The 57,671-nt window shown below is 60.7% G+C and carries 42 protein-coding genes and 1 pseudogene (1 of these 43 only partly in view); 22 read left to right on the top strand and 21 right to left on the bottom strand.

What is annotated here, in order from left to right:
* From ACFPWW_RS15785 to ACFPWW_RS15765, 5 genes are all read right to left on the bottom strand, one after another.
* Window positions 1-1,833 carry the 5' portion of an aldo/keto reductase gene (locus tag ACFPWW_RS15785; RefSeq protein WP_112704159.1) on the bottom strand. 171 nt of this gene lie to the left of the window's left edge, so the window shows 1,833 of its 2,004 coding nt (coding positions 1-1,833); its start codon is at window positions 1,831-1,833; its stop codon lies beyond the left edge, outside the window.
* Between the two features lie 36 nt (window positions 1,834-1,869).
* Window positions 1,870-2,955, bottom strand: a complete 1,086-nt coding sequence (locus ACFPWW_RS15780; RefSeq protein ID WP_112704158.1) for an ABC transporter ATP-binding protein — start codon at window positions 2,953-2,955, stop codon at window positions 1,870-1,872.
* Between the two features lie 11 nt (window positions 2,956-2,966).
* A complete protein-coding gene (locus ACFPWW_RS15775; RefSeq protein WP_112570000.1) occupies window positions 2,967-3,803 on the bottom strand; it encodes a carbohydrate ABC transporter permease in 837 nt (278 codons plus the stop codon).
* The gene (locus ACFPWW_RS15770) at window positions 3,800-4,660 is read right to left on the bottom strand and encodes a carbohydrate ABC transporter permease (protein WP_112704157.1); all 861 of its coding nucleotides are present in this window, start codon (window positions 4,658-4,660) and stop codon (window positions 3,800-3,802) included. Before ACFPWW_RS15770 ends, ACFPWW_RS15775 begins: the two co-directional genes overlap by 4 nt.
* Window positions 4,661-4,740: 80 nt before the next feature.
* Window positions 4,741-6,015, bottom strand: a complete 1,275-nt coding sequence (locus tag ACFPWW_RS15765; protein WP_112704156.1) for an ABC transporter substrate-binding protein — start codon at window positions 6,013-6,015, stop codon at window positions 4,741-4,743.
* A gap of 85 nt (window positions 6,016-6,100) precedes the next feature.
* Here ACFPWW_RS15765 and ACFPWW_RS15760 point away from each other — a divergent pair, with 85 nt between their 5' ends.
* On the top strand, window positions 6,101-7,009 hold the full coding sequence (locus tag ACFPWW_RS15760; protein WP_377312443.1) for a helix-turn-helix domain-containing protein: 909 nt from the start codon (window positions 6,101-6,103) through the stop codon (window positions 7,007-7,009).
* Window positions 7,010-7,130: 121 nt separating this feature from the next.
* A complete protein-coding gene (locus ACFPWW_RS15755) occupies window positions 7,131-7,415 on the top strand; it encodes an acylphosphatase (RefSeq protein WP_112570008.1) in 285 nt (94 codons plus the stop codon).
* Between the two features lie 3 nt (window positions 7,416-7,418).
* Here the strand turns inward: ACFPWW_RS15755 and ACFPWW_RS15750 are convergent, their stop codons facing one another.
* The 5 genes from ACFPWW_RS15750 to ACFPWW_RS15730 all read right to left on the bottom strand — a co-directional run bounded on the left by ACFPWW_RS15750 (window position 7,419) and on the right by ACFPWW_RS15730 (window position 13,756).
* Window positions 7,419-8,399: an ABC transporter ATP-binding protein gene (locus ACFPWW_RS15750; protein ID WP_377312441.1), complete on the bottom strand. Its 981-nt coding sequence runs from the start codon at window positions 8,397-8,399 to the stop codon at window positions 7,419-7,421.
* Window positions 8,400-8,402: 3 nt separating this feature from the next.
* Window positions 8,403-9,227 carry a carbohydrate ABC transporter permease gene (locus ACFPWW_RS15745; RefSeq protein ID WP_112753721.1) on the bottom strand — a complete coding sequence of 275 codons (825 nt, stop codon included), beginning with the start codon at window positions 9,225-9,227 and terminating at the stop codon, window positions 8,403-8,405.
* Window positions 9,224-10,087, bottom strand: a complete 864-nt coding sequence (locus ACFPWW_RS15740) for a carbohydrate ABC transporter permease (RefSeq protein ID WP_112570014.1) — start codon at window positions 10,085-10,087, stop codon at window positions 9,224-9,226. Before ACFPWW_RS15740 ends, ACFPWW_RS15745 begins: the two co-directional genes overlap by 4 nt.
* A gap of 61 nt (window positions 10,088-10,148) precedes the next feature.
* The gene (locus tag ACFPWW_RS15735) at window positions 10,149-11,423 is read right to left on the bottom strand and encodes an ABC transporter substrate-binding protein (RefSeq protein WP_377312440.1); all 1,275 of its coding nucleotides are present in this window, start codon (window positions 11,421-11,423) and stop codon (window positions 10,149-10,151) included.
* 74 nt (window positions 11,424-11,497) lie between these two features.
* Entirely contained in the window at window positions 11,498-13,756 is a 2,259-nt protein-coding gene (locus tag ACFPWW_RS15730; protein ID WP_377312702.1) for a family 78 glycoside hydrolase catalytic domain, read from the bottom strand.
* Window positions 13,757-13,971: 215 nt separating this feature from the next.
* On the opposite strand from ACFPWW_RS15730, the gene ACFPWW_RS15725 reads away from it, so the two are divergent.
* The gene (locus ACFPWW_RS15725) at window positions 13,972-14,991 is read left to right on the top strand and encodes a LacI family DNA-binding transcriptional regulator (protein WP_112570020.1); all 1,020 of its coding nucleotides are present in this window, start codon (window positions 13,972-13,974) and stop codon (window positions 14,989-14,991) included.
* A gap of 25 nt (window positions 14,992-15,016) precedes the next feature.
* On the opposite strand, the gene ACFPWW_RS15720 is transcribed toward ACFPWW_RS15725, so the two are convergent.
* Window positions 15,017-15,436: an RrF2 family transcriptional regulator gene (locus ACFPWW_RS15720; RefSeq protein WP_112570022.1), complete on the bottom strand. Its 420-nt coding sequence runs from the start codon at window positions 15,434-15,436 to the stop codon at window positions 15,017-15,019.
* A 103-nt stretch (window positions 15,437-15,539) separates the two neighbouring features.
* Here ACFPWW_RS15720 and ACFPWW_RS15715 point away from each other — a divergent pair, with 103 nt between their 5' ends.
* From ACFPWW_RS15715 to ACFPWW_RS15705, 3 genes are all read left to right on the top strand, one after another.
* Window positions 15,540-16,226: a DUF1971 domain-containing protein gene (locus tag ACFPWW_RS15715; RefSeq protein ID WP_112570024.1), complete on the top strand. Its 687-nt coding sequence runs from the start codon at window positions 15,540-15,542 to the stop codon at window positions 16,224-16,226.
* Window positions 16,219-17,433 (top strand): NO-inducible flavohemoprotein, encoded by a 1,215-nt coding sequence (gene hmpA / locus ACFPWW_RS15710; protein ID WP_377312439.1) that lies wholly within the window; start codon window positions 16,219-16,221, stop codon window positions 17,431-17,433. Before ACFPWW_RS15715 ends, hmpA begins: the two co-directional genes overlap by 8 nt.
* Before the next feature lie 343 nt (window positions 17,434-17,776).
* Window positions 17,777-26,272: a GH36-type glycosyl hydrolase domain-containing protein gene (locus tag ACFPWW_RS15705; RefSeq protein ID WP_377312438.1), complete on the top strand. Its 8,496-nt coding sequence runs from the start codon at window positions 17,777-17,779 to the stop codon at window positions 26,270-26,272.
* Window positions 26,273-26,335: 63 nt separating this feature from the next.
* On the opposite strand, the gene ACFPWW_RS15700 is transcribed toward ACFPWW_RS15705, so the two are convergent.
* Together ACFPWW_RS15700 and ACFPWW_RS15695 are read right to left on the bottom strand one after the other, a co-directional pair.
* On the bottom strand, window positions 26,336-27,394 hold the full coding sequence (locus ACFPWW_RS15700) for an adenylate/guanylate cyclase domain-containing protein (RefSeq protein ID WP_377312437.1): 1,059 nt from the start codon (window positions 27,392-27,394) through the stop codon (window positions 26,336-26,338).
* Window positions 27,395-27,482: 88 nt separating this feature from the next.
* On the bottom strand, window positions 27,483-27,929 hold the full coding sequence (locus ACFPWW_RS15695; protein WP_112755561.1) for an SRPBCC family protein: 447 nt from the start codon (window positions 27,927-27,929) through the stop codon (window positions 27,483-27,485).
* A 250-nt stretch (window positions 27,930-28,179) separates the two neighbouring features.
* On the opposite strand from ACFPWW_RS15695, the gene ACFPWW_RS15690 reads away from it, so the two are divergent.
* Window positions 28,180-31,317, top strand: coding sequence for an autotransporter outer membrane beta-barrel domain-containing protein (locus ACFPWW_RS15690; protein WP_377312435.1), 3,138 nt, complete (start codon window positions 28,180-28,182; stop codon window positions 31,315-31,317).
* A 50-nt stretch (window positions 31,318-31,367) separates the two neighbouring features.
* On the opposite strand, the pseudogene ACFPWW_RS15685 reads toward ACFPWW_RS15690, so the two are convergent.
* Window positions 31,368-31,616: pseudogene (locus ACFPWW_RS15685) on the bottom strand (GXWXG domain-containing protein); the annotation flags it as partial.
* Between the two features lie 10 nt (window positions 31,617-31,626).
* A complete protein-coding gene (locus tag ACFPWW_RS15680) occupies window positions 31,627-32,043 on the bottom strand; it encodes a DUF2000 domain-containing protein (protein ID WP_377312434.1) in 417 nt (138 codons plus the stop codon).
* A 132-nt stretch (window positions 32,044-32,175) separates the two neighbouring features.
* Between ACFPWW_RS15680 and ACFPWW_RS15675 the strand changes: the two genes are divergently transcribed.
* The 3 genes from ACFPWW_RS15675 (at window position 32,176) to ACFPWW_RS15665 (ending at window position 35,310) form a co-directional block, all read left to right on the top strand.
* Entirely contained in the window at window positions 32,176-32,643 is a 468-nt protein-coding gene (locus ACFPWW_RS15675) for an Lrp/AsnC family transcriptional regulator (protein ID WP_112570039.1), read from the top strand.
* Between the two features lie 357 nt (window positions 32,644-33,000).
* Window positions 33,001-33,276, top strand: coding sequence for a hypothetical protein (locus ACFPWW_RS15670; RefSeq protein ID WP_377312433.1), 276 nt, complete (start codon window positions 33,001-33,003; stop codon window positions 33,274-33,276).
* Window positions 33,277-33,288: 12 nt separating this feature from the next.
* Window positions 33,289-35,310, top strand: a complete 2,022-nt coding sequence (locus ACFPWW_RS15665; RefSeq protein ID WP_377312432.1) for a beta-N-acetylhexosaminidase — start codon at window positions 33,289-33,291, stop codon at window positions 35,308-35,310.
* A gap of 31 nt (window positions 35,311-35,341) precedes the next feature.
* On the opposite strand, the gene ACFPWW_RS15660 is transcribed toward ACFPWW_RS15665, so the two are convergent.
* Entirely contained in the window at window positions 35,342-36,544 is a 1,203-nt protein-coding gene (locus tag ACFPWW_RS15660) for an ROK family transcriptional regulator (protein WP_112753705.1), read from the bottom strand.
* 296 nt (window positions 36,545-36,840) lie between these two features.
* Between ACFPWW_RS15660 and ACFPWW_RS15655 the strand changes: the two genes are divergently transcribed.
* The 8 genes from ACFPWW_RS15655 (at window position 36,841) to ACFPWW_RS15620 (ending at window position 46,257) form a co-directional block, all read left to right on the top strand.
* Complete coding sequence (locus ACFPWW_RS15655) at window positions 36,841-37,755, top strand: DMT family transporter (RefSeq protein ID WP_377312431.1); 915 nt, start codon at window positions 36,841-36,843, stop codon at window positions 37,753-37,755.
* 214 nt (window positions 37,756-37,969) lie between these two features.
* A complete protein-coding gene (locus ACFPWW_RS15650) occupies window positions 37,970-39,496 on the top strand; it encodes an ABC transporter substrate-binding protein (RefSeq protein WP_112755571.1) in 1,527 nt (508 codons plus the stop codon).
* Window positions 39,497-39,576: 80 nt separating this feature from the next.
* The gene (locus ACFPWW_RS15645) at window positions 39,577-40,518 is read left to right on the top strand and encodes an ABC transporter permease (RefSeq protein ID WP_377312430.1); all 942 of its coding nucleotides are present in this window, start codon (window positions 39,577-39,579) and stop codon (window positions 40,516-40,518) included.
* Window positions 40,518-41,387 (top strand): ABC transporter permease, encoded by an 870-nt coding sequence (locus ACFPWW_RS15640; RefSeq protein WP_377312428.1) that lies wholly within the window; start codon window positions 40,518-40,520, stop codon window positions 41,385-41,387. Before ACFPWW_RS15645 ends, ACFPWW_RS15640 begins: the two co-directional genes overlap by 1 nt.
* Window positions 41,388-42,596, top strand: coding sequence for an amidohydrolase/deacetylase family metallohydrolase (locus ACFPWW_RS15635; RefSeq protein ID WP_112570051.1), 1,209 nt, complete (start codon window positions 41,388-41,390; stop codon window positions 42,594-42,596).
* 28 nt (window positions 42,597-42,624) lie between these two features.
* The gene (locus ACFPWW_RS15630; RefSeq protein WP_112570053.1) at window positions 42,625-43,140 is read left to right on the top strand and encodes a RidA family protein; all 516 of its coding nucleotides are present in this window, start codon (window positions 42,625-42,627) and stop codon (window positions 43,138-43,140) included.
* Between the two features lie 51 nt (window positions 43,141-43,191).
* Window positions 43,192-44,388 (top strand): aminotransferase class V-fold PLP-dependent enzyme, encoded by a 1,197-nt coding sequence (locus tag ACFPWW_RS15625; RefSeq protein WP_377312427.1) that lies wholly within the window; start codon window positions 43,192-43,194, stop codon window positions 44,386-44,388.
* A gap of 33 nt (window positions 44,389-44,421) precedes the next feature.
* Window positions 44,422-46,257: an ABC transporter ATP-binding protein gene (locus ACFPWW_RS15620; RefSeq protein WP_377312426.1), complete on the top strand. Its 1,836-nt coding sequence runs from the start codon at window positions 44,422-44,424 to the stop codon at window positions 46,255-46,257.
* 57 nt (window positions 46,258-46,314) lie between these two features.
* Here the strand turns inward: ACFPWW_RS15620 and ACFPWW_RS15615 are convergent, their stop codons facing one another.
* Window positions 46,315-46,512, bottom strand: coding sequence for a hypothetical protein (locus ACFPWW_RS15615; protein ID WP_112570059.1), 198 nt, complete (start codon window positions 46,510-46,512; stop codon window positions 46,315-46,317).
* 252 nt (window positions 46,513-46,764) lie between these two features.
* On the opposite strand from ACFPWW_RS15615, the gene ACFPWW_RS15610 reads away from it, so the two are divergent.
* A complete protein-coding gene (locus tag ACFPWW_RS15610) occupies window positions 46,765-47,940 on the top strand; it encodes an adenylate/guanylate cyclase domain-containing protein (protein ID WP_377312425.1) in 1,176 nt (391 codons plus the stop codon).
* 131 nt (window positions 47,941-48,071) lie between these two features.
* On the opposite strand, the gene ACFPWW_RS15605 is transcribed toward ACFPWW_RS15610, so the two are convergent.
* From ACFPWW_RS15605 to ACFPWW_RS15595, 3 genes are all read right to left on the bottom strand, one after another.
* Window positions 48,072-48,983 (bottom strand): flagellin, encoded by a 912-nt coding sequence (locus ACFPWW_RS15605; protein ID WP_112570063.1) that lies wholly within the window; start codon window positions 48,981-48,983, stop codon window positions 48,072-48,074.
* A 450-nt stretch (window positions 48,984-49,433) separates the two neighbouring features.
* Entirely contained in the window at window positions 49,434-49,730 is a 297-nt protein-coding gene (locus ACFPWW_RS15600) for a hypothetical protein (RefSeq protein WP_377312424.1), read from the bottom strand.
* 14 nt (window positions 49,731-49,744) lie between these two features.
* Complete coding sequence (locus ACFPWW_RS15595) at window positions 49,745-51,934, bottom strand: DUF1217 domain-containing protein (protein WP_377312423.1); 2,190 nt, start codon at window positions 51,932-51,934, stop codon at window positions 49,745-49,747.
* Window positions 51,935-52,654: 720 nt separating this feature from the next.
* On the opposite strand from ACFPWW_RS15595, the gene ACFPWW_RS15590 reads away from it, so the two are divergent.
* Genes ACFPWW_RS15590 through ACFPWW_RS15580 form a run of 3 tightly spaced genes read left to right on the top strand, consistent with a single transcriptional unit; the run spans window position 52,655 to window position 56,478 of the window.
* Entirely contained in the window at window positions 52,655-53,953 is a 1,299-nt protein-coding gene (locus tag ACFPWW_RS15590; RefSeq protein ID WP_112570069.1) for a flagellar hook protein FlgE, read from the top strand.
* 11 nt (window positions 53,954-53,964) lie between these two features.
* Window positions 53,965-55,428, top strand: a complete 1,464-nt coding sequence (gene flgK / locus ACFPWW_RS15585) for a flagellar hook-associated protein FlgK (RefSeq protein ID WP_112755586.1) — start codon at window positions 53,965-53,967, stop codon at window positions 55,426-55,428.
* A 3-nt stretch (window positions 55,429-55,431) separates the two neighbouring features.
* On the top strand, window positions 55,432-56,478 hold the full coding sequence (locus tag ACFPWW_RS15580) for a flagellar hook-associated family protein (protein ID WP_112755588.1): 1,047 nt from the start codon (window positions 55,432-55,434) through the stop codon (window positions 56,476-56,478).
* A 76-nt stretch (window positions 56,479-56,554) separates the two neighbouring features.
* Here ACFPWW_RS15580 and ACFPWW_RS15575 read toward each other — a convergent pair whose 3' ends face one another.
* Window positions 56,555-57,202, bottom strand: coding sequence for a TetR/AcrR family transcriptional regulator (locus ACFPWW_RS15575; protein WP_112570073.1), 648 nt, complete (start codon window positions 57,200-57,202; stop codon window positions 56,555-56,557).
* Window positions 57,203-57,671: the final 469 nt, after the last annotated feature.

Genomic DNA, 57,671 nt, shown 5'->3' with positions numbered 1-57,671 from the left:
GAGTTCGATCGCCCTGTCACGCCGCTCGAAATTGCGATCCGAATACCAGCAACGCACAATCTCCTCGTCGTCGCGCTTGTCGCGGCCGGCCCGGTCGGTGAAGAAGCCGCGGCCCTGGCTCGACCAGGCGAAGTTCGGGATCTGCTTTTCGTTCAGCCACTTCTTCCACTCGTCGTCCGAGGCGGCAACGCAGCCGGCCCAGATCGGATCGAGCATTTCGGCGAGCGAGAAGTTGTTGGAAAGGGCGGCAGGCGCCGCCCTGCCGTTCTTCTTCGCATAGGCGATCGCCTCGTCGAAGCGCGCCCGCGTCCAGTTGGAGCCACCGAAGATGCCGCGAATGCGGCCGCGTTTGACTTCCGCATCCATGGCATCGACGAATTCGCCGACCGGCACGTCGGTATTGTCACGATGCATGAAATAGATATCGACGTAGTCGGTCTTGAGGCGATTGAGAGACTGGTCGAGCTGCTTGCCGATAATGTCGGGATAGCAGAGCGGCGAATGGGCGCCCTTGCCGATCAGCACGATCTCTTCGCGGGGCACCTTTCGGCTCGTATGCCAGTCGCCAAAGATGCTTTCCGTCTTGCCGCCGCCATAGACGAAGGCCGTATCGAAGACATTGCCGCCGGCTTCATAGAAAGTATCGAGCGTCAGCGAGGCGGACGCGAAATTCGGGAAGAATTCGAAGCCGAGGGTGACGACCGAAGCCGGCTTGGAAATGCCGGGGATCCGACGCTGGGGAATGGAGTTGCCGCGCCGGACAGTGCCGCCGGCGATGTTCAGGGTACGCCCGGCGGCCTTCTCGACGCCATATTCGAGGCCGACCGAGGCGCGCCACTGGTCGAGCACCTTGAGGTTGTTGATCGAATCCGTCCAGCTCATGCCGGGCGAGCGGAATTCCTGCTCGCCGGCGCGGATCGCGTCACCGGCCGCATCCGCTTCGAAGGAATAAAGCCAGCGATCCTCCTTGACCTCGACCGTCTGCTGTTCGCCGCCCTTGAAGATTTCGATCTTGCCGACGCCGCCCTTGTGGCCGGAGGCGAACCAGAAATCCTTGACCTCGATGCGGCCCTGAGAGCCGATGATGCGCAGCACGTTGTCCTGCTGCGCCATGATCGAGCACGAGACCTCCGCTATGATCTCGTTCGGGAATTTCAGGACGGCAGAGGCCCATTCATCGACGCCGGACTGGCCGAGATGCGCCACGCCAGCGACCTTTTCCGGCTCAAGGAACGGCTTTCCGGCAGCCGTGCCGGCAATCAGCCGGGCCATGGAAACGGGATAGCCGCCGACATCGAGGATGCCGCCGCCGGCCGTCTCATTCGCAAACAGGCGGTGTTCCGGTCTGTAGCTGCCCATGCTGAAACCGAAGCTGGAGCGGATGATGCGGATTTCGCCGATCGTGCCGCTCCTGATGAGTTCGACCAGCTTCTCGGTCTGCGGATGCACTCGGTACATGAAGGCCTCGCCGGCAAAGACGCCGGCCTTCTTGGCCTCGTAATAGATTGCCTCGGCATCATAGGCGGACAGGGCGATCGGCTTTTCCACCAGCACATGCTTGCCGGCGCGGATTGCCTTGATCGCCCATTCCGCATGGCCGGTATGGGGCGTGGCGATATAGATCGCATCGACCTCCTTGTCCGTCAGCAGCGCCTCATAGCCGTTGACGATGCGTGCGCCCGGAAAGCCGTCGGCAAGGCCAGGCTTGTCGGGATTGCGGGTGGCGATCGCCACGAGTTTGCCGGTGCGCGAATGCGCGACACCGTCGGCAAAGGTGCGGGCGATGGTGCCGGGGCCGATAATGCCCCAGCGGATCGGATTATCTGACGTCATAATTGTCCTCTTTCGTCTTTCAGTCCTGGGATCACGTTAGCGGAGCCGCCTGCCGGCGGCATCGAACAGGAAGGTGCGGGCCGCAGGCAGCGAGACCGTCAATGTCTCGGCCTTGCCGAGGCTGCGGGATTCCGGCCGCTCGATGATGAGCTGGTCGCCGCCGAGATTGGCATAGATATAGCTGGTATTGCCGAGGTGTTCGGCAACGTCGACGGCGACCTCCAGGTCGGCTTCGCCTTCGCCGGGTTCACCGAAATGTTCGGGTCGGATGCCGAGCGTCACAGCCATGCCCGATGTGACAGACGGATCGGAAAGCGGCAGCTGAAGGCGCACCGTCTTGTCGCTGGCCAGCACGACCGTTGTCTTGCCAGCCTGCACATCTGTCACTTCGGCCTTCAGGAAATTCATCTTCGGCGAACCGACGAAGCCGGCGACGAACTGGTTGGCCGGATCGTCGTAAAGGTCGAGCGGCGCGCCGATCTGTTCGATATTGCCGGCCCGCAGGACGACGATCTTGTCGGCAAGCGTCATCGCTTCTGTCTGGTCGTGGGTGACATAGATCATCGTCGTACCAAGCTGCTTGTGCAGCCGGGAAATCTCGACGCGCATCTGCACGCGCAATTCCGCGTCGAGATTCGACAACGGCTCGTCGAACAGGAAGACCTGCGGTTCGCGCACGATGGCCCGGCCGATCGCGACACGCTGGCGCTGGCCGCCGGACAGCTGTTTCGGGCGGCGTTTCATCAATTCGGTGATCTGCAGGATCTCGGCGACGTGGCGCACGCGCCGTTCGGTATCGGCCTTCGGATTGCCGTTCATGCGCAGGCCGAAACTCAGGTTCTCCTCCACCGTCAGATGCGGGTAGAGCGCATAGGACTGAAAGACCATGGCGATGCCGCGATCGGCCGGCTCGACATCGTTGACGACGCGGCCGCCGATCTTCAATTCGCCGCCGGTAATATCCTCGAGGCCGGCGATCATGCGCAGAAGCGTGGACTTGCCGCAGCCCGAAGGGCCGACGAAGACGACGAACTCGCCGTCCTTCACGTCCAGATTGGCGCCGTGGATGATCTCGAATGCGCCGTAGCGTTTGACGATATTGTTGAGTGAAAGCTCTGCCATGGGCTCCCCGATTATTTGATTGCGCCGGCCGCAATGCCGGCGATGAAGTGACGCTGCAGGGCCACGAAGACGACGAGGATCGGTGCGGTCAGAAGCACCGCCCCGGCCATGATGCCGCCCCAGGATACTTTGGTGAGGCCGATCAGCACGCCAAGCGCTACCGGGGCGGTCATCATGCCGGGCTTGGAATTGATCAGCAGCGGCCAGAGGTAATTGTTCCAGGAGGCGAGGAAGAGGATGATCGCCAGCGCCGCCATGGTTGGCCGGGCGAGCGGCAAGGCAATCCGCAGGAAGATCTGCCATTCCTTGACGCCTTCGACGCGGGCTGCGTCGAAAAGGTCGTTCGGCATCATGGAAAAGGACTGGCGCATGAAGAGCACGCCGAGCGAATTGAAAAGCGGCGGCACGATGAGGGCAACCCAGGTATTGGCGAGCTTGAACTCGCGCGCCACCATGATGAACTGCGGAATGACGACGACGAAATAGGGCAGGGTGATCGTGCCGAGAATGATGGCAATGACCAAGGAGCGGCCGACGAAGCGATAGCGGGCGAGCGCCCAGCCGGCCATGGAGGTCAGCAGCACGGACAGCGTGGTATAGACGGTGGCGACGACGATGGAGATCACCATCGCACCGACGAAATTCGTGTCTGCCTGCAGGTTCTGGAAATTCGCGATGAAGTTGGTCGAGGGCCAGAGAACGATTTGCGGGCTGAAGATGCCGTAGTCGGGCATGGTCGAGAAGACGAACATCATCCAGAGCGGAAAGAGCCAGATGATGGCGAGCGGCAGCAGGAAGGCGTGCAGGGCGATCTGGCGGACGAGAAGGGATTGCGACTTGGATCTCATTTCGGTTCCCTCCCGACCCAGAGATTGAGAAGCGAGATTGCCACCGCCAGTGCTGCCATCGTGTAGGCGATCGCCGAGGCGTAGCCGAAATTCAAGGATGTAAAGCCCTGGCGATAGAGAAGCAGGCCAAGTGTCTCCGTACCGCCGCCCGGTCCGCCGCGATTGGTGATCAGGAAGGGCTCGGCGAAGAGCTGCATCGTGCCGATGACGGATAGAACCACACAGAAGAGGATGATCGGTTTCAGCAGCGGCAGGGTGATGTGGAAGAACTGTTGCAGCTTGCTGACACGGTCGAGAGTTGCTGCCTCATAGACGTCTTCAGGGATCGATTGCAGGCCTGCCAGGATGATGATGGCATTGTAGCCCGCCCATCGCCAGGTAACGGCGATGATGATGACGACCATGGCGGCATTGGCATTGTCGAACCAGGAAACGGGTGCCAGGCCGGCTGCGCCGATCAGCTTGTTGACGATGCCGAAATCGAGATTGAACATCAGCCGGAAGACGGCGGCATAGGCAACCTCGCCAACGACGACAGGCGCGAAGAAGGCAAAGCGGAACAGCGCGCGCGCTTTCAGAAGCGGCGAGTTCAGCAGCACCGCCATGACAGTCGCAAGGGCGATCATGACGGGAACCTGGATGACCAGGATGATGAGCGTGTTATAGACGGCGTTGTAGAAGGCAGGGTCGGAAAAAAGGCGCCCCCAATTGGCCTGAAGGCTGAATTTCCACGGATTGATGCGCGTATTCTGGAACGAAATCAGGAACGAATTGATGATTGGCCAGACCCAGAAGGCGGCGAAGACCAGAAGATAGGGCGCAAGGAACGCATAGGCGCTCCGGTTTCTGATCGGCATGGTACCTCCTTACCAAAACGAATGTGCCGGCCGCCTCCCGCGGCAAGCGAAGCCGGGCGCTTTGGCGCCCGGCCTGTCATTCACTGTGCGATCGGAAGACCGGTTGCCGAGGCGATCTGGTTGGCGGCATCGTCGAGAGCCGCCTTCGCATCGGGATAACCGCCGGCGAGGTATTTCGTCTGCGTCGTCTTGTAGATGGCATCGGCATCCGTCTGGAAGGCCGTGCCGCGGCTCGGCACGATCTTCGGCAGGGTGGCGAGGATGTCGGCCCAGATCTTCTGGCCGTCCCAATAGGGCTGCGGCTCGTTGACGAAGGGATCCTGCACGGCCGACAGCAGTGACGGCACGAGGCCGAACGATTTCAGCATCGTGACCTGGCCCTCATTGGTGGTGAGCGCATAGGTCAGATATTTGAAGGCCGCTTCCTTGTTCTGCGAATTGGCGTTGATGGCAAGCGAAGAGCCGCCGAGATTGGCCGCATGCGGGCTGTCTGCCGTCATGCCGGGCATGGGGTAAACGCCCCACTTGCCGGACAGATCGGGCGAGCCGGAGCGGATCGTGCCTTCGTACCAGCCGCCGTAGACCTGGCTTGCGACCTTGCCGGCGGTGTTGGAGGAGATCTTCTCGTCCCAGTTTGCCGCCGTCAGCGTGCCGGCATCCTTCATCGCCTTGACCTTCTCCAGCGTCTGGACGCAGGCAGGCTGGTTGATGGTGATCGATTGGCCGTCGGTCGAGAAGTAGCCGCAGCCCTGTTCATTGGCGAGCATGCGGAACCATTCGCTGTCGCCGTTGAAATCGGCCTGGCCCATCACGACACCGGGATTGGCTTCCGATACCTTCTTGCCGGCGGCAATAAAATCGTCCCAGGTTGCGATCGACTTCGGATCGACGCCCGCCTTTTCATAGTAGTCGCGACGATAGAAGACGGCGACCGGGCCGGAATCCCAGGGCATGGCATAGGCGACGTCGCCGATCTCAAGTTCGGTGCGCTTGAAATCGGGGAATTTGGCCTGCATGTCGGCGGTATAGCCAAGGTCCTTCAGATTGGCGAAGCAATCCGGGAAGCGGCTCCAGAAGATTTCCGCCTCGAAATTCTCGATCGTTACGATATCGGGAAGTCCGTCGCCGCCGGCGGCGCAGGCGGCAAGCGTCTTGTCGAAGACCTGCTGATTGCCGAGATCCTGGACATCGACCTTGATGTCGGGGAACTGTTTGTTGAAGCCTTCGAGCGTTGATTTGAGAGCGGAAGCTGCGACGTTCCAGCTCCAGACGGTTAGCGTAGCGGATTGCGCATAGGCAGATCCGGATGCAAGCAGCACGAGCACTGTCGTTGCGGTGATGAGTTTAGAGCGCATGAAAATCCTCCCTTTTCAATTGCCGTCGCTGAGCGAACATGGCTAATCTAGCGCGGAGGGAACGGCTGTCTCATAAAAAGGGAATATGGAATTGGCGGAAAGTAAGGTCGTCGGCAAACCTGTTTACCAGCCCGGTGCCAGCACGATTGAAGGCATGCCGATGGCGCTGCAGATGTTCTATGCCCATCCTCCGGTCATGGCGATGCCGCACTGGCATGCGCAGGTGGAGGTCAATTACATCATGCGCGGCAGCGTTCACTACCGCATGAATGACCATGACATTACCCTCAAGGCCGGCCAGATGTGCCTTTTCTGGGGAGGGCAGCCGCATCAGATGGACGAATCCTCGGATGATTCTCTTTATGCCGGCGCGCACCTGCCGCTCGTCTATTTCTTCAGGATGCGCCTGCCTCCGGCCATAGGCACACGTCTGATGAAGGGAGAAATCTTGCTGACATCGGCCACCGATGCGGCCGACGAGGCAAATTTCCCGCGCTGGTATGACTACGCCAGATCCAATGATGTCAGGAAGACGCAGCACGCCGTCGACGAATTGCTTCTGCGCATCGAACGCATAGCGCTCGAGTCATATCTCATGGTGCCGGGCACCAGCGTCGAAGAGCTCGAACAGCCCAATTCGCATCTTTCCCGCAGTGTCGCGCGCATGTGCGATTTTATCGCGAGCAACTTCCTGCAGGATATCGATACGGCCGAAATCGCCCGCGCGGTCGATCTTCATCCGAAATATGCGATGAACCTGTTCAAGAAGACGACGGGCATGACGATCAGCAAATATATCAATCTGCTGCGTCTTTCGCATGCCCAGGCGCAGTTGATGGGCGAGGGGGCGAATGTGCTCCAGATCGCGATGGATAGCGGCTTCGGCTCGATCAGTGCCTTCAACAAGTCCTTCCGCAACATTGCCGGCATGTCGCCATCCGACTTTCGGCGGGATATGCGCTCTGTGATCGGCACTATCTCCGCCACGGGTTGAGACAGCTCCGAATCTGCCGATGAAAACGTCTGGCGACGCTCGGCATGGCCGGCGGCACAACATGACCCTTGCAATCAGCGCTGGCAGCACCATCATCATTGGTTGTCGGAGACGGATTCAGATGACCGAAACCCAGGATGCTTTTCGTGTGCGTATCACCGGTGGGGTGCAGGGCGTCGGCTATCGCGCCTGGACCCGCGGCCAGGCGCTGCAGCTTGGCCTGACGGGCTGGGTGCGCAATGAAGCCGACGGCTCGGTCAGCGCCCTGATCGTCGGTTCTCAAAGCGCCACCGGCTCCATGCTCGAGCGTTTCTGGAGCGGACCCGCCGGCTCTTCGGTGTCGGACGTGAAGGCGGAGGAGGCCACTGTCGACGAGGTGCCGGGCGATTTTCGCATCGTCCGATAGAGATCAGGTGAACCTGTGTTCCTTACCCGCAAGCGGTGAGGCGAATTGCGTTTCGCCGATCCTGACCGGCCGATCGCCGTCCGTGCGAACGACGAGCGTCTGCAATTCCGGTACGTCGAGATAGACTACCGTATCGGCGCCGAGCCGCTCGATATGTCGTATCTTGCCCTGCCATTTTCCTTCGCTCGACGAGAGCGCGACATGTTCCGGCCGGATGCCATAGATCCGGCAGCCTTCCCGCGCGGCAATCTCTCCCTCGAACAGGTTCATCTTCGGCGAACCAATGAAGCCGGCGACGAATGGGGTGGTGGGATTGTTGTAAAGCGCCATCGGCGAGCCGACCTGCTCGATTGCTCCGCCGTTCAGAACGACGATCTTGTCGGCCATCGTCATCGCTTCCACCTGGTCGTGGGTGACGTAGATCATGGTGGCGCCGAGCTTGGCATGAAGGTCGGTCAATTCGATGCGCATCTGCGAGCGCAGAGACGCATCGAGGTTCGACAGCGGCTCGTCGAACAGGAAGACTTTCGGGTTGCGGATGATGGCCCGGCCGATTGCGACGCGCTGGCGCTGGCCGCCCGACAGTGCCTTCGGCTTGCGGTCGAGCAGGTGCGAAAGCTGCAGGATATCGGCGGTCTGCTTCACCCTCTCGGTGATTTCGGCCTTGGGGCGTCTGGCGAGCGACAGGCCGAAGCCGATGTTTTCTGCGACGGTGAGATGCGGATAAAGCGCATAGGACTGGAAAACCATGGCGATGCCGCGCTCGGAGGGCTCTGCATCGGTGACGTCCTTGCCGTCGATGAAAACCTGCCCGGATGTCGTCGTCTCCAATCCGGAGATGATGCGCAGCAGGGTCGATTTCCCGCAGCCGGACGGGCCGACGAAGACGCAGAACTCGCCCGGCTCGACGGTGAGGTCGATACCCTTCATGACCTCCAGGCTGCCAAAGCTCTTGCGGACACTCTCGAGAACAACTGATGTCATGGCCTATCCCTTGACTGCACCGGCGGTCATGCCTGCAACGATCTGCCGGTTGAAGAAGATGAAGACGATCAGGGGCGGAATAGTCACCAGAAGAATGTTCATGAACAGCAGGTTGAACTGGGTCTGGAACTGGCCCTGAAAATTGTAGAGCGTCAGCTGCACCGTGACGTTTTCCCGGCCCGGCAGATAGTAGAGCGGGTTGGTGAAATCGTTGAAGATGGCAATCGACTGGACGACGATGACAGTGACGGTGACAGGCTTCAGAAGCGGCAGGATGACGCGAAAGAAGATCTGGAACGGCTTTGCGCCGTCGATGATGGCAGCCTCGTCGAGATCCCGCGGAATGGTTGCGATGAAGCTGCGAAACAGCAGAACAGTGAAGCCGAGGCCATAGGCGACCTGGATCAGCACCATGCCGGACAGGCTCTTGAAGAGGCCGAGCACCTGCAGCACCCAGATGGTCGGCACCACGGCCGGCGGGATCATCAGGCCGGCGAGCACGCAGCCGTAGATGAGTGTGTTCCAGCGCGACGGGCGGCGTTGCAGCACATAGCCGACCATGGCGCCGAACAGCACCAGGAGGGTGACGGCGGCTACCGTGATGACGGTCGAATTGAAATAGGCGAGCAGCAGCATGTAGTTGCGGGTCTGCACAACCTCCATGAAATTCTGCCAGAGCTGCCATTCGACCGGCCAGCTGAATTTCAGCGCGGCCGCATCCTGTTTCGTCTTGGCGGCGGTAATGAAGATGAAGAGGAAAGGCATGACGAAAATCACGCCGCAGGCGGCCAGTGCAGCAATCCCGGTGTAGAACTGGCGGCGGCTCATAGGTCCACCTCCTTGCGGTTGAACCAGGCCGTCAATGGCAGAACGATGAGGCCGATCAGCAGGAAAAGGATCACGTTGCCGGCTGTCGACAGGCCGTAGAAACCCGCCTGATACTGCTTGTAGATGACGCTTGCGAGCACGTCCGACGAAAAGCCCGGGCCGCCGCGCGTCATTGCCCAGATCAGGTCGAAGCTTCTAAGCCCCCCGATCAGCGAGAGTGTGACGACCGTCACCGTCGCGGGCCTGACCAGCGGGACCGTGACACGGAAGAACATCTGCGTGCGGGTCGCGCCGTCAATGCGGGCGGCCTCGTAATAGTCGGGGCTGATTGACGCGAGGCCGGCGATATAGATCACGGTCGCAAGGCCGATGCCCTTCCAGAGATCGACGAAAACGATGGAGTAAAGTGCAAGCGCCGGGTCGGTCAGCCAGCCGGGGCCGTGAATGCCGATGGCGGCGAGCGCCACGTTGATCAATCCGCGTGTCGGATGCATGAGCACCGAAAAGGTGATGCCGACGCCGATCGTCGACACGAGAACCGGAAAGAAGATCACGGTGCGCAACAGGCCCTGGCCCCAGAGGCCCGAGGTCAGCAATACGGCGAGCAGCAGGCCGAGGACGGTTTTCGTGCCCGAGGTCAGGACGGCATAGATGATCGTATTCACCAGTCCCTGGATGAGAAAGGGTTCGCGGAAGAACTGCCGGTAGTTTTCCAGGCCGATGAACTGGGTGGTGAACAGGTCCCAGCGCGTGAGGCTGAACCAGAAGGAGGCGACCGTCGGCGCCAGGAAGAGGACGGTGAATATCACCGCCGCCGGCAGGACGAACCAGTAGGGATAGGGTGACTTGCGTGTTCTCATACGGACACCGTGAAGCGTCCCCCATCCAGGCTGCGGCCTGGATGGGGGATCGGCTGAAAGGTTACCAGTTCGGCAGGCCGAGCTGCTTGGCCTGCTTCTCGACATCCTGATCGTAGAGGGCGGCGGCATCCTTGGCCGACCGGATGCCGGTCCCGACCTCGACCGTGATCTGCTCGAGCGCCGGTCCCTTGACGGGCGAGAGGAATTCGAGGGCGGGACCGTTATGCCCGTCGGTGTTGAAATAGGGCAGCATGTCGGAAACGACCGGCGGAACATCCTTCGGAAGTTCGCATCCCTTGACGAGATAGGGACCCGACGGGACGGCCTTCGCCATCAGATCGCAGGCTTCCTTGGAGCCGACGAAATCAAGGAATTTCTTGGCCTCTTCGAGGTTTTCGGACTTTGCGGAAGCATAGAGCGCGGAGGGCATCCAGACCGTCAGGCCGTTCTTGGCGGCATCCGTGCCGGGTTGGGCGAAGAAGCCCAGGTCCTTCAGATTGTCCGGAAAGTTCTGCTGAACGTTGCCGATGCCGAAGGTGAGGTTCGGATAGTGCGCGGCCTCGCCGGTGGCCACCATCCGCATGCCGTCGTCAAAGGTCGCCGCACCGAAGTCTGCGTTGAGGAAACCGCCCTTTGCCACTTCCTCGAGATGTTCGAAACCGCGCAGTGCGGCAGGCGTCGTGGCATATTTGATTTTGTTGGCGGTATAGTCGCTCGCGAAGTTCGGAACCTCGGTCTGGACGTTATAGAAGTCGGCGAGCACAAAAAGCTGGGATGTCCAGGTCGTGCCGTAGGTCTGTGCCACGGCCACCTTGCCGGCTGCCTTGATCTTCTCGTTGTTGCTCATGAACTCCGCCCAGGTCTTCGGCGGTGTGAGCCCGAGATCGGCGTAGATCTTTCTGTTGTAGAAGATGCCGCCGCCCATGGCGGGACCGAAAGGAAGGCCGCGAACATGGCCGTCGGGACTGGTGACGACCTTTTTGAAACTGTCGAGAATGCCGGCTTCCGACGGAAGGTCGGATAGATCTGCAATCGTCTCCTGCGGCTTCAAAGCCTGGAAGAGCGAGCCGCTGTTATACTGAAAAATATCGGCCATTTCGCCCGTGGCGAGCCGGGTCTTGACGATATTGTCACCCTCGGACCCACCGGCGCGCTGCTCGACATCGAACGTAACGTCCGGATGCTTCTCCATGTAGGCTTTGGAAACCGCATCGAACGAGGCAATGGATTCCGGATTGGTATCGATCAGGACGCTGAGGGTCACATCCGCATGTGCCACTCCAGCGGCAAGAGCCATGATGCTGGCTGCAAGGATGCTGCACTTCGTCATTCGCATAGTCACTTCCTCCTCTTGAAGACCGGAATGCGTTGGGCTGGCTGTTCGCGGATCAAAGACCCGCGAGCGCCGCATCAGATGGAAAACGTAATCGTGTGTTCTCCTGCTTCGAGCTTCGTCTCCTCACCTTGCTCGACCGGAATGCCGTCTGCCTTCAGCGACTTGCGATCGCCCCTGGCCTGCAGGCGCGCCGTTACGCCCAGCGGCAGCACAAGGCGGCATGTGACGGTTCCCTCCTCCAGGGTCCATCCCGCTTCGATGCGGCCAAAACGCGTGTCGTGCCAGGCCGAAACCGGCGAGAGCGCGGGCAGGATCGCGGGATCGAAGCTCACTTCCTCGAAACCGGGCTTGTCTTCCCGCGGCTTGATGCCCGCAACGTCCTCAAAGAGCCACTGGCACACGGCGCCGTAGGCATAATGATTATAGCTGTTCATGTCGGGATCGTAGATCGTCCCGTCTTCGGCAAGCGCATCCCATCGTTCCCATATCGATGTCGCACCGCGTTCGACCTGATAGAGCCAGCCGGGGACCTTCCGGTTGAGGAACATCTTCTCGGCAAGGTCCAGCATGCCGAGCCGGGTCAGGGCTGGCAGCAGGGCAGGGGTGCCGATGAACCCCGTGCCGATGACGCCCTCGGTCTCCTCCGCCACCCGACGGAAATAAACCCGAGCGGCCTCTTCGTATTCGGGCGGAACAAGGCCGTAGAGGAATGCGAGAGACCATGAAGTCTGGTCGTTATGGGCAATGCGGCCGGAGGGTGAAAAGAATTCGTGCTTGAACGCCGCCCTGATCTCTTCCGCACGTCTTTCGAGCCGTACGGCTTCAACGGTTTCGCCGAGGATGCGGGCAATCTTTGCCGTGAGCTGCGTCGAAATAAAGTGATAGAGGGTGGCTGCGCAATCGTCTGCCACGGTCGGGCGTGGCTTTCTGTTGTCTCCGACCGGCTGCAGCCAGTCGCCGAAGGTGAAGCCGTGCGCGCCCCAGAGGGCGGCCGGCCGGATGATCGGTCCGTTCGAGATTCCCCAGAGATAGTCGAGCCAGCGAAGCATCGCGGGAAAGCACTCCTCCAGCGCCGCGCTGTCGCCGTAATGCAGGTAGAGCTGCCAGGGAATGATGACGATTGCGTCGCCCCAGCCGGTCGATCCTGCCCACTCGCCGCGGCCGTCGATCGGGTGCAGTCGCGTCGGGTCCGGCGAAAAATGCGAGACCGCGCCATTGGCACGCTGGTCGTGGATCACGTCGCGGAGATATTTCCTGAGGAAGGTGTGGCTGTCTGCGAGCCAGCAGGCCGTACCGGCGAATACCTGGGCATCGCCCGTCCAGCCGAGGCGTTCGTCGCGCTGCGGGCAATCGGTCGGCACTTCAATGAAGTTGGAGCGTTGCGACCAGATCGTGTTGTCGACAAGCCTGTTGACGGCGGCGATGCCCGACGTGAAGCCGCCGGCGCGTGTCGGCACTGAAGTAACAGGCACCATGGCAATCGCGACAAGCTCGGCCTGTCCGGTAATGGTAACGCGCGCAAAGCGGAAACCCATGAAGGTGAAGAGCGGCGCGTATTCCTCTTCGCCTTGCCCCGAAAGCGTATAGATCAGTTCGGCGCGCGCGCTGCGATAGTTGCGGTTGTCGAAGAAGCGCTCGGGGCCGAGCACTTCGGAATGTTCGACGCGCACCTGCGCGCCGGCAGCGCCCTTGACGCGCAGCCTTATATAGGCGCCGGCATTCTGTCCGAAATCATAGACGGTTCGGCCATCCGCCTCGGTCCAGCTTTCGGTCGGCGAGAGAGCGTCCAGTTCCTTGACCGCGCCGGTCTCGTGCGGAACCAGCAGAGCCCTGTCGAACGGGAGCACATCGATACCGTGGCTGTCCTGCGGGCGGATGCGGGCGTCATAATCCTCGCCATAATAGATGCCGTTGCGCAGGACGGGAGTGAAGCCGCTTTTCCAGCTGCCGTCCGTCTTCAGCAGCAGCTCGCCGCCGGCGTGCAATTCGGCAATGGCCGCCGTCCGCTCGCCCCAGCAATTGACGATCGGATTGGCGGCCCACATCAGCTGGCTGCGATACCAGCCGTCACCCAGCCAGATCTCGATGCGGTTGCTGCCGGGTTGCAGGAGCTTTGCGACATAGTAGGTCTGATAGGCGATCCGGTCGTCGTAGCAGGTCCAGCCGGGTGTCAGAAGATCGTTGCCCACGCGCTTTCCGTTGAGGAAGGCACGATAGAGGCCGAGGGCCGAGATACGCAGCGTTGCTTCGGCGGGAACGGCCTCCAGCGTGAACTCCCGCGAAACGAACGTGCCTGGTGTTGCCTGGCCGCCGTCGCAGGACGGGCCGATCATCGACGCTGTAAACTGGAAAGCAGAACCGGCAAGGCCGTCCTCCCCAGTGATGCCCTGGGCCGAAACAGTCTTCATTCAGAACCTCCCCAACCGCCAATTCCTCCGGCGGTCGCTCGTGTGTATCGTTCTATGTATATCATTCTACACTATCGATTGCCGCGCAAGAGCTTTTGTGCCTATAATTTTCGGGACACGTGAGAGTGAGGCAATTTGGAATGAAAAATCAGGCCGTTAACGCGACAAGAGACAGGATCACGATCCGTGACGTGGCTCAGGATGCCGGCGTCTCCGTCGCTGCGGTATCGAAGGTTCTGCGCAATGCCTACGGCGTCAGCGACGTCTTGCGAACGAAGGTCGAGACCTCGATCGAGAAGCTGAATTACCGGCCTTCCGTGGCCGCGCGCGCCATGCGCGGCCGTACGCAGACGGTCGGCGTCCTCGTCATCGAATTGTCGAACCCGTTCCTGGCCGGCGTCATCGAGGAGGCGAACGCCACGCTGGCGGAGAGCGGCTTCAAGGCGCTGATCGGCATCGGCCGTTCCACGAGCCCGATCGAGGCGTCGATGATCGAATCGATGATTGATAATCGCATGGACGGTGTGCTGATCATCGCTCCCAGGATATCGGGCAGGGTGCTGGAGCGTTACGCGCGTCAGATCCCGATCGTCGTCATTGCCCATCACGAACCGCACGCTCAGACCTACGACACGGTCAATTCCGATGACCGCAGGGGAGCTGCTCTGGCGGTGGAGGCGGCATTGCGATCCGGTTACGAGTCCATCGCGATGCTCGGTTATGAGCTTGGCGATTCACCGCAGACCGTCGTCGCGCTCCAGCGCGAGAAGGGTTATCTGGCGGCCACGAAGGCCGCCGGTCTGGAGGGCCGCATCATCCGCCTGCCGCCCGTCGGCGTGGATCGCAGGCCCGCAATCAATGATTTCCTGGCTTTGAAGGATCGCCCCCGCGCTGTCTTCGTCTGGTCGGATCTCGATGCCGTTCCGCTCATCAATGCTGCGCGCATGAGCGGCGTGCGGGTGCCGGAAGATCTTGCGATTATCGGCTACGACAATTCGCCCATGGCGGCCATACCGCTCGTCGGCCTGACGAGCGTGGACCAGAACGCCGCCGGCCTGGGCAGAACCGCAGCCGAGGTATTGCTCGGCAGGATCGATGGTCGCGAGGAGGCCCGGCACCTGCTGATCGAACCGCATGTCGAAATGCGCGGAAGTACCTGAAGGGCAGGGGGCGGACGGCCGTCAGTCATGCGGCGGCAAAGAACGCCTTCAGCACGTCTTTCCGTTCTATGATATCGGCGACGCTGTAGCGGTCGAAGACGCCGACAAAAGCCTCGGTCGCCTCTCGCAGGATAGGCGGCATGCCGCAGCCGCCCCTGATGGCACAGGAGGAGCACTCGAGAATGTCGTCGAGGCCTTCCGTATGCCGCAGCAGCTTGCCGAGGTTGGTAGCGGCGGCCGGGCGGCCAAGCCGAATGCCACCGTGCCTGCCCCGGATCGATTCCACGAAACCGGCTTTCGCCAGATCCTGAACCACCTTCATCAGATGGTTCTGGGAGATGGCGTAGGCGTCGGCGACCTCCTTGATCGAGCGGATTTCTCCCTCGTGTGAGCCGAGGTAAATCATCACGCGGATTGCATAGTCGGTGTACCGTGTAAGCTTCATGGCACCTGCGTCAAAACGCCCAAAGAGAAATCATGCATTTAAATAGCATCTTTTTCTGGCTACGTATACATGCATCCCAAATGCATGATTATGGAGCGATGCGATGGATGCGACGAGGTTGGAAGAGGAACAGATCCTCCCCCTGCTGGAGCGATTTTACGAGAGGGTTCGGCGCGATCCGATGCTCGGCCCGGTTTTCGCCGTGGTCTCCGATTGGCCGGAGCATTTGCAGCGACTGACCGAATTCTGGTCATCGCTGATGCTGACATCGGGCAAATACAAGGGCAATCCCGTTGCCATGCACCTGATCCACGCCGACAGGATAGAGCCGGCAATGTTTGAGCGTTGGCTTGCGATCTGGCGTGAGACGACGAACGAGATGCTGCCGCTCAAGGTCGCGCAGGAGATGCAGGTCAAGGCGGGGCGAATTGCCTCGCGGCTGAACCTGGCACTGACCGGAGAGATGCTCGAGCTGCGGGCTGAAAAGCCTGCGCCGGTGCCGAAGCCATACAGGACGACGAAGATCTTCGACGAAGCGACCGTGCCAGCGGCCCTTCTCGAAAGCCACCGGGTCAAACCCGGTGCCTGGGCGCTCATCCGCGTCCTGACGGGCAGCATGCGTCTGGTGACAGGGCAGACCGTGAGCCCCTTAAACCCCGATTGTATCGGCCGGATCCTGCCTGAGGTGGAGCATCATCTCGAGCTTCACGGCCCGGTACAGTTTCAGATCGAATTCTTCGATCGCGATCCCCTCCATGTTGATAGTAGTGAAAGGAAAGAACATGCCTAATCCGCTTTCGGCACGCACCATTGAACTGGTGAAGCAGAGTGCTCCGGCGGTCGCCGCCCATGCGAGCGATATTACCAAGACCATGTATGGGCTGCTGTTTAAAGACGAGCATATCAAGGCACTCTTCAATCAGGCCAACCACGGCGAGAACGGCTCCCAGGTTCACGCGCTGGCGGCAGCGATTGTCGGTTATGCCCAGAATATCGACAACCTCGCGCCCCTCGTTCCCGTCATCGAACGGATCGCGCACAAGCACATCGGTTTTCATATCCTGTCGGAACATTATCCCTATGTCGCCAAATCGTTGCTGGCAGCAATCCGTGAAGTCCTGGGCGACGCGGCATCCGAGGAGCTGATGGACGCCTGGGGAGAAGCCTATTGGTTTCTGGCCGATACCCTGATCGAAAGAGAGGAACAGATACGGGCAGAGCTTGAAAAGCGGGCCGGCGGCTGGAATGGCTGGCGCGAATTCAGGGTGGCCGAAAAAATCAAGGAAAGCGATGTCGTTACTTCCTTCGTCCTGCGCCCCGTTGACGGACAAGCCGTGGCCCTGCATCGCGCCGGCCAATATCTGACCTTCGACTTCAGCCTTCCCGACGGCATCAGGATGAAGCGGAATTATTCCATCTCGTCCGGCCCGAACCAGGACTTCTACCGCATATCGGTCAAGCGGGAAGAAAACGGCAAGGGCGCGTCGCGCTACCTGCATGATCACGTCGAGGTGGGGACGATCTTGAGGGTCACTCCGCCTGCCGGAGACTTCTTCCTGCCCGAGGAACCGAACAGCGAAGTAATCCTGCTGTCCGGTGGTGTCGGTCTGACACCCATGGTCAGCATGCTGGAAGCGATCGCGGCCGACTATCCTGACGTCGAAGCGCATTTCGTTCACGGTGCGCTCAATAGCTCGACGCACGCGATGGACAGGCATGTCCGCTCCCTTGCCCAACGCCATGGCCGCGTCGCCGTCAGCACCTTCTACAGCGATCCGTCAGACAGGGACGTGGCGGGCTTTTCGCATGACGAGGATGGCTTCATCACCGGAAGCTGGCTGGAGGCGAACACACCGATCAAAACGGCAAACTTCTATATTTGCGGCCCCAAGCCCTTCCTGCGGTCGGTTGTCGGTGATCTGCGGGCGCTTGGCGTTTCCAGCGATCGCATCCACTATGAATTCTTCGGCCCGACGGATGAGTTGCTGGCGGCCTGAAACAGCCCGCGACTGAGCGGCCAAAACTCACTGCCGTAACAAAAATTCGACCGGCCGGAGCCGTGATGGCTCCGGCCGGTCGATTGCGTTTCGCGTGGCGTCGACAGAGGTGGCCGCATGAGGCCGGGGGGCCATTTTTCCTGGCTGACGGCCCGATTAATCGCCCGTTCATTTTGCCGCCGCTATTGACCACTATCCGCCATTTCGAACAATCCAAGTTTGAATGTAAACTCCCGCTAAAAAGCAATGAAGATGCCCAATTCGAAACGCTCGTGCCCCTTCTCGCATCCAGTTCCGCAAGAATGCATTGGCCGGACACGAACCCAGTAGAAGAGAAAACGCTATGTCCTCTCAAAAGATTACGGGCGCTTCGAGCGCGCATGTTCAGGCAACCGCCGCAGATCCCGATTTCGGCATCCGCGCGCCCCTGCTGTCGAATGAGCAGTTGAGGGTCAAGGCCGCGGAGTTTGCAGAAAGCCGCGCGCTGGACGTGGCAAGTTTCAAGGGATTCGATTTCTTCCAGCGGCATCGGGAAAACGAGGCGGAGATCCTGAGGGTCTATCGCGCGGCTGCAGCGGATGTCGATGCGGGCGAGAGCATCACGCCGGCCGCCGAATGGCTGCTCGACAACCACTACATCGTCGAGGAAGCGATCCAGGAAGTACGCCGCGATTTCCCGAAGAAATTCTATCGGGAATTGCGCAAGATCACGCTCGACGGGACCGAAGTGCCGCGCACGCTGGCGCTCGCCTGGCTCTATATGGCGCATGCGCACAGCAATATCAGCAATGCCGGCATGGCGGCTGTTACCGAAGGCTTTCAGGACAGGGAGACGCTGCGCATCGGCGAACTCTGGGCGCTGCCTTCGCTCGTTCGCTACGTGCTGATCGACAATCTTCGCCATGTCGCGACCCGCATCGACAAGAGCCGTGAAATGCGCTCGAGCGCCAATGCGGCCGCCACACAGGCGATCGCGCTCGGCGATGCCGGGGCCGCAGGCTACCTCGAAACGCTTTCCGCCAATCTCGACGACACGACTTTCGTCACCCAGCTTCATTACCGGCTGCGCAACGCGCTTGAGCCGACCGAAGCCGCACTGACCTGGCTTGAGACCAGGCTTGCGGCGAAGGGAACGGACGCCGAGGCCGTCATGTCGGCCGAACAGGTCCGCCTCGGCGCAGCCAATGCGCTGATGGGCAGCATCATCAAGAGCCTGCGCGAGATCAACGATACCGACTGGTCCGAATGGGTCGAAGAAGTCAGTACGATCGACAAGCTGCTCTGGCAGCAGACGGATTATGCCGAACTCGATTCCGGTTCCCGCAACAGCTATCGCCGCCAGATCGAGAAGCTTGCCAAGCGCTCCGACAAGACGGAAATGGATATAGCCGAAGCGGCCGTCCGTCTGGCCGAGGGTGCGAAGGCGGGCCGTCAGGATCCGTCGTCCGCCGCCGGCAATGTCGGCTATTATTTCGTCGGCAACGGGCGCCCGGCGCTCGAAAGGGAGATCGGCTTCCGGCCGCCGCTCGGCCTGCGGTTCATGCGCGTCATCCGCAAGTTGAACTGGCTGGCAATCGCCGTGCCGGTGCTGCTCCTGACGCTGCTGGCGCTCGTCATCACCGATGCGATTTTTGTCGATGCCGGCATGCCGCTTTTTGCGACGGTCGTGCTGTTGGCGATGTTCGCGCTTCCCGCCTCCGAGGGAGCGACCGGCCTCTTCAACTTCTTCGCCACCTTCTTCATCACGCCGGATCGCCTTGTCGGCTACGAATTCAAGAAGGGGCTGCCGGCCGAAGCCCGTACGCTCGTCACCATCCCCTGCCTGATCGGCAAGCGGGAACATGTCGATGAGCTCGTTCGCAATCTCGAGGTCCATTATCTCGCCAACGCGCGCGGTGAAATCTACTATGCGCTGCTGAGCGACTGGCCGGACGCGCAGGAGGAGCAGAACGCCCGCGATCTCGAAGTGCTCGATTATGCGCTGAGCAAGATCGCCAACCTGGAGGCGCGTTATGCCGAAAACGGCAAGCAGCGCTTTTATCTCCTGCATCGCCGCCGCCAGTACAATCCCGCCGAAGGCGCCTGGATGGGCTGGGAACGCAAGCGCGGCAAGCTGCATGAACTCAACATGCTTTTGCGCGGCGAGCCGAACACGAGCTTTCTGCCGGGCGCCGATGTCGTGCCGCAGGACGTCAAATATGTGATGACGCTCGACAGCGACACGCGTGTCGTCCGCGACACCGTGACGAAACTTGTCGGCAAGCTGCATCATCCGATCAACCGGCCGGTCTTCGACGAGAAGAAACAGCGCGTGGTTGACGGCTATGGCGTGCTGCAGCCGCGTGTGACGCCGTCGCTCACGACAGGCAAGGACGCCTCTACCTTCCAGCGCGTCTTCTCGGTCAACCGCGGCCTTGATCCTTACGTCTTTGCCGTTTCCGACGTCTATCAGGACATTACCGGCGAAGGCACCTTCACCGGCAAGGGTCTCTACCATGTCGACGCTTTCGAAGCTTCGCTGAAGGGACGGATCAAGGAGAACTCGGTTCTCAGCCACGACCTGCTCGAAGGTTCGATGGCGCGTTGCGCGCTGGTGACGGACTGCGAACTGGTCGAGGATTTTCCAATTCGCTACGAAGTGGAAGTCTCGCGCCAGCATCGCTGGGCACGCGGCGACTGGCAGCTTCTGCCTTACATCTTCGACGACCGTCGCGGTGTGACCGCGCTCGGCTGCTGGAAGATGTTCGACAACCTGCGTCGCTCGCTGACCCCGATCGCCTGGTTCCTGGCATCCGTTCTCGGCTGGTACTGGATGGACCCGCTCGGCGCGCTCATCTGGCAGATCCTGCTGATCTTCTCCCTGTTTGTCGCGCCGACCCTGTCGCTGATCAACGGTATCATCCCGCGCACCAGCGACATCATCCTGCAGGCGCACCTCCATACCGTCTGGAAAGACATCGAGAATGCCAACGCCCAGGTGGCGATGCGCATCGTCTTCATCGCCGACATTGCCTGCGTCATGGCCGATGCCATCATCCGCTCGCTCTACCGCCTCTTCGTCAGCCGCAAGCTGATGCTGCAATGGCGCACGGCCGCAAGCGCCCAGGCTATGGCACAGACGACCATTGTCGGTCACTACAAGGTCATGTGGCGGGCACCGGTGCTGGCCGTCCTGGCGCTGCTCTTTACGATTTCGTCCGGCGACAGCGCCTGGATGGTCGGCCTTCCCTTCGTCATTCTCTGGATCCTTTCGCCGGCCATCGCCTGGACGGTCAGCCAGACGGCGGAAACCGAAGACCGGCTCGACGTGCCCGATAACGTGCGCAGCGAGCTTCGCAAGATCGCACGGCGCACCTGGCGCTATTTCGATCACTTCGTGGTACCCGGCCAGCATTACCTGCCGCCGGACAACGTCCAGCAGACGCCGCACGCCGTCGTCGCGATGCGCACCTCGCCGACCAATATCGGCGTCTACCTGCTGTCGGTGATTTCGGCACGCCGTTTCGGCTGGATTTCCTTCGAAGACGCGGTCAAACGCATCGAACAGACGATTGAAACCGTCGACAGGCTCGAAAAATATCGCGGCCACCTCTTCAACTGGTATCATACCGACACGCTGAAGCCGCTCGGTCGCCGCTATGTGTCATCGGTTGACAGCGGCAATTTCGCCGGCCATCTGATTGCCGTTTCCTCGGCCTGCCGTATCTGGGCGCAGTCTCCTCTCGCACACATTCACACCGATCTCGATGGCATCGGCGATGTCGCTGCCATTCTTCGCGAGGTGCTGAACGAGCTTCGGGAAGAAGACAAGTCAATCCGGTCCCTGCACGACCGGCTGGACGGCCGGATTGCCGATCTCGAAACGGCGGTCGCCACCGGCAGGCGGGAGAAGGAATTCTCCTCCGGCCTGATCGAGCGGTTTGCCGGGCAGGCGCGTGAAATTCGCGAACTTGCCGGCAGCCTCGATCGTGAGGTGAAGACGGCACAGAGCGACGAAGTCGTCTATTGGGCCGAGAAGCTCGTGGCAACCTGCGAGCTCCATCAGACCGACAAGGCCTTCGATCCCTCACAGGAGGACGCCATCAGCGAAAGGCTGACCCGCGTCGGCAACCGCGCCCGCGAAACCGCGCTCGACATGGATTTCAGCTTCCTCTATCGCCCCGAGCGCCGGCTGCTGTCGATCGGCTTCCGGGTGGAGACGGAAGAAGTCGATGCCGCCTGCTACGACCTGCTTGCCTCCGAAGCGCGCCTGACCAGCCTTTTCTCCGTTGCCAAGGGCGACCTGCCGACGGAGCACTGGTACAAGCTCGGCCGTCACGTCGTGCCTGTCGGCTCGCGCGGGGCGCTCGTCTCCTGGTCCGGCTCGATGTTCGAATATCTCATGCCGCCGCTCGTCATGCAGGAGCGCAGCGGCGGTATTCTCAACCAGACCAACAATCTGATCGTTCTCGAGCAGATGAACTATGCCCGCAAGCTCGGCACCCCCTGGGGCATCTCGGAAGCGGCCTTCAATGCCCGCGACCACCAGATGAACTACCAGTACAGCAATTTCGGCGTGCCGACGCTCGGCCTGAAGCGTGGTCTTGGCCAGAACGCCGTCATCGCCCCTTATGCCTCGCTGCTGGCGAGCCAGTACGACCCGGTCGCCGCACTCGAAAACCTCAACAGGCTGCGGGCCGTCGGTGCGCTTGGCATGTATGGCTTCCACGATGCCGTAGATTTCACGCCGAACCGCGTGCCGGAAGGCAAGCAGTGCGCCGTGGTCTATAACTACTATGCGCACCATCACGGCATGTCGATCGCAGCCGTCGCCAACGTCGTCTTCGACGGCATGCTGCGCGAACTCTTCCACGCCGATCCCGTCATCGAGGCGGCCGAACTGCTGCTGCAGGAAAAGGCGCCGCGCGACATTCCGGTTATGGCCGCCAAGCATGAAACCGATGCGCCTGCGACCATCCAGGGCGATCTTATGCGTCCGGAAGTGCGCCGCCTTGAAGATCCGGCGTCGCGCGAGCGAGAATTGCTGCTGCTCTCCAACGGCCGTTATTCGACCATGCTGACGGCGACGGGGTCCGGCTACAGCCGCTGGAAGAACCTCTCTGTCAACCGGTGGCGGGCCGACCCGACGGAAGATCGCTGGGGTTCCTTCATCTTCCTGCGGGATACGGCGTCGAACGAATGGTGGTCAGCGACGGCAGAGCCGCGCTCGATCGCCAATGAACATGTCCGCGTCAGCTTCAGCGACGACAAGGCCGAGTTCATCAAGACTGTCGGCGAACTGACGAGCGAGATGGAAGTCTTTGTCGCCAGCGATCACGATGCGGAAGGCCGCCGTCTCACGATCACCAATACCGGCACGGAAGATCGCGTCATCGAAGTGACCTCCTATATGGAGCCGGTCGCGACACTCGATATCGTCGATACGGGCCATCCGGTCTTTGCCCGCATGTTCCTGAAGACCGAGATCGCGGCTTCCGGCGATGCTGTTATCGTCGAACGCCAGAAGCGCGGCCTCACCGATCCCGATGTCGCGATTGCGCAGCTTATCGTCGATACGTCGGGCGAAAACGGCCCGACGCAATTCGAGACGGACCGCATGCGTTTCCTCGGCCGCGGACGCACCCTGACCGAAGCCGCCGCCTTCGATGCCGGTGTACAGCTGTCGGGTACCGACGGTTTCACCATGGATGCCTGCGTATCGCTGCGCCGTACGCTCCGCATCCCGGCCGGCCAGAAGGTCAGCGTGACCTTCTGGACCGTCGTTGCGGCCGAACGTGCCGAACTCGAAGCGGCGCTGGAGCATTATCGCCAGCCGGAAAGCTTTGCCCAGGGCCTCGTGCAGGCCTGGACGAGAACACAAAGCCAGCTGCGCCAGATCGGCGTCAACTCGAAGGAGGCCGCCGCCTACCAGAGGTTCGCGCGCTACATCATCTATCCCGACATGGCGCTGCGCGCCGACAGCAAGGCGGTTCGCGAGGGTCTCAAGTCCCAGTCCGTGCTCTGGGGTGCGACTTTGTCGGGTGATGCGCCGCTGATGACGCTGCGCATCGCCGACGAGCTCGGGACGGATCTCGTTAAGGAACTGCTGCGCGCTCAGGGGCTCCTGCAGTCGCGCGGCGTCGAGGTCGATCTCGTCATCTTCAACGAGCGCACCGGCGAGGCGGCTGCGGAAATGCAGCGCACGATCGACCAGCTTTGCGACGCGGCACGTCATGCCAGCGAGATTGCCGGCATCCAGCGTAATATTTATGTGCTGCGCAAGGACCTGACATCGCCGGAGGCCTATGACGCCATCATCGCCGCCTCCCGCGTCGTGCTGCGAGGCCGGGACGGCAGCCTCATCGACCAGCTGCAGAAGGCTCGTTCCGTGACCGGTTCGCCGGCGTTGCTTGGCCAGTGGGGGGATTCCACCCTCGTGCCGAGAATGGTGCGCGATCCCGTTCAGCCCGTATCGGCCGACGGCAGCGATCTCGCCTTCTGGAACGGCTATGGCGGCTTTGCGGCCGATGGCAGCGAATATGTCGTGCGCCTTTCCGGTGGCGAGCAGACGCCGCACCCCTGGGTCAATATCGTGGCCAATGACAGTTTCGGCTTCTATGTCTCGGCGGAAGGCGCGGCCTTTACCTGGAGCCAGAACTCGCGCGATCATCAGCTGACGCCCTGGACCAACGACATGGTCACCAACCGTCCGGGTGAAGCTTTCTACCTCAAGGATCTCGATCGCGGTTCGGTCATCGTCCCCTATGCCTCGCTGGCGCAGCGCTCCGACACGCGCTTCGAGGCCCGTCACGGCCTTGGTTACTCGGTCTTCTCGACGGTCCAGGACGAGATCGCCCTGGAGGTCACGCAGACCCTCCATATGGAAAAGTCGGTCAAGCTGACACGGCTGCGCATTCGCAACGATGCGGGCGAGGCACGCAAGCTGCGGCTCTATGGTTATGCCGAATGGATCCTCGGCAACCATCCGACCAAGAGCAAACCCTTCATCGTCTCCAGCTTCGACAGCGCAAGTGGGGCAGTCTTTGCGAGCAACCCGTTCAGCGTGAGCTTTGGAACGCGTGTCGCGGCATTCGCGGCAAGCGAAACCCCGTCGAGCGTTTCGACGAGCCGTCGCGAATTCATCGGCCGGCACGGGACGATCCAGCAGCCGCGCACCGTTTCGGCAGGGTCGCGTCTCTCCAACGCTTTGGATCTTGACGGCGATCCTGCAGCCGCACTGGCCTTCGATCTGACGATCGAGCCCGGCGAGGTACGCGAAGTCTGCTTCTATATGGGCGACGCTGCCTCGCAGGAGGACGCGGCGGCCCTGATTGCCGAAATCCGCTCAGTCACGTTCGAGGACATACTCGGCCGGACCCGCGACTTCTGGAAGAAGTTTACCGGCAAGACGCGCGTTTCGACACCGGATCAGCGCCTCGACTTCATGGTCAACAGCTGGCTGCCCTATCAGACATATGGCTGCCGCATCATGGCCCGCACGGCCTTCTACCAGTCGAGCGGTGCCTGGAACCTGCGCGACCAGCTGCAGGATTCGCTGGCCTTCCTGCTGCATTCGCCCGATATCGCGCGCCGGCAGATCCTCAATACCGGCCGGCGTCAGTTTCCGGAGGGCGACTTCCAGCACTGGTGGCTGGCAGACAGCGGCGCCGGCGTTCGCACCAACATCTCCGACGATCCGGTCTGGCTTGCCTATGCGATCGATCAATATTGCACCGCCACAGGCGACGCGGCCATCATGGACGAGATGTTGCCCTTCGTCGAAGGCGCGCAGCTGAGCCCCGGTCAGTACGATGCCTTCCTGCAACCGCGTGTCTCCGAGGAGACCGCATCGCTTTACGAGCACGCCGCCCTCGGCCTTGATCTCGCAATCAAGCGGACCGGCGTCAACGGCCTGCCGCTGATGATGAGCGGTGACTGGTGCGACAAGATGGATCGCGTCGGCATGGCCGGTCGCGGCGAGAGCGTCTGGCTCGGCTGGTTCCTGGCCGGTGCCTTGCGCCGCTTCATCGCCTATGCGGAGGCACGAGGCGATACGAAACGTGTCAGCCACTGGACGGCGCATCTTGGCAAGCTCAAGGAAGCGATCGAAACGGCCGGCTGGGACGGTGAATATTATCGCCGCGGTTATTATGACAACGGCGCTCCGCTCGGCTCCAGCCAGTCCGAAGAGGATAAGATCGACTCGATCGCCCAGTCCTGGAGCGTATTGTCGGGCGAGGGCAATCCGGAGCGCAGCGAGATGGCGATGAAGGCCGTACGCGACAAGCTCGTGGATGAGGAAGGCAGGTTCATCCGCCTCTTGACGCCGCCCTTCGTCAAGCCGGTCAACGATCCCGGCGTCATCAAGGCCTATCCGCCCGGCGTTCGCGAAAATGGCGGCCAGTACACCCATGCCGCTACCTGGGCGGTGCTCGCCCTTGCCCGCATGGGCCGGGCCGACGACGCCTGGCGCGCTTTCGAGATGTTGAATCCGATCAACCATTCGCTCGACAAATCGTCGGCAGACGTCTACCGCATCGAGCCCTATGTGATTGCCGGCGACATCTATGGCGAGGGTGCTCTCAAGGGCCGCGGCGGCTGGAGCTGGTACACCGGCTCGGCCGGCTGGCTCTACCGGGTGGCGGTGGAGGGCATCCTCGGCATCCGCTCGGAGAATGGCCGCCTGCATGTCAAGCCGGTCCTGCCGGCCGGATGGGACGGCTTCTCCGCTGAACTCGATCTTCCGAGCGGGAAATATCAGGTTTCCGTTTCGAGGGTGGATGCGGATCGATGCTCGGTGACGGTCAACGGCGCTGCGCTCGATGATCCGAACGAGGGATATCTGCTCGCAGCCAAATGAAAACGCATGTCGGGGCAGGTCGACTGGCGTCAATGCCCCGACGCTTGCCGCGATCCGCGTCGTTCAGTCCGTCGGCAGCGTGAAGACGGCGCAGGGATCGGCAATGCCACGCAGGCGGTGTTCGCCGAGGGGAACGAGCTGCATGGTCGTCTGCGCGGCCAGCGCACCTGATATCAGCACACGATAGCCAAGGGTCTTGCAGAGCCCCTCCAGCCGGCTGACAAGGTTGACGGCGGGGCCGATGGCGGTGAAGTCCAGCCGGTCTGCCGCACCGATATTGCCCCAGAGCATTTCGCCAAAATGCAGCGCCATGCCGAAGGGCAGCGGCTGCAGGCCCTGTGCCTGTCGTGCCGTATCGAGATGGGCCATGCCCGCACGGGCGGCGGCAACGGCGCGCAGGCTAGCATCGCAGGCCTCACCGGGAGTTCCGGTCACGGGAAAGATCGCCAAAACACCGTCACCGATGAACTTCAGCACTTCGCCCCCGAAAGCGTGCACTGCGCCGGCCACACGGTCGAACCAGGCATCGAGGGTGGCAATCATGAGGGAGGGCTCGGTCGCTTCGGAGAGCGCCGTGAAATCGCGCAGATCGGCGCAGAGCAAAGCGGCACGAATGGTTTCACCGCTGCTGCGGCCGAGCGCCCCGGCCTGCACCTGCGCGGCACTGCGTCGGCCGAGATAGGCCTCAAGCAGGGTTGTCAGCGCCGTTCGTGCGGCCAGTGCAGCCAAGGGGGCCGCGGCAAAGCGCGCGACCTGCAGCAAGTGATCCTCCTCGCTGCGATCAAACGCACGCGATCCGGCCCAGCCCAATATCGAACCGTCGGAGCCCTGACCGATCCTTCCTTCGTATGTCGGCCCAAGCCCGGCGAGCCAGTCACCGGCAGCCTTGTTGGTCGGGCTGCCGCCAAAATCAAGCGCTTCGATGACGGCGCCGGTCTGCGCCCGCCACAACCAGGTGCGGTGCGCAATGATCGGGTGCGGAACGGCGAGGGTGAGGCCGCCGCCTGCAAGCGGCAGGCCGACGGCGAGCAACTGGCGGCCAAGCTCGGCTATGAATTGTTCGGGGCTCGGCGAGGCGCTGGCCTCATCGATCAGCCAGGCGAGATGGGCGGGTAAATCCATGTCCGATCATGCCATACCGGCCGTCTGATGTCAGCCGCATGGCCACAACGGTCCGCCGGCCCACTTCTTCTTCAATTGAAAAGATCGGTCACTTCCTGCCATGGAAGGGATCAGGACCGGGGTCGTGTCCGGCCGCCACGGTGCTCAGCCGGCCAAGGTAGTGAGCCCAGCCCTCGGCATGGCCGGCGCATTGCTCGGCATTCGGCAACCCGGTATGAGTCAGGCGCAGGAGCGTTCCATGCGGCTGTTCGATCAGATCGATCTCCACAAGGCTCGAGCCCGGCGGCACCACCTCGCTGCCATCCCAGCCGAAACTGTAGGCCAGACGGTGGACCGGCACGACTTCGCGAAAAGAGCCGCGAGCGAAACGTGCACCGGTCACGTTGACGAGATAGAGTCCCCCCGGCTGCGGCTCGATCTCCGCCTCCGTTCCCATCCAGCGGAGGATCTTTTCCGGATCCGTCAACAGGGCGAACACTGCCGCAGGCGGCGCGGAAAGATGTGTTTCGCGACGAACGACGAGAGCCTCTTGCATCGCTTCCTCCCCAGTTTGCTCTGCGCCGGCCGGGCGCGCGACGCGGTATCCCGGATATTTTAGGGGGAGGATCGCGCGCAACAAGGGCGTCAGCGCTTTCGTGAGAATGACCGTTCAGGACTGGAGGCCGGCTAAAGATAGTCGCGCAAAAAATACAACCCGTAATTTATCCTCGTTTAACCCAAAGATGCTGTCATTCTGCGAGGTTTTGTTTCGCGTCCTTTTAGACCCGGTGTTACGGAGAAGGAAGATGCGCAAATTCCAGGGTTCAACGAAAAACCCGGGATTCACTCCGGTTGCCGCGATCCCGCGGGACTTTTTTCATCAATCGCCGATCCAGGCGGCTTGCACTTGGTGCTTGTTGCCAAACTCACCCATGCGGGTGCGAGCCGGATGTGAACCAGCCAACAGATGGTACAAGCTCCGCCTGCCGCGCGTTGCGTTGCTTGGCTGCTTGATGGCTGGCACCGCATATCCTGCCTTGGCGCAGACCGCCTGGACCGGCGCAGCCGGGAACGACGATTGGTTCGACGCCGGAAACTGGGACACCTCGGCCGTCCCGGGTGCCTCAACATCCATTGAAGTCAATTCCGGCCATGCCGTGATTTCCGGCAACGCCGCTGAAGGCGACAATGTCTCCATAGTATCTGGAGGGACGGTAACCGTAACCGGGACAGGATCCACGTTGACGACCACGGAAACCCGCACGGATGGGGGATCGTTCACTATTGAGGATGGCGGCCTTGTCACCAACAGCAGCGGCGTCGTCGGTGGCATTGCCACCATCTCAGGCACCGACGCTGGCGGCAATGCATCAACCTGGATCAACAACGACTATTTCGCGGTCGGAGATGGCGGGACCGGCACACTGAATATCCTCGGCGGTGGCAAGGTTGTCGTCAACACCGATGCTATTCTTGGCCAATCTTTCCACGGCAGTGCATTGGTCTCAGGGCCTGGGTCGTCCTGGGAAAATACCGGACGGCTGACCATCGACAACGGAAGCCTGCGTATCGAAGACGGCGGTAGTGTCTCGAACACATTGGGTATCGTCGGCGATTCAGACACTGGCGATGTGGTCGTGACTGGCCCAGGCTCGAGCTGGGTCAACACGGGACAGCTGACGGTCGGGAGCTTCGCTACGGGTACTATGCGCGTCGAGAACGGCGCTGCCGTCATCAGCAACCAAGGCTATGTCGGCGCCAGTGTCGGCAGCGATGGAAGTGTCACCGTGACGGGGAATGGCTCCAGCTGGCAGGTGACGGATTTTAACCTCACCCTGGGGCATTTCGGCGTCGGCTCGATGATCATTGACGACGGAGGGCGGGTGTTCGCGAAGACCGGGGTTTGGCTCGGTGTTTCGGCAACTGATGCAATCGGAACGCTGAACATTAACGGCACGCCGGGTGCTCGTGGGGTATTGGAGACCAGTGGATTTCGGGGCGGCATGGGAACCGCGGATCTCACGCTCGATGGGGGCATCGTGCGAGCCATCGATGACAATGCCGCGTTCTTTTCCAACTATGGCACTCAGCAGGTGCAGTTGGGGGCTGGTGGTGGCATCATCGATACCGACGGCCATGACATTGGCATCGCTCCAGTCATTTCCGGCGTCGGCCGCTTGACAAAGGACGGCCTGGGCACCCTCACCCTGACCGGGGAAAACATCTATGGTGGTGGCACGACCATCATCGACGGCACGTTGCAGCTCGGCGACGGCGGAACGACGGGCTCGATCCTTGGCGACGTGACCGATGACGGCATCCTGGCCTTCAACCGCTCGGATGTCGTGACATTCGGCGGGACTATCACTGGAACGGGAGGGGTCCACCAGATCGGGAGCGGGCGGACTATCCTCACGGCCGATAGTTCAGGCCTTGTCGGCGTCTCACAGGTCCAGAACGGCATCCTTTCGGTCAACGGTATTCTTGGCGGCGCGATGGAGGTCAGAGGCGGGCGGCTTCAGGGCATTGGCCAGGTTGGAGGCACCACCAACTTCACAGGCGGTGTGATTGCGCCCGGCAATTCGATCGGCACGCTGACTGTTTCCGGCAATTATATCGGCAATGGCGGCACCCTGGAAATCGAGACAATGCTCGGAGACGACAGCTCCGCTGCCGATAAGCTGGTCGTTACCGGAAACACGTCCGGCAACACCAATGTCCATGTGATCAATCTGGGCGGCCTCGGCGCGCAAACCGTCGAAGGCATCAAGATCGTCGATGTCGGCGGAATATCGAACGGAAACTTCACGCTCTTGGGCAGTTACACGTTCGAGGGCGACCCGGCCGTCGTTGCAGGCGCCTATGCCTATCGCCTTTATCAGGGTGGCGTCAGCACACCCACCGACGGTGACTGGTATCTGCGCTCGGCCCTGTTGAATTCCGTGTCTCCGCTCTACCAGCCGGGCGCTCCCGTCTACGAGGCCTACGCCGGCGTGTTGCAGAGCTTCAATGAACTCGACACGCTGCAACAGCGCCTGGGCAACCGCTCGTGGCCCAGCAGCGCTATCGCGGCGAACACGCCGCCCAATAATGCCGACGGTGCTGGAAGCGGCGTGTGGGGACGCATCTTTGGCCGCCATACCAGCATCGATCCAGTGAATGCGACAACCGGGGCCAACTACGACGCAGATATCTGGCAATTGCAGGTCGGGGCGGATGGTCAGCTCTATTCCAGAGACGCAGGCGATCTCACCGGCGGTATCTCGGCGCGCTACGGCACCATCTCCGCCGATGTGTCTTCGAGTTTTGGCAACGGCTCGATCAACAGCTCGGGCTATGGCGTCGGCGGATCGATGACGTGGTATGGGAAAACAGGCTTCTATCTCGATGCCCAGGCGAACGCCACCTGGTACGACAGCGATCTGTCCTCCTCCACTGCCGGGATGGGTCTTGTTTCCGGCAATGATGGCTTTGGCTATGCATTCGGGCTGGAAGCAGGCCAACAGATTGCGCTCGGCGCCAGCTGGTCCGTTACTCCCCAGGCGCAGCTGACCTACTCGGCAGTCGACTATGACGACTTCACCGATGTTTTCGGCAGCACAGTTTCCCAAACGGAGGCCCACAACCTCAGGGGACGCCTCGGTATCTCCGCCGACTACGAGGCTGGCTGGATTGATGACACGGGCCAGACAAACCGTCTGCATGCCTATGGTATCGCGAACCTCTACTACAATTTCCAATCGGACACGGAGGTCACGCTTTCCGGCGTCAGGCTCGCCAGCGAACAGGACCCGCTCTGGGGCGGCCTCGGTCTTGGCGGTACCTACAATTGGGGCGATAACAAATATGCTGTATATGGCGAGGCCACGGTCGACACCAGCCTAAACGATGTTGGGGACAGCTATGCCCTGACGGGAAGAATGGGTCTGAATGTCAAATTCTAGGCCGCAAGGATCGATCGGAGATAAGGCCTTCAGGCTCCCGGCAAGGGAGGTCGTCCGATTGGCACAAGCCTGGTCACAAGCCCGGCAGGCGCGAAGCGCGGATCGATGGCGACGATCCGCGCGGGGTGCCATTGAAAGAGCAGGGCGTCGGCCCGCATGTCGGAGTGGAAGCGCTTGCCGAACCATTGCAAATTCCTGAGAACGCCGTCCAGCGGATGTTCTGAGGGAACGCCGGCCCCTCTCCAGAGCCCGATCATCTCGATTGGAAGTTTGAAGCCGGCGATTGGGCGACAACAAATCCTGTTGGATCTATCGCAACAGTTTCAAGGAACCGGTCAGCGACCTCACCCATTTCGCTGGCCCGGCAAGGCCGAGCCCGTCAATCTCTTCATCGCTCAAGTCCCTGTCCGGGAAGCTGCGTTGATAGTCGGTATAATCATGCAGTGACCGCGCAAAACCGGGGAACGGCACCATGGCGTGTTCCTCCTTTTGGTCGAGTGCCTTGAGCATGATCTGGCGGATCGTCTGTCCATCGGCCTGCAGGATCGGCACGGGTCGGTTGGAGACGATATCCGTGGTCCTGCCGGCCCGGTCACTCAATCTTTCGGCGCCGAGGAGAGGCATCTTGGCGCCCATGCCTATGCCAATGGCGCTGACGGTGTTGGCAATGAGGGCTGGCGGGAGTTTGGGATCGACGACAATGGCAATGCGAATATCGGAGAGCATCGGAAGGACCTGAGATTGCGATGGCGACAGGCTAAACGATCGACGCAGAAGAATCCTGTCTGATATTGCGACCCAATGCCGATATTTGGTAGAATTGACCTGATATTCGTGATCTCGGGGTAGGTATTACCGATGGCGACATTCGAGCCGGTCGAGCTGAAGATCCTTTCGAGCCTGCAGGCTGAGGGCCGGCTGACCAATCAGGAGCTGTCCGAGCGCGTCGGCACATCGACCTCTCCTTGCTGGCGAAAAGTGCGTCAGCTCGAAGAGGCGGGCGTGATCCAGGGGTATAGGGCCGATCTCAACCGGCGCAAGCTCGGGCTCGGGGTCCTTGCCTTCATCCGAGTGAAGATCGACAGCCATAACGAGGCCGAAGCAGACGCCTTCGCTGCCGAAGTTGCACGATTGGAGGAGGTTGTCGCCTGTTACAGTATTGCCGGCGACTCGGATTTTCTGTTGCAGGTCGTTTCTCCCGACCTCGATTCCTATGCCGACTTTGCCATGTCGGTCGTGCGTCGTCTGCCGCGCATCAAGGAAATGCAGACCACCTTCGTTCTCAAGGAGATCAAGCCGTTTGAAGGTTTCCCGGTCGGCCTTTAAGAAGCCGATCTGAGCTTGTGAACGACAGAATAGCCGTCCAGCAGAGCTGGACGGCTGATCGTGTTGAAAAGCAAGCCGTCATGACTTCAATATAGATCGAACAATCAACGTTTTAACGGGTCTAGTCTCGCCGACGGCGCTTGCGCCAGGCTTTTCGCGCCGCACAATAAGTATGATGATTTATTTTCCGGCGTGGTGTGTTGCTGGCAATCAACTTGTGCGTCGTCTCCGGGAAGCTTCATTGTTGAAGCAAGAGATTCTTGGTCTCCACCCGATTGACCCGGCCGGAAATCCTGCGCTAGCTTGATTAAATCAATTTGATTGAATCCAGAAATGAGAAGCAGGAAATGCAGAAAAATGGGCCATCGCCACGCGCGAAATCACGCTCGTCGGCTTTCCTGCCATGAAGCGACCGCACCTGATTTCCTCGGGCCGACCGGTGTCGATGAAAGCCTGCGCGACATCGGCAGGGAGTTGCGCTCTGCCGTGAAGACGACGGGCTACGGGCATACGATCATCGGCAGTGTCGGCTCCTCCTCCCGACAGAAAGCCGTCGGCGCCACGCCCATCCCCGATTCCGCTCCGGGCATTTATGCCGGCATGCTCCCGTCCTCACAGAGACAATCCGAATAGAAGGAAACGATCATGTCCACACCGCGATATCAGGCCCTGCGGCTCGAGACTTTCTGGAACCCTCCAGCCGATGGCAAGGATTTCTCCTACGTTCTGCAACTCAAGAACCTGGCCGCCGAGCCGCTTTCCGGCTTCTCGCTCTGTGTCAGCGGGCCAGGACGGGTCGATCCTGCCGGTCGCGTCGAGGGTGCGACGGTTTCGAAAAGGCTGTCGAATTTCACCGAGTTCTATCCGCCGGAAGGCTTCGTTCTCAACAAGGGCGAAACCTGGACGATATCGGTCCATGCCCTGAGCTGGCAGTTCCGTCACTGGACGGATGGCGCAACCAGCGCCTATCTGGCCCTTGCCGATGGCAGCACCGTTTCGCTCGGCCTCGAGCCCACGCGCTCTTCCGCCAGCAACGCGCCATTGAAGCGCGGTGCGGAGGTTTATCCGGTGCCCGCGAGCGTGCCGGTGCCGGTTTCGATTATCCCCTGGCCGAACCATGTCGCCGTCGCGTCGCGTCAACCGTTGCCGGCGGGCTTTGCCCTGCAGACCGACGATCCGGATGCGAAGGTGGCGGCCGGCCGTTTCAAGGCATTGGTCGATCATCTCTTCGCCGTCGAAGGGATCATCCGCACAGCAGCGGAGGGAGCTGCGACCGTTACTCTGAAGAAGGCTGCCGGCTATAGCCCTGAAGCCTATCGGCTGAGTTTCGAAGGGGCGGCTATCACCGTCGAGGCAGCGAGCCAGACAGGCTTCCTTTATGGCCTCGTGACGCTCGGGCAGATCTGGCGCGGCGCGCGCCTGCATCCGCGGACCTTCCAGTTTCCGGCCTCGGGCGAGATTGTCGATGAGCCGTCGATGGGCTGGCGCGGGCTGCATCTCGATGTCGCCCGTCAGTTTTATGGTGAGGCGGAAATCAAGAAGCTGATGGCGGTGCTTGCCTGGAACAAGCTCAACCGCTTCCACTGGCACCTCTCGGACGACGAGGCCTGGCGCGTGGAGATCGATGCCTATCCGGCATTGACCGAAATCGGCGCATGGCGTGGCCATGATCTTGCCCTGCCGCCGTTGCTCGGCTCGAGCCCGGCCCGTACCGGCGGCTACTATACCAAGGCTGCCATTCGCGAAATTGTCGCCTATGCGCAGGGTTTCGGCATCGAGATCGTGCCGGAGATCGACATACCCGGCCATTGCTACGCCATGCTGCAGGCCATACCGGAACTGCGCGATCCGCAGGAGGCCGGCAGCTACTATTCCGTCCAGGGCTTCCCGGACAATTGCATCAATCCCGCCCGCGAAAAGACCTACGAAGTCATCGAAACGATCTTTTCGGAACTCATCGAGCTTTTCCCCTTCAAAACCATCCACATCGGTGCCGACGAAGTGCCGCTCGGCGCGTGGTCCGGCTCACCGGAGGCGCTCGCAAAGCTGCGTTCGCTCGCCGGTGACGAGGTTGCCGATGCGCATGCCAGGCGCCTGAACGTCATCACCAATACGCATGGTGCCGATGATATCCATGGATCGGGCGCGGCCGTCCTGCAGGCCGAGTTCCTTGAGCGGGTCCAGCGTTTCCTTGCCTCCAGGGGCTGCATTACCGGCGGTTGGGAAGAGGCGGCGCACGGCGACGTCATCGATAAATCGAAGAGTTATCTTTGCAGCTGGCGCAATGTCGAAGTCGCTGCAGAACTTGCCAACCGTGGCTACGAGATCGTCGTCTGCCCCGGGCAGGTCTACTATCTGGACATGGCGCTGCGGCCTGACTGGGATGAACCGGGCGCCAGCTGGGCCGGCACGTCGGATGCAGAAAAGATCTACAGGTTCGACCCGGTCGGTGGCTGGACGGAAACGCAAAAGCAGAAGCTTCGCGGCATTCAGGCCTGCATCTGGTCCGAGCCGATGACCGATCGCGCCGTTTTCGACCGGCTCGTTTTCCCCCGCCTGTCGGCCCTTGCCGAAACTGGATGGACGAAGCCGTCCGCCAAATCCTGGGAGCGCTTCAGGGCGCTTGCCGGCCTGATGCCGCTTCTCTACGGTCTGCAGCAATCCTGACAGGGGGGCTGCGCCTCGAGCGAGGCGTGGGCTAACCGACCGGCTTTTGCAATACGTCGAAACGGGGATTGGTCTCCGAAAAGATCGGCAGGGCAGCAGCGCCGAGAATGGCGGTATCCCTGCCGGTTGCGCCGATCATGACGCGCGGAACGCTTCTCTCTTCGGTCGGATCGATCGGTAGGTGCAGGGGCTCCAGTCGCTCGGCAAGCCGGCGCATCAGCAGGCTGGAGATAGTGCCGCCAAGCACGATGGTCTGCGGGTCGAAAGCGAGTTCGAGGAAATCGATGGTCTGCCGCAGCGGCTGCACGGCCTGATCCAGCCAGGCGTTGAGACCTTCGCCGTTCATCGCAATATGGGTGTCGAGATCCTCAGGTGAAAGTTCCCGCGCATTCTCTATGCCCATGAATTCATAGGCAACCGTTGCGGAGATATAGCGGTCGAGGCAGCCACGCTTGCCGCAGCCGCAGAGCCGGCCGTGCGGCTCGACGATGATATGGCCGATCTCGCCGGCATTGTGCCTGCTGCCCTTGTAGAGATGTCCATCGAGGAACATGCCGGCGCCAATGCCGCCGCCGCCGGCGAGGAAGAGATAGACGAAACTGCCGAAGCCCCGGGCAACACCATGCAGGCGCTCGCCGATAGCCGCCGCCGTTGCGTCGTTCTCGACCAGCACGGGTACTTTCACGCGCCGCTCCAGCTCGTAACCGACGGGAAAATCCTGCCAGCCAGGCAGGTTTTGCGGGCTGAGCGACGTCACGCCCCCATCCGCATAACGTCCCGGCAGCGCCATGCCGACACCGAGCAGCCGATCGCGGTCAAAAGCGAAGGCCTGCTGCAGATCCTCCACGATAGCTCCCAGTACCGACATCGCCCGTTCAGGATCGGGATATTCGACATGACGTTCAATGCGGGCGCAAACGGCGCCCGAGAGATCGGTCAGTACGCCGCTGGCGCGCCGGGGGCCAAGTTCAAGCCCGATCGAATAGGCCCCGTGCGGGTTGATCGAATAGGGAATAATCGGCTGGCCACGAGCCAGTTTCTGCGCCTTGGCAGGCACGAGCAGGTGCGAACGCTGCAATTCCTCAACGATATTGGAGACCGTCTGCGCCGTCAGCGCGGTCATGCGGGCAATTGCGGCGCGCGACAGCGGGCCGTTGGTACGGATGGCCTCAATCACGACACGCCTGTTGTGTGACTTGGCCTGCTCGAGATTGGTCCCGGAAATCGCTTTCATGGTGTCTTTATGCAGCTCGAATATCACCATTGCCACAAGAAGATCACGCGGGGAAGGGGAGAAGTGTGTAGTCTTTTCAACGTGATCGCGGCGACAATTGATACCGGTTGCTCTGCGGTTCTTAAAGTATCACTTTAACGGCCGTGTCGCAGAGTTCGATTGCCGCTGACGGCGGCGGACAGGCATCGAACGCCTCTCGACGATCAGAGATCGGCCATGAAAATCATCCGCGGGAATCGACGGCGTCGGGATGAGGTTCTATGCCAGGCGGAAAGCCTAACCGACTGGAACGAATCATGATTTTGCGCATCAGCCGCACCGGGGCAAACACGGTACTCTTCGGCGTGCTGCTGATGCTTCTCGGCGATTTCCTGTTCTCGCTGAACGACGCCATGGGCAAATGGCTGGTGGCGAGCTTTTCAGTCGGTCAGGTCCTGGTGATCCGTTCGCTCGGCTCATTTCTGATCCTTGCGCCGATCATTGCCAGAAAGGGACCTCACTCGCTGTTTCGGGTCGAGCGTGTATCCCTGCAGATCCTCAGGGTGATCCTGACGACAGGCGATGTTGCCTTCTTCTATGCCGCGGTCGCCTACCTTCCGCTCGCAGACGTCATGACCTTCTATATGGCCGGCCCGATCTATGTGGCCGCTCTCTCGCACTTCTTTCTTGGCGAAACGATCGGCTGGCGCCGCTGGCTCGCTGTCATCCTGGGATTTGTGGGCGTCGTGATTGCGCTAAGACCTTCGACCGCCATGTTATCCTGGCCATCGATCTTCGGCCTGATCGGCAGCCTTTGCTTCGCGCTGACGCTGATCCTCGGCCGCCGGTTGCGACAGACGAGCGATGCCACGCTTGTGACATGGCAGACGGTTGGCGCCCTCGTGACGGGGCTTCTTCTTGGCGCCGGCCACTGGCGCGCCATGTCCGTCCTCGACTTCCTCGCGATGCTGGCGCTCGGCATCGTAGCGGGCAGCGCCCATATGATGATCACACGCGCGCTGAAGCTTGCGCCTGCTTCTCTGCTTGCGCCGCTGCAATACAGCCTGCTCCTGTGGGCAATCGTACTTGGCTACGTTTTCTTCGACGAACTGCCCGACAGCCAGATCCTGGCAGGCTCCGTCATCATCGTTCTCGCAGGCCTCTTCATTTTCCATCGCAAGAATATGGTGGAAACGACGTCCAGAGCCGACGTTCCGCCCGACGGGCATTAGAGATCACGTGGCTTGCCGTCGCTGACGGGCGCAGCTTCTATTCTGACAGTCTTCGGTCACACGGCGTCCCGGGCGAACGACTCGGCCGTTTTTGTGCGCCCTCTTCATTTCCACCGATGGAGCCACTTTCCCGATTGACAGGACCACTTCCGTCGTTATTCTATTATAAAAATCGGTATAACATAATTGTGGAACATTAAACCGGGAGCATGAAATGAAGACACTTGTCGCATTCCTTCTCGGCACGGCGCTGGTCGCTCTGCCGACAACTTTGCTGGCCCAGGAAAAGGGTGGCGTTATCAACGTCGCGACGATCGGCGAACCGCCGACGCTTGACCCGATGTCCTCGACCGCCGACCTCGTCGGCATCGTCACGCAGCACATTTTCGAAACGCTCTACACTTTCGACAAGAAGTGGAACGTCACGCCGCTTCTGGCTGAAAGCCTGCCGGAAATCAGTGCTGACGGTAAGACCTATACGATCAAGCTGCGCACCGGCATCAAGTTCCATGACAATTCCGACATGACTTCGGAGGATGTCGTCGCTTCGCTGAACCGCTGGATGAAGATCGCTTCGCGCGGCAAGCAGGTTGCGGGCTTCGTGGATTCCATCACCGCCGTCGATCCGGCAACTGTCAAGATCGCGCTGAAGCAGCCCTATGCGCCGCTGACTTCGCTGCTCGCCTTCAACAATTCCGCCGCCATCATCATCCCCTCGGAAAAGCAGGATGAGCCGATGAAGGAATTCATCGGTACCGGTCCCTACATGCTGAAGGAACGCAAGGCGGACCAATATATCCAGCTCGTCCGTTTCGATGGCTATAAGTCTCGCGACGGCGAAAGCGACGGTTACGGCGGCGCTCGCCACCAGTATCTCGACGAAATCCGCTTCGTGCCGGTTCCGGACGCGAACACCCGCGTCGAGGCGGCCGTTTCCGGCCAGTACGATTATGTCGATTCGATCCCGGTCGAATCCTTCGACAAGCTGAAGGCATCGACTGCCTCGCAGCCGGTCATCCTGAAGCCTTTCGGCTACCCGGTCTTTGTCTTCAATACGAAGGAGGGCCTTGCCAAGAACGTCGAGATCCGCAAGGCGATCCGCCAGGCTCTGAGCATGGAAGACATGCTCGCCGCAGCCTTCGGCAGCACGGATTTCTATGCGCTTGACGGCGACATCTATCCCAAGCCCTATGCCTGGAACACGAATGCGGGTGTCGAGGGCAATTACAATGTCGGCGATTCCGAAGGCGCTGCCGCCGCCGCGAAAAAGGCCGGCTACAATGGCGAGCCGATCCGCATCCTGACCAGCCGCCAGTATGAGTTCCACTACAAGATGGCGCAGGTCGCGGCCGAATATCTCAAGGCCGCCGGTTTTGCCGTCGATCTGCAGGTCGTCGATTGGGCAACGCTGACGCAGCGCCGTACCGATCCGAAGCTCTGGGATATCTATATCAGCCACAGCCCCTTCCTGCCGGAGCCGGCGCTGATCGGGTCCCTGTCTCCGAGCTCGCCCGGCTGGTGGGATACGCCGACCCGCAAGAGTGTCGTCGATGCCTTTACCTCCGAGGTCGATCCGCAGAAGCGCGTAGCCCTTTGGGCCGATGTGCAGAAGGCCATGTATGACGAAGTGCCCTACATGAAGATCGGCGATTTCAACGCCGTGTCGGCGGAATCGACCAAGCTCGAAGGTGTCGATCCGGCTCCGTGGCCTTACTTCTGGAACGCGTCCATCAAGAAGTAACGCTTTCTATCGCGGGATACCGGCGCGCCTGCTCCGGTATCCTTCTTCCATCGTGCCCCGCCGGCACCGGGACAGACTTCATGATACGTTACATTTTCCAGCGCCTGCTTGGCATGATCGTCGTGATGTTCCTCGTCGTCACGATCGTCTTCGTCATCGTGCGCGTCACTCCCGGCGATCCGGCAGCCGTCATGCTCGGTCCCGATGCGACGCCGCAGGACATTGCCGATCTGCGCGCCAGCCTTGGCCTCGATAAATCGATCGGCGTGCAATATCTCTATTATATCGGCCAACTCCTGAAGGGTGATCTCGGGCAGTCGATCTTCCTCAACATGCCGGTGACATCCGCACTGCTCGATCGCGCCGAGCCGACCTTTTTCCTGACGATCTTTTCGCTTGTCATCGCCGGCATCATCGCACTGCCGATCGGCATTTACGCTGCCTATCGCCGCGGTTCCTTCATCGATCAGGCGGCAACCACGCTGGCGATGTTTGCAGCAAGCATTCCGAGCTTCTGGCTCGGCCTCATTCTCATGCAGGTCTTTGCGGTTCGCTTCGGCCTGTTTCCGGTCTCCGGTTATGGCGGACCGGGCGCGACTTTTCTCGATCGCATGTATCACCTGACGCTGCCTGCCTTTGCGCTCGGCATCGTCTCCTCGGCACTTATCCTGCGCTTCACCCGTGCCTCGATGCTCGATGTGCTCGGCGACGATTACATCCGCACCGCCCGCGCCAAGGGTCTGGTCGAGCGCCGGGTGATCCTCAAACATGCCCTGAAGAATGCGCTGATCCCGATCCTCACCGTTCTCGGCCTCACCGCCGCGGTGCTGATTTCCGGCGCCGTGGTGACGGAAACCGTCTTCGGTCTTCCGGGCGTCGGCAATCTCGTCGTGTCGGCGGTTCTGCGTCGCGACTATCCGGTCATCCAGGGGGCGCTTCTGGTGATTGCAGCGCTCTATGTCCTGATCAATTTTGCGATCGACATGCTTTACCTGCTCGTCGATCCGAGGGTGCGCTACTGATGACGGATATCGCGATCAAACCGGCCGAGAACGAAGGCCGCAAGTCCATCCGCCGCCTGCTGAAGCGCAAGACGGTCGCCGTCGGCCTGCTGATCCTGCTGGTCTTCGTGCTGCTGGCGGTCCTGGCGCCCTGGGTCGCCCCCTATTCGCCGTCGAAGCTTTCGATCGTCAACCGCCTGAAACCGCCGAGCGACACCTACTTCTTCGGCACCGACGAGTTCGGCCGGGATGTGCTGTCGCGCACCATCTTTGCCGGTCGCCTGTCGCTGCTCGTCGGCGCTGCCGTCGTGGCGCTGTCGGCCGCGATCGGGGTCACGCTCGGTCTGCTCGCCGGCTTCTTCAAGAATCTCGATACGCCGATTGCCCGCCTGATCGATGCGATGATGGCTTTTCCGGACATCCTATTGGCGATCGCGCTTGTCGCTGCCCTCGGCCCGTCGCTGACGACGGTCATCATCGCGCTGTCGATCGTCTATGCCCCGCGTCTTGCCCGTATCGTGCGTGCCTCGACCCTCGTCATTCGCGAGCTGCCCTATGTCGAGGCGGCGCAGGCGCTCGGCATCTCGACTTTCCATATCATGACGCGGCATGTGCTGAGGAACCTGCTCTCCCCCATCATGGTGCAATCGACTTTCCTCTTTGCGAGCGCCATGCTCGCCGAGGCGGGCCTGTCCTTCCTCGGTCTCGGCGTGAGCCCGGAAATTCCGACCTGGGGCACGATGATAGCCGCCGGCCGGCAATATATCGGTCAGGCCGACTGGATGACGCTGTTTCCGGGTGTCGCCATCATTCTCTCCGTGCTTTCGCTCCAGATGGTCGGTGACGGTCTGCGCGACATGCTCGATCCCAAACTTCGAAAGGACCTTTAGATGACCGGTGAAACAGCGGGCAAGCCGCTCCTTCTCACCAGCGTAAAGCCTGTCGGCTTTGGCGCCGGCACGCCCGATGGGGCAATCGACATTCTGGTCGATGCCGATGGCAAGATCGCCAAGTTCGGCCCGTCCCTGGCTGTGGCCGACGACGTGACGCGCGTTGACGGCAAGGGCGCCTTCGTTTCGCCCGGCTGGGTCGATCTGCATGTGCATATCTGGCACGGCGGCACCGACATCTCGATCCGCCCGTCCGAATGCGGCGTCGAGCGGGGTGTGACGACGCTGGTGGACGCCGGCTCTGCCGGTGAGGCCAATTTCCACGGTTTCCGCGAATATATCATCGAGCCGTCGAAGGAGCGCATCAAGGCCTTCCTCAACCTCGGTTCCATTGGTCTGGTCGCCTGCAATCGTGTCGCGGAACTGCGCGACATCAGGGATATCGACCTTGACCGCATCCTCGAGTGCTACGCCGAAAACAGCGAGCACATCGTCGGCATCAAGGTGCGCGCCAGCCACGTGATCACCGGCTCCTGGGGTGTCACCCCCGTCAAGCTCGGCAAGAAGATCGCCAAGATCCTCAAGGTGCCGATGATGGTGCATGTCGGCGAGCCGCCGGCACTTTATGACGAGGTGCTGGAGATCCTCGGCCCCGGCGATGTGGTCACACACTGCTTCAACGGCAAGGCCGGTTCCAGCATCATGGAAGACGAAGACCTCTTCAATCTTGCCGAACGCTGCGCATCCGAAGGCATCCGTCTCGATATCGGCCACGGCGGCGCATCCTTCTCGTTCAAGGTGGCGGAGGCCGCCATTGCCCGCGGCCTGTTGCCCCACTCGATCTCCACGGACCTGCATGGCCATTCGATGAACTTCCCGGTCTGGGACCTGGCAACGACCATGTCGAAGCTGCTCTCGGTCGGCATGCCCTTCGACAAAGTGATCGATGCCGTTACTCATGCGCCGGCATCGGTGATCAAGCTGTCGATGGAAAACCGGCTGACGGTTGGCGCTCAGGCCGAGTTTACGATCTTCGACCTCGTCGATTCCGATCTGGAGGCGACCGATTCCAACGGCGACGTCTCTGTGCTGAACAAGCTTTTCGAGCCGCGTTATGCCGTGCTCGGCAGCGAGGTCTTCACATCGAGCCGCTATGTGCCCCGCGCCCGCAAGCTGGTGCGCCACAGCCACGGTTATTCCTACCGGTGATCGTTCCGGTCATTCACAAGCAATTCGCATGACAGGAGTTTGCGTGAACCAGTCTTCCGCCACCGCCGGCACCATCGGCACGTCGCCCTACGAGCGGCTTGCCGCTCTCGGCATCAAGCTTCCGGCTCCGCCGCCGCCGATCGCCAATTTCGTCACCCATGTACAGGAGGGCAACATGCTCTACCTGTCGGGGCAGGGACCTCGTGAAGCGGACGGCTTCATGCATGTCGGCAAGGTCGGGGCCGAGATCGGCGTCGAGGCTGCTTACGGCCATGCGAAACTGACCGGCATCAATCTGCTGTCCGTCATGCATGAGGCGCTTGGCGATCTTTCGCGCGTCAAACGCGTCGTCAAGCTGCTTGGCATGGTCAATGCGGTGCCCCATTTCGCAGATCACCCGGCCGTCATCAACGGCTGCTCGGATCTCTTCATCGAGGTCTTCGGCGAGGAGGTCGGCCAACATGCCCGCTCGGCCGTCGGCTTCGGATCGCTGCCAGGCAACATCACCGTCGAAATCGAGGCTATCGTCGCGCTCAGGGATTGATGAGGATGCCTGTGACTGTTCCGGCGCAACAGATTGAAATTGGAGATACCCATGTCTGAGGACATCCGCACATCGATCGGCCTTCGTCCGGTCATCAACGTTTCCGGCACGATGACCAGCCTCGGCGCATCGATCGTCGTTCCCGAGGCCATTGCTGCCATGTCGTCGATCCTGCCGCAATTCGTGGAGATCAACGACCTCCAGCGCAAGGCGAGCGCGGTCATTGCCCGGTTGACCGGCGGCGAGGCGGGCTTCGTCACCGCATCCTGCTCCGCCGGCATTTCGCTCGCTGTCGCCGGCGCGATCACCGGCAATAATCTTCTCGCTATTGAGAAACTGCCGGATGTGGTTCCAGAGAAGAATGAAGTTCTCGTCCAGATGGGCCACGTCGTCAGCTACGGCGCGCCGGTCGATCAGGCGATCCGCCTCGCCGGCGGCAAGGTCGTGCTGATCGGTCAGGCGACCTCCACGCATCGCTTCCATATGGAGCATGCGATTACCGAGAAGACGGCCGCCGCCGTCTATGTCGTCTCGCATCACGTTGTCGATTACGGCCTGCTCAACCTCAGGGAATTCGTCGAAATCGCCCATGCGAAGGGCGTTCCCGTCATCGTCGATGCAGCCTCTGAATATGATCTGCGCATCTTCCTGGAGCAGGGGGCCGATGTGGCGCTCTATTCCGGCCACAAGTTCCTGGGCGGCCCGACCTCGGGCATCGTTGCCGGCAGAAAGGAACTGGTGCGCAACGCCTTCCTGCAGAATATGGGTATCGGCCGCGGCATGAAGGTCGGCAAGGAGAGTATCTTCGGCGTCATGGCGGCGCTGGGGGCCTGGGAAAAGCGCGACCATGCCGGCATTCGCGAGCGTGAGACCAGCTACCTCAATCTTTGGAAGCAGACCCTCGACGGCCGCCCCGGCGTGACCGCGCTGATCGAACCGGACCCGACCAACAACCCGCTCGACCGCCTGCGCCTGATCGTCGATGCCGAGGAGGCGCATATAACGGCCTGGGATCTCGCCGATGCGCTCGGACGCGGTTCTCCGCCGATCATCGTGCGCGACCATGAAGTCGAGCACCATTACTTCTATCTCGACCCCTGCAACCTGCATCCGGGTCAGGAAAAGATCGTCGCGAGCCGCCTGGTGGAAGAACTCGACAAGGCGCGCGCCTCCAACGAGATCATCGCAACGCCGATCGAAAACCGCAGCAAGCGCCGTTTCGAAGGCGTGCTGAAGTGGCCGGACTGATCGGAAAACCCGGCGTAAATTGAGGAAGCGATCATGGCAAGCATCCCGGCACAATCCATCGCAACGGCAGAGCCCGTTCTCTCCGTCCAGAATCTGACGACATCCTTTCTGGTCGATGGTGCCTGGAGGCCGGTCGTTCGCAACGTCTCCTTCGATGTCGCACCGGGCGAGACGGTTGCCATCGTCGGCGAGAGCGGTTCCGGCAAGAGCGTAACCTCGCTGTCGATCATGCGCCTTCTGCAGGCGGATTCGAGCCGTATCGAAGGCAGGATCATGCTTGGCGGGCGCGATCTTCTGGCTTTGCCGGAAGATCAGATGCGCAAGGTGCGCGGCAACGATGTCGCAATGATCTTCCAGGAGCCGATGACGAGCCTCAATCCGCTCTTCACCATCGGCGACCAGATTTCGGAGGCCCTGCTTTGCCATCGGTCCATGTCGAAGGCCGAGGCACGTGCGGAGACGATCCGGCTGCTCGAAAAGGTGCGCATCCCCTCGGCAGCTTCGCGCTTCGACGAATATCCGCACCGCTTCTCCGGCGGCATGCGCCAGCGCGTGATGATCGCCATGGCGCTTGCCTCGCGGCCAAAGCTGCTGATCGCCGACGAACCGACGACGGCGCTCGACGTGACGATCCAGGGCCAGATCCTGGATCTGATCAAGATGCTGCAGGAAGAGGAGGGCACCTCGGTCCTGTTCATTACCCATGACATGGGCGTGGTGGCCGAGATTGCCGACCGCACTGTCGTCATGTATCGCGGTGAGCAGGTGGAAACGGGAGCGACCGCCGATATCTTCCATCGCGGCAAACATCCCTATACCCGGGCGCTGCTGTCGGCAGTACCGGTGCTCGGCTCCATGCAGGGCTACGAGCGGCCATTGCGCTTTCCTGTCGTCAATACGGCAACGGGTGAATCGATCGCGCCGGTCCAGACGGCCGATACGGTCGCCGCCGCAGCCCGCCCGGTGCTGGAAGTGAAGAACCTCACCAAGCGCTTCGATATTCACTCCGGCCTGTTCGGCAAGTTGACCGGCCGCGTCCACGCGGTCGAGAACGTCTCCTTCGATCTCCATGCCGGCGAGACGCTATCGCTCGTCGGCGAGTCCGGATGCGGTAAATCGACGACCGGGCGCGCAATCATGCGATTGATAGAGGCGCAGAGCGGTTCCGTGATCGCCGACGGCAAGGATGTGCTGGCGCTCGACAGGACGGGTATGCGTGAGATGCGCAAGACCGTGCAGATGATCTTCCAGGATCCATTTGCCAGCCTCAATCCGCGCATTCGCGTCGGCGACGCCATTGCCGAGCCTTATCTCGAACACAGGATGGGAACGACAAGGCAGGCAAAGGAGCGCGTTGCGGACCTCCTCGTCAAGGTCGGCCTGACGCCCGACATGGCCTCGCGCTTCCCGCATGAATTTTCTGGCGGACAGCGCCAGCGCATCTGCATTGCGCGTGCGCTTGCGTTGGAACCGAAGGTTATTGTGGCGGATGAGAGCGTCTCGGCGCTCGACGTTTCGATCAAGGCTCAGGTCATCAATCTGATGCTGGACCTGCAGCAAAGCCTCAACCTCGCCTTCCTGTTCATCTCCCACGACATGGCCGTCGTCGAGCGTGTCAGCCATCGTGTCGCGGTCATGTATCTCGGCGAAATCGTCGAAATCGGCCCGCGCGCGGCCGTCTTCGGCAACCCGCAGCACGACTATACCAAAAAGCTGATGTCGGCCGTCCCGGTTCCGGACCCCGATCGCCGTCGTGAAAAGCGGTCAGTCGCCAATGACGAGATCAAGAGCCCCATCCGGCCCGTCGACTACAAGATCAAGCAGCTTGAGTACCGGGCGGTATCGCCGGGACACCTGGTGGCGATCTGACCTCGGCCCGGGAACGGCGGCTCCCGCTGCTACATCATGGAACTGGTTCAGAAAATCCTAGTGCCTGATATCGTCGGCTCGTAGCTGATCGATCGCGTCGAGCGCTTCGTTCGCTGTCCAGCCGGCGCGCAAGGCAGCGGCAACAAGCCGGACCTCCGCCTCCATTTCAAGCCTCAGATAAAGCCCCTCCAAGGCCTCCTTGGCCGTGACCACGTGATCGTCATGCGGCACAACGCGAGCATTCCGTGAGGTCATTGACACGTTCCTTTCCTTCCTCGATCTGGTTGTGCTTCTTGTTAGGGCGATAACAGGTTCTTCGCGTCCCAGAGACGGATTACGCGCATGCGTTGATTTTGTTCCATGCGTTTTGCTGCTGCCGACGCGAGCACTAAGTCTTTTCGTTGCGTTCCTGCCCCATGTCCGTGAATGACGCGGCCGATGGACGGTTGACGAAAATGCGGTAGAACGACAGACCTCCACACATCCCCGAGGCCAAGGGAACATATCATGCCACATTTGCAGGAACTGATCGACTGGATTATTGCCGAAGGACTATCAACCGATACGATCGAAACTGTTCTGCAGGGTGTGGCTGAGCGGCTGACGGACATCGGATATTCGATTGTTCGTGCCTCGATTGCCATGCCGTCGATCGACCCCCTGCAACGCGGGTCTTCAGTCGCATGGTACCGGTCTTCAGGCTTTTTGACGGAAATTCAAGGACATGACGCAGCGGGCCAAGAGCTGTTCCAGCGCTCGCCCGTTGCTTATCTCCTGACGAACGATCTCGATTACGCCCGCTGGAAATTGCCGCCCGGACCGGACGCGCCGCCGATTCCGCTGCTGACCGAGCTGGCCGAGCTCGGGGCCACGGATTACCTCATGAAACTGGCGCGATTTCCTGGCGACACCGCGCTTGCGGGCGTCAGCTTTTCCATGGCCGTCGATCAGCCCGAGGGCTTTTCCGATCATCAGATCGCGGGACTGCGGCAGCTGATGCCAGCCCTTACCCTTACCTGTTGCCGGATCGCCACCACGCGCGTCGCCGCCGATGTGCTCGCAGTCTATACCGGTGCCGGAAGCAGCGGCCGCATCCTGAGCGGTCACATAAGGCGCGGCGACGGCACCGCGATCTACGCCGCGATCCTTCTGGCCGATCTCAAGAACTTCACGTCGCTCAACGAAAGACACGCGCCTGACCGCATCGTTGCCTGGCTCAACGAGCATTTCGAGGCGATCGGCGCTCCGGTCGAGCAAGAAGGCGGTGAGATCCTGAAGTTCATGGGCGACAGTCTGCTTGCCATCTTTCCTGCCGATATCGACAGGCCGGCCGAGGCATGCTCGCGCGCGCTTTCGGCAGCGCGAACTGCCATGGATGCCAATGCCGAGGTCAATCGCCGGCGAGCGGAAAGGGGCGAGCCGGAATTGCTGGCCGACATCGTTCTTCACGTCGGCGAGGTCTTTTATGGAAATGTCGGCGCGGCCCGTCGCCTGGACTTCACGGCCATCGGCAGGGCGGTCAACGAAGCGGCGCGCATGGAGAAACTCGCGGATGTCATTGGCCGCAGCCTGCTGGCATCAGCCGATTTCGTTTCACAGGCGCCAGGCCGTTTCGAGGAAGCGGGCACCTTTCCGCTGAAAGGCGTCGCTCGTCCAGCCGCCATATATGCCTGGCCAGATTGATATGTGAGGTGCGGTCCGGTCGAGGCCGCAGTTCAGCAAGGTCAAAGCCCAGCCATTGCGACCGGGCTTGCCTGTTCTTTCTATCGTGCACCCGTTGGGGGCGCCTGCTCAATATCCCGGCTGCTCGATTATCAGCCGCGGAAGAGCGACAGAATATTCTGCGAGGAGGAATTGGCGATCGACAGCGACTGGATGGCCAGTTGCTGCTGTGTCTGCAACGCCGTCAGCCTGCTCGATTCCTCTTCCATGTTGGCATCCACGAGGCGGCCCACACCGGAATCGATTGAGTCGGAGAGCGCGCTTACGAAGGTTTCCTGATTGCCGATGCGCGTGGAAATCGAGCCCAGCTGAGCGCCGGCGGACGTCATGGCCGAGAGTGCCGATTCGACGGTCGAAAGCGCGGACTGGATCTGGCCGGTGGTGAAATTGGTGATATCCAGCGAGAAGACCGAATTGCCGTTTGCATCGGCCGTTCCGAGAATGCCCGTCGACGTGTCGATCGTTCCGCTGGTTGTCATGCCGAAGAGGACGTTGCCGTTGGAACTCGTGTCCAGAACATAATCGGTCATCTTGACCGAAACGTTGCCCGAGCCGTCGCGGACGAAGGAGGATACGACGCTCTTGGTGCCGTCAGCACCGGCAACCCAGTTTTCGCCGGAGAAGGAGGCGGACTGGGCAACGCTGAGCAGCTGATCCTGGAGCTGCGAAATTTCCTCCTGGACCTTCGTCTTGTCGACGCCTTCTTCCGTCGCTGCCACGAGCTTGGATTTGATCTGGTCAACCACGTCGATCGCGCTGTCCATGGCGGTATAGGCGGTATCGACCTTTGCGGCACCGAGGCCGAGTGCGTCGGACACGGCCGAAAGTGCCTTATTGTCGGATCGCATTGTGGTGGCAATCGACCAATAGGCCGCATTGTCCGACGCCTTGTCGACGCGATAGCCCGTCGATACGGCGTTTTGAGTCTGCTGCATGTTGCTGCTGATCGTGCGCAGTGTCTGCAGGGCTGCCATTGCAGAATTGTTGGTATTGATGCTCGTCATCGTGAAATCGCCCGTCTAAACTAGGTTTGAGTTCGACATTCCGGAAACGGCCGGATCGTGCTGAGCGGCTTCATGCCTATCGTCCCGACAGGTCGGGACCGATTCATCACGGGCAGGAGGAAGTCGGGAAGCTGCCGCGGCATGACTTCTCGGCGTCGGGATGATTTATAGTACCTAATGGTACCTTAATTATTAACGCGCTGGCGGCATTCAGCGGTTCACAGAATCTTCACCAGGAGTTGATCGATGTCGGAGAAAGGGTGCCTGGAGATCATCACCTGTGGCGATGGTGGCGTTAACGCCCGAGCCGCCTGACGCCGGCCGTTCAAGAGACATGCCGGGCAAAGGAACGACAAAAAGGGAGCGATTGGCTCGCCCCCTTTTCACGTCAGATTGCGGATATTGTATCGGCCCGGCAGAGATCAGCCGGGACGGAAACAGATCGGCCCGCTACGAATGCAGCCTGAGATACGGCTTGATGGCGCCGATTGCTTCGATCCAGATATCGAAGGCCGAGTGAGCGAGCAGATTTGCGGCGATCCTGTCGCAGAACTTTTCGATCTCCGGAGGAACATCTTCGATTGCCGTGCCGCTTGCGTCAAAGACGCCACGGCGAGGCCATGCACGCGCCTGTGCCGGATAACGGGGTTCCCCGACGAAGGGCAGCATGTCGATCAGCGAACATGCGAGCTTGTAGGCCAGATCTTCCTGGCATTCGATGACAGGAAGGTAGTCATGAGAAAACATCGCGTCCATGGTGGTCAGGCCGTCTTCAGCTGGGCAACGGCCAGAAGCGTGTCGGCGCTGATGCCGCCCGATGAGGAGTTGCTGAGAATGGACAGCGCCGGGGAGGTGCCCTGCGTACCGTTCTTGACATCATACATCGCGGTGAAGCGCTTGATGAGCGATTCAACCTTGTCCGGATCCGAGAGGTCCTTGAGGTCGATATATTGGTTGACCATGTCCGCCTGCTTGTCGACGTCCATGCTGGAGACGTAGCTCGACAGGTTGAAGGTCGTGGTGAAGAACTCCATGAGCGCGGAATCGCCGAGAATATCATAGGCGTTGGAGATCGTCGGCGCCTTGCGCTGGAAGTAGAGCGCCAGGCGCACACCGGTATTCTCGTCGCCTTCGTCGCTTTCAAGGGTCTGCTGCAGATAGTCGTTGACCGTCTGGAGAACATCGCCGCGCTGCTGGACCGAGCCTGTCGGATCCTTGGAGATATTGCCGTCACTGTCGAAATTGAAGGATGCGACGATTTCCGCAAAACGGTTGTCGGATTGCTGATTGACGAAGCTCTTCTTGTCGTCGAGATCGGAGGCGAACATCTTCTTCAGGTCTGCCGCCTTAACGTCCTTGGGGTCGATGCCCTTGGCTTCAAGGACGAAGTTCACAAGCCGGTCGTTCGACAGGAGATCGGAAACCGTCTTGATGCTTCCCATCTGCTCGCGGAAATAGGTGGCTTCCGTATCCGCAGCCTTGCCCGCATCGGTCTGCGCGGTTCCGGTGAGATAGCGGATCTTGTTCTGCTTGTATGCGGCAGCAAAATCATCGATCACCGATTCCGACATGGCCTGCAGCGGTACGCTCGCCTTGCCGTCCTTGTCGAAATTGAAGGCCTCGCGGAAAGCGACGAAGCGGTCGTCCTTCAGGCCGTTGACATAGCTCTTCGGATCATCCGGGTCGCTCGAGAGAACGCTGCGCAGTTCGCTTTTGGAAACGCTTGCCGGATCGATGCCGAAGGAGCGCAACGCCATCTCCCAAAGCTCCGGCTCCTCGTCATTGGTGCTGTCGTCGTCAGCTGTATTGGACGTCAGGAAATCGTTGATGGAGGTAACGGAGGCCATGCGCGTCTTGTAGTTGGCGATCGCGTCGTCCGTGCTGAAATTGGCGATAGCCGACTGGTAGTTGGTGGCAAAGCTTGCCGACGTGGCCGCCGTCTGGTCGGCTGTCTGAGCGCTCACGTCGGAGAGACTGCCGTCCTCGTTGAAATTGAACGCGTCATGCAGGTCGCCAAGACCGATCGCGTCGGCAACGTCGGCGTTTTTCAGTGCTGCGGAAATGTAATTGTCCGGATCGTCCTCAGATATGCCGTAGGCGGTGCGGATGTAGGAAACGAGTTTGGCATTCTGCATCAGATCGTCGACGGAAGACACATTGGCGATCTCTGCAGAGAAATACGTCGAATAGGCGGAGCCGGTTGTGCTCGAGGCAAATGTTGCCGAAGCGACGGTGTAGCCGTTCGTAACCAGGGAGGCCTGGTCGTCAGATTGGACACCGCCAGCCTTGACGCTGCCGTCGGTGTTGAAATTGAACGCCTTGGCAAGATCGAGATAGGTCGCATCGCCAAGCTGGTTGGCGAAGCTGGCGGGATCGCTGAGGTCGCTCGTCAGGACGTCACGCAGGAAACTCGTCGATGTGTAATCGGTGCTGAGGCCGAACGAGGTCAGAACATAGTTCTTCAGGCGTGTATTGCCGAGGAGATCGTCCACGGAGGTAACGTCAGAAATCGCGCCTTGGTAGTAGCTGGTTTCAGCGCTGATATTGTCCTGTTCGTCATCGAAGGAGGCCTGATAAGCGTCCAGGAGATTGGTTTCCTGGGCCGTCGACTGCGCTTCTTTCGTTTCGCCGGAAAATTTGAATGCAGCAGCGAAGTCGGCGTAGCGGCTGTCGCTGAGTTTGTTGGCGAAGCTCGACGAGTCGGAGAGGTCGCTTTCCAGGACCTTCTTCATGAAGGCCTTGGCGTAGGTCATGTCCTCGAGGCCGTAGGCCTTCATCGCGTACGAGTAGAGCCGATAGTCCCCCATGAACTCATCGACTGTGGTGACTTTGTTGATGTTGTCCTTGTAATATTGGGTGTCGCTGGCAACCGTGGCCTTGGATGCGATTGCACTCAGGCTGGCATTCATATCGCGTGCTACGGTCAGATAGCTGACATAGGTCGAAACCATTCTTGCTTCCCTTCTGGACGCAGATAGCCACTTCGAAAACGACCTTGAGATCGGTTCGATCGCATCTATCGAGCAAAGTTCAATACGTTTCAGGGACGCCAATCATGGCGGATTCAGTGCGCCTAACAGCGACGCTCGTTCACCATATTTTGGGAACTAATAAGTTCTATAAATTAATTTCTCGTTAACGCAAGCCCGAAAACTGCGCGCATTCTCGTTCGGGGAAGGGCTGCGGGCGCTTTTGTGATGAGAGCGTTAACGCAAAAAAAATTCCGCGATCGCAATTTTTCATATTGAGCGAAACGTGATTCCGATTTAGAGAACTAATTAGTTCTGTAAATGACCGGTCGGGCTCCCCGCAATTGTCGGGCGGTTTCTCATCCGGGTCATTGCCCTCGTTGCTGGACCAGACGGCTCGCATTGCGTGAGTGGCCGGCTCAGCCTGATCATGACCGATCAACTCTTGTAAATCTGTTTCGGACCGCGAAGCAAGGTTCCGCGATCTCTGACGTTTCCTTTTCGGGGGAAGCGCCTGAATTCGTGCCTTCATCCATAGTCCGAATTTGCGATCCGGCCGGACTGACCGGTCGCACCCTTTGTCGGGATGAGCCCGCACGCCATCAACAACAGTGCCGAGTACAGGTTGGACTGTGACAGGTTGCAGCCAGCAATGCAATTTAAAGTAGAATAACGATCAAACAAACAAGCAGGGACATAGACATGAGCATCTTCGGCAGCATGAAAACGGCAGTTTCGGGCATGAATGCGCAGGCCAATCGCCTGAGCACGGTCGCCGACAACATCGCCAACGTGAACACGACGGGATACAAGGCGGTATCGACGAGCTTTTCATCACTCGTCCTGCCGTCCTCGTCCGGCAACTACAATTCGGGCGGCGTCCAAACGACCGTCCGGCAGGCGGTCTCGCAGCAAGGCGACATTTCCTATACGACGTCGGATTACGACCTGGCGATTTCCGGTGACGGCTTCTTCATCGTCCAGGGCGCCGACGGCATCCCGGTCCTGACGCGCGCCGGCGATTTCACGGTTGACGACGAGGGCAATCTCGTCAACTCCGCCGGCTTTACCCTGATGGCCTATTCGTACAATTCCGGCTCGCCGGCAGTGGTCGTCAATGGCTTCGATGGGCTTGTGCCGGTCAATGTCAATCAGTCCGGATTGACCGCGATCGCTTCGACCAGCGGCTCTTTCAGCGGCAATCTCGATTCCGGGGCAGAAGTCGTCTCCGATCCGGACGCCTTGCCAAGTGCCAATGGTGCTTCCGAAGACGTCACCACCGACACCAAGAAGATGTCGCTCGTCGGATACGACAGTCTCGGCGCCACAGTCCAGTATGACTTCTACTACACCAAGACCGGCGAGACGACCGATGCCAGCGGCGCGGTCACGGGATCGACCTGGGAAGTCGCGGTCTATCGCAATGCCGATGCGGCGACCACGGGTACGACATCCTTCCCCTATTCATCCGATGCGGTCAGCGTCGCTTCGCTATCCTTCGACGCAAACGGAAACCTGACCTCGCAGAGCGGCACCGATATCGTCGATCCCAAGACCGGCCAGACGATCTCGATGGATTATTCCGGCTTCAACCAGCTCGCCTCCGATTTCGCGGCATCGGGCTCGGCGAACGGGCAGGCGGCGAGCACGGTCAGCGGCGTGACCATCAGCGCAGATGGCGTCGTTTCGGCGAGCTACTCGAACGGCACGTCGAAGCCGCTCTACCAGATCCCGCTGGCAACCGTTGCGAGTCCCGACGAGCTGACGCTGCAGACAGGCAATGTCTACAGCGCCAACGGTCGGTCCGGTGTCACCGTCACCGGTTTTCCGCAAAGCAACGGCCTCGGTTCAATCCAGTCCGGCGCGCTTGAAAGCTCGAATGTCGATCTTGCCGGCGAACTGACCGAAATGATCGAGGCGCAACGCAGCTACACGGCCAATTCCAAGGTGTTCCAGACCGGCTCCGACATCATGGACATCCTCGTCAATCTCAAGCGTTAGGGGAGGGACGGATGTCGATTACCTCAGCGCTCAACACAGTCCAGAACATCTTCAACAATACGGGTTACCAGAGCAGCGTCGTTTCGACGAACATCTCCAATTCAGGCAATTCCGACTATGTGCGGCGCGAGGCATCCGTCACCTCCACGCTGACCGGCGCGGCGGTCGTCAAGATCAGCCGCGCCCAGGAAGATGCCCTGTTGAAACAATATCTTCAGTCGAATTCGCAGGACAGTGCGCAGCAGACCCTGCTTTCCGGACTGGAGGACCTGAAATCCATCCTCGGCGGCAACGATTATGAGACGTCGCCGAGCACCTATCTGTCCGATTTCCAGTCGGCGCTTCAGGCGTTTGCCGCCTCGCCCGGCAACACGACCTCGGGACAGGCGGCGGTAACGGCGGCACAGGATCTCGCCAACAGCCTGAATACGGCAAGTGACGCCGTGCAGTCTGTGCGCGAGGATGCCGACGCCGAGATCGCCAAGCAGGTCGATACGCTCAACACGTTGCTGTCGCAGTTCGAAACCGCCAACAACGCGGTCAAGCTTGCGACGGCGACCGGCGCCGATACCTCGGCGGCGCTGGACGACCGGGAAAAGATCCTGAAGCAGATCTCCTCCATCGTCGGCGTCTCCACCACCACCCGCAGCAACAACGACATGATGTTGACGACGTCGGACGGCACGGTCCTGTTCGAGACCGTACCCCGAACCGTCAGCTTCAAGGCGACCGGCACCTATGTCGCAGGCACCGAGGGCAATTCCGTCTATATCGATGGCGTTGCGCTGTCGGCCGGCGAGGGGTCGACAACCACGGCGAAGGGCAGCCTGCAGGCTTTGCTGCAGGTTCGTGACGAGATCGCGCCGACTTTCCAGTCGCAGCTCGATGAAATCGCCAAGGCTCTCGTCCAGAGCTTTTCCGAGACGGACGGCAGCACGAGCGAGCCCGGGCTGTTCGTCTGGACCACGGCGTCCGGCGCCGACGGGGCTACGCCTTCCGATACATCGGGCGTGATCGACGGTATCGCGGCGACAATTACTGTCAACAGTGCCGTCGTCACGAGCGCGGGCGGCGATCCGGCGAAGCTGCGGGACGGAACGATCAGCGGCATCACCGATCTCAACCCCGATGGCAATAGCGGCTTTTCCGACAATCTGAATGCGCTCTATAGCGCCCTGAGCACCGCGCGAAGCTTCTCGGCCGACGCGGGGATCGGCCAGACCGCCAGCCTCGTCGACTATGCGAGCGATTCGGTCGGCTGGCTGGAGCAATATCGAAGCGATGCTTCGACAACGTCGGAAAACACCTCCGCAGCGCTGTCCCGCTCCGAAGAGGCCTATTCCAACGAGACCGGCGTGAACCTCGATGAGGAGCTGACGAAGCTTCTCGATATCGAACAATCCTACAAGGCAGGAACGAAGATCCTCAACGCGATCGATGAGATGCTTCAGTCCCTGCTCGACATTGCGAGCTGAGCCATGAAAACCTCTTTTGTTTCCACAAGTGCGATACAGAACATGCTTCGCCAGACCATCGGCCAGTCCCAGAAGCTGATGAGCAGCGCGTCGACGGAAGCGGCAACAGGAACCTATGCCGATATCGGGGCGTCGCTGGGCTCCGGCGTTGCCAAGACGATCAGCATGTCGTCGGTCATCGATCAGGCGGCGTCTCTCAAGAACAGCAACGCGCTCGTTGCCCTGAGGCTGGATTCGTCGCAATCCTCACTCTCGACCATGCAGACCGCGGCGGATTCGCTTGTCTCCAACCTGACGGCCCTGCTTGGCAATCAGGATGAATCGGCCCTCGCGGTGGCGCAACAGTCGGCGACCGATACGCTCTCGCAACTGGTGTCGGCCGGGAACGCCATGGTCAACGGCGAGTATCTGTTCGCAGGCATCAACCTGTCCTCTAAGCCGCTGACGGACCAGTCCGCTGCCGTCTCGAGCCAGATCAACGACGCCTTGCAGACCTATGCGGACGGGCTCGGCAAGTCGATCGGCGATCTCACGGGCGAGGAGGTCTCGAGCTTCATCACCGACACCGTCGAACCGATGTTTTCCGAAGCGGCCTGGACCGATCCAACAAGCGGGTGGTCCACCGCATCGAGCACGAACATGAGCAGCCGAATCAATACGTCGGAGGTCATCCAGTCGTCGACGAACGCAAACTCCCAGGGCATGCGCTATCTGGCCCTCGCTTCCGTTCTCGTCAGCACTCTATCGGCGCAAGGGCTGAATTCGGATGCCCAGCGCGCGGTGACATCCGCCGCGATCAACTATGCTTCCGGTGCCTCTTCCAATCTGGTCAGCCAGCAAAGCCAACTTGGCCTCTCCCAGGAGCGCGTCGAAAAAGCCAACGACGCGCTCGATGCCCAGACGACGATCCTGCAGAACAAGCTGGTCGATCTCGAGGGGGTCGATACCTACGAGGCTTCCACCCAGGTCCAGTCCCTGGAGACGCAGCTGGAGACAGCCTATACGCTGGTCAACAAGCTGCAGAGCCTCAGTCTCGTGAACTATCTCTGATCGGACGCGCGGTGCCGCCATGCGGTACGTGCCGTGGAGAAAGGCTCGCCATCCCCGACCTCGGCGAGCCTTTTTTCTAGTCGGCCCCGACGCCCTTGCAGAAGACGGCGATACAGCGGCGCAGATGGGCAAGGCGTGTGGTCCGGTCTGGCCAGGCGCTCGTGCGCCCCTCCGGTGGTCCCATGCCTCCAAAGACCATATCCATCAGCATCCGTGCGCCGCTTGCGGCATCATCCAGCCGAAGCCGGCCCTCGGCCTGCCTTGCCTCCAGCCAGTCGGCAAGGAGTTGCCGGGACGCAAGAAGCCCCTCCTTGTTGAGGATTTCGATCAATTCCGGAAACTGCGGAGCCTCGCGAAAGACGAGTTGCAGCAGGCCGGCGCGCGCGATGTCCCTTTCCTCGTCCATGTCGATCATGAAGATCTGCTCAAGAGAACGGGAAACCGGACCCTGCTCGGGCTGGCGCGGCAGATCGAGCATCATGCGCCTGTGGTCGCGGACAACGGCGGCAAAGAGTTCCTCCTTGCTCTCGAACAGGCGGTAGAGCGTCTGCTTGGAAACGCCTGCCTCGGCAGCGACGATTGCCGTCGTGCTCGCTGCATAGCCGTGTTTGACAAAAATCTTGCCGGCGTTTGCGACGATATGGGAGCGTTTTTCGTCGTCGCTGGAGGCTTTGGGTCGGCCACGCTTGCGTTGCATTTCTTCGCCGCTGTCAGTCCCCGCCATTCACCATCAATCCCCACATGTTCTCAACCCGGAATAATCCCTCTGCCAGCCGAAAAGCAACTGCGGTTGGCAAGAGACTCACCTGACAAAGGCCAAGCTATCCAAGATGACAGCTATCCGAACGGCAATTCGATGCTGAAGAGCCGCAATGCTCGCAGCGCATTGGGGTTTTCCACAGGTTCGCGAACATGCACTACTGCCTGCGGCGAAGTGCACCACGCAGATAATAGCTTCGTCTTCTGCTGGCAAAGGATTGCGTATCCGCGTCAGGGCACGCGGCTAATCCATTGTTTGGACAAGCGAAAGCTGAGTCCAGCAGTGAATGGCCGGGAGCCGGACGACAGCTCAGGGCTGTGCATTGGCGGACGGCGCAAGCGGGTGACGTACAGGGCGCTCCATCCGGCCATGTTGCGGGTCCCGAAGCTTTCGCTTACCCAAAGCGGGGAGGGCGGTGCGACCGTGACGGACC

Source organism: Rhizobium sp. GCM10022189 (genome assembly GCF_042656325.1).
In the GTDB taxonomy this organism is placed as follows: Bacteria; Pseudomonadota; Alphaproteobacteria; order Rhizobiales; family Rhizobiaceae; genus Rhizobium.
The sequence above is the reverse complement of the archived record's forward strand: the minus strand, read 5'-3'. Positions and strand labels throughout refer to the sequence as shown.

Coding starts and splice junctions, on each gene's coding strand:
- ACFPWW_RS15700 (WP_377312437.1), bottom strand. CDS start 27,394: ATGGATTTACCCGCCCATCTCGCCTGGCTGATCGATGAGGCCAGCGCC.
- ACFPWW_RS15600 (WP_377312424.1), bottom strand. CDS start 49,730: ATGTTTTCTCATGACTACCTTCCTGTCATCGAATGCCAGGAAGATCTG.
- ACFPWW_RS15705 (WP_377312438.1), top strand. CDS start 17,777: ATGTCCTCTCAAAAGATTACGGGCGCTTCGAGCGCGCATGTTCAGGCA.
- ACFPWW_RS15760 (WP_377312443.1), top strand. CDS start 6,101: ATGGAATTGGCGGAAAGTAAGGTCGTCGGCAAACCTGTTTACCAGCCC.
- ACFPWW_RS15770 (WP_112704157.1), bottom strand. CDS start 4,660: ATGCCGATCAGAAACCGGAGCGCCTATGCGTTCCTTGCGCCCTATCTT.
- ACFPWW_RS15620 (WP_377312426.1), top strand. CDS start 44,422: ATGGCAAGCATCCCGGCACAATCCATCGCAACGGCAGAGCCCGTTCTC.
- ACFPWW_RS15665 (WP_377312432.1), top strand. CDS start 33,289: ATGTCCACACCGCGATATCAGGCCCTGCGGCTCGAGACTTTCTGGAAC.
- ACFPWW_RS15590 (WP_112570069.1), top strand. CDS start 52,655: ATGAGCATCTTCGGCAGCATGAAAACGGCAGTTTCGGGCATGAATGCG.
- ACFPWW_RS15715 (WP_112570024.1), top strand. CDS start 15,540: ATGGATGCGACGAGGTTGGAAGAGGAACAGATCCTCCCCCTGCTGGAG.
- ACFPWW_RS15670 (WP_377312433.1), top strand. CDS start 33,001: ATGGGCCATCGCCACGCGCGAAATCACGCTCGTCGGCTTTCCTGCCAT.
- ACFPWW_RS15635 (WP_112570051.1), top strand. CDS start 41,388: ATGACCGGTGAAACAGCGGGCAAGCCGCTCCTTCTCACCAGCGTAAAG.
- ACFPWW_RS15605 (WP_112570063.1), bottom strand. CDS start 48,983: ATGACGAGCATCAATACCAACAATTCTGCAATGGCAGCCCTGCAGACA.
- ACFPWW_RS15615 (WP_112570059.1), bottom strand. CDS start 46,512: ATGACCTCACGGAATGCTCGCGTTGTGCCGCATGACGATCACGTGGTC.
- ACFPWW_RS15640 (WP_377312428.1), top strand. CDS start 40,518: ATGACGGATATCGCGATCAAACCGGCCGAGAACGAAGGCCGCAAGTCC.
- ACFPWW_RS15655 (WP_377312431.1), top strand. CDS start 36,841: ATGATTTTGCGCATCAGCCGCACCGGGGCAAACACGGTACTCTTCGGC.
- ACFPWW_RS15740 (WP_112570014.1), bottom strand. CDS start 10,087: ATGAGAACACGCAAGTCACCCTATCCCTACTGGTTCGTCCTGCCGGCG.
- ACFPWW_RS15595 (WP_377312423.1), bottom strand. CDS start 51,934: ATGGTTTCGACCTATGTCAGCTATCTGACCGTAGCACGCGATATGAAT.
- ACFPWW_RS15660 (WP_112753705.1), bottom strand. CDS start 36,544: ATGAAAGCGATTTCCGGGACCAATCTCGAGCAGGCCAAGTCACACAAC.
- ACFPWW_RS15625 (WP_377312427.1), top strand. CDS start 43,192: ATGTCTGAGGACATCCGCACATCGATCGGCCTTCGTCCGGTCATCAAC.
- ACFPWW_RS15765 (WP_112704156.1), bottom strand. CDS start 6,015: ATGCGCTCTAAACTCATCACCGCAACGACAGTGCTCGTGCTGCTTGCA.
- ACFPWW_RS15755 (WP_112570008.1), top strand. CDS start 7,131: ATGACCGAAACCCAGGATGCTTTTCGTGTGCGTATCACCGGTGGGGTG.
- ACFPWW_RS15745 (WP_112753721.1), bottom strand. CDS start 9,227: ATGAGCCGCCGCCAGTTCTACACCGGGATTGCTGCACTGGCCGCCTGC.
- ACFPWW_RS15675 (WP_112570039.1), top strand. CDS start 32,176: ATGGCGACATTCGAGCCGGTCGAGCTGAAGATCCTTTCGAGCCTGCAG.
- ACFPWW_RS15695 (WP_112755561.1), bottom strand. CDS start 27,929: ATGCAAGAGGCTCTCGTCGTTCGTCGCGAAACACATCTTTCCGCGCCG.
- ACFPWW_RS15610 (WP_377312425.1), top strand. CDS start 46,765: ATGCCACATTTGCAGGAACTGATCGACTGGATTATTGCCGAAGGACTA.
- ACFPWW_RS15780 (WP_112704158.1), bottom strand. CDS start 2,955: ATGGCAGAGCTTTCACTCAACAATATCGTCAAACGCTACGGCGCATTC.
- ACFPWW_RS15690 (WP_377312435.1), top strand. CDS start 28,180: ATGCGCAAATTCCAGGGTTCAACGAAAAACCCGGGATTCACTCCGGTT.
- ACFPWW_RS15630 (WP_112570053.1), top strand. CDS start 42,625: ATGACAGGAGTTTGCGTGAACCAGTCTTCCGCCACCGCCGGCACCATC.
- ACFPWW_RS15680 (WP_377312434.1), bottom strand. CDS start 32,043: ATGCTCTCCGATATTCGCATTGCCATTGTCGTCGATCCCAAACTCCCG.
- ACFPWW_RS15650 (WP_112755571.1), top strand. CDS start 37,970: ATGAAGACACTTGTCGCATTCCTTCTCGGCACGGCGCTGGTCGCTCTG.
- flgK (WP_112755586.1), top strand. CDS start 53,965: ATGTCGATTACCTCAGCGCTCAACACAGTCCAGAACATCTTCAACAAT.
- ACFPWW_RS15735 (WP_377312440.1), bottom strand. CDS start 11,423: ATGCGAATGACGAAGTGCAGCATCCTTGCAGCCAGCATCATGGCTCTT.
- ACFPWW_RS15775 (WP_112570000.1), bottom strand. CDS start 3,803: ATGAGATCCAAGTCGCAATCCCTTCTCGTCCGCCAGATCGCCCTGCAC.
- ACFPWW_RS15645 (WP_377312430.1), top strand. CDS start 39,577: ATGATACGTTACATTTTCCAGCGCCTGCTTGGCATGATCGTCGTGATG.
- ACFPWW_RS15720 (WP_112570022.1), bottom strand. CDS start 15,436: ATGAAGCTTACACGGTACACCGACTATGCAATCCGCGTGATGATTTAC.
- ACFPWW_RS15575 (WP_112570073.1), bottom strand. CDS start 57,202: ATGGCGGGGACTGACAGCGGCGAAGAAATGCAACGCAAGCGTGGCCGA.
- hmpA (WP_377312439.1), top strand. CDS start 16,219: ATGCCTAATCCGCTTTCGGCACGCACCATTGAACTGGTGAAGCAGAGT.
- ACFPWW_RS15580 (WP_112755588.1), top strand. CDS start 55,432: ATGAAAACCTCTTTTGTTTCCACAAGTGCGATACAGAACATGCTTCGC.
- ACFPWW_RS15750 (WP_377312441.1), bottom strand. CDS start 8,399: ATGACATCAGTTGTTCTCGAGAGTGTCCGCAAGAGCTTTGGCAGCCTG.
- ACFPWW_RS15725 (WP_112570020.1), top strand. CDS start 13,972: ATGAAAAATCAGGCCGTTAACGCGACAAGAGACAGGATCACGATCCGT.
- ACFPWW_RS15730 (WP_377312702.1), bottom strand. CDS start 13,756: ATGATCGGCCCGTCCTGCGACGGCGGCCAGGCAACACCAGGCACGTTC.